We start from the raw sequence: 55,981 nt of genomic DNA, 5'->3' as shown, positions 1-55,981 counted from the left end.
CTGCGTGAGGTGCTGCGTCCTCCACGTGCGTTGTCGGCCATGCTGGTATCACGGATCAAGGTCATGGCCCGCCTGGACATCGCTGAAAAGCGTCAGCCCCAGGACGGCCGCATCACCTTGCGTGCAGCAGGGCGCGAAGTGGACGTGCGGGTCTCGACCTTGCCCGGCATCCATGGCGAGCGGGTGGTGATGCGCGTGCTCGACAAGCAGGCCAGCCTGCTGGCGCTGGATAACCTGGGCATGCCGGCAGCGGTACTGCAGGGCCTGCGCGGTTGCCTGGCGCGTCCCAATGGCATTGTGCTGTCCACCGGGCCGACCGGTTCGGGCAAGACCACGACCCTGTACGCCAGCCTGAACAGCCTCAACGATGGCAGCCGCAACATCCTCACCGTCGAGGACCCGGTGGAGTACGCCATCGCCGGCATTGGCCAAACCGCGATCAACCCGCGTGCGGGGCTGACGTTTGCCAGTGGCTTGCGCGCCATTCTGCGTCAGGACCCTGACGTGATCATGCTCGGCGAAATCCGCGATCAGGAGACTGCACAGATCGCCGTGCAGGCCAGCCTCACCGGCCACCTGGTGCTGTCGACCTTGCACACCAACAGCGCGGTAGGCGCAGTGACCCGCCTGCGCGACATGGGCATCGAGCCCTTCCTGATCGCCTCTTGCCTGCGCGGCGTCCTGGCCCAGCGCCTGGTGCGGCGTTTGTGCAACTGTGCCGTGGCGCACCCGCTGCAGGCTGCCGAGCGCGAGCTGTGGCCCGAGCTGGCGGCGCTGGGCAGCACTTATCACGCGGTGGGTTGCGAGCAGTGCCAGGGCAGCGGTTATATCGGGCGACTGGGGCTGTACGAATTTATCGAACTGGACGCTGGGCTCATCGGCCTGTTGTACGACGGCGCCAGTGAGCTGGCCATGCAGGATTACCTGGCTGAACGGCGCCAAAGCCTGGTGGCGATGGCCAGCGATTGCCTGGCTCGCGGTGAGACCAGCCTGGCCGAAGTGCTGCGCGTGGTACAGGGCTAAGACATGCCGACCTATCGCTACCAGGCCGTTGACCTCGCCGGCAAATCGCACAAGGCCAGCCTGCAGGCTGACAGTGAACGCCACGCTCGCCAGCTATTGCGCGAGCAGGGCCTGTTCGCCCGCCAGTTGCAGCGTCATGAAGCCGGCAGCCGACAACCCCGTCGCCAGCGCCTGAGCCGCGCCCAGCTGTGTGAGCTGACCCGTCAGCTGGCCACCTTGACCGGGGCCGGTATTCCCTTGGTCGATGCCCTTGCCACCCTTGAACGGCAACTGCGTCAGCCCGCCCTGCACAGTGTGCTGGTGGCCTTGCGCGGCTCGCTGGCCGAAGGCCTGGGCCTGGCGCGCAGCCTGGCCCGGCAGGGCGCACCGTTTACCGGCCTGTACTGCGCGCTGGTCGAGGCCGGCGAACGTTCCGGGCACCTGGCCCAGGTGCTGACCCGCTTGGCCGACCACCTGGAGCAGGTGCAACGCCAGCAACACAAGGCCCGTACTGCGCTGATCTACCCCGCTGTGCTGATGGGGGTATCGCTGGCAGTGGTGATTGGCCTGATGACGTTCGTCGTGCCCAAACTCACCGAGCAATTCGCCCACGCCGGGCAAAGCCTGCCGCTGATCACCTCGTTGCTGATCGGCCTGAGCCAGGGGCTGGTGCAAGCCGGGCCCTGGCTGTTAGGGGGGGCGCTGTTGCTCGGGGTGCTGGGCGGCTGGCTGCTGCGCAAACCGCACTGGTGCCTGCGTCGCGACCAACTGCTGCTGCGCCTGCCGCGTATTGGCCACCTGCTGCAGGTGCTGGAAAGCGCGCGCCTGGCGCGCAGCCTGGCGATTCTCAGTGGCAGTGGCGTGGCCCTGCTCGAAGCCTTGCAGGTGGCCACTGAAACCATCGGTAACCGGCGTATCCGCCTGGCCATGGAGCAGGTGCGCCAACACGTGCAGGGCGGCACAAGCCTGCACCGTGCGCTGGATGCCAGCCAGCAATTCCCGCCGCTGCTGGTGAATATGGTCGGCAGCGGCGAGGCCAGCGGCACCCTGGCGGACATGCTCGAGCGCGTGGCCGACGACCAGGAGCGCGGCTTTGCCCGCCAGGTCGATACCGCCATGGCGCTGTTCGAACCCCTGATGATCCTGGTGATGGGCGCCGTGGTGCTGTTCATCGTGCTGGCGGTGCTGCTGCCGATCATGCAACTCAACCAGGGCCTGCAATTGTGACGACAAGGAGTATTGCCATGCAGCATCGACGTAACCGCCAACGCGGCTTCACCCTCATGGAAATCATGGTGGTGATCTTCATCATCGGCCTGCTGATTGCCGTGGTGGCGCCCAGCGTGCTGGGCAACCAGGACAAGGCCATGAAGCAGAAGGTGATGGCCGACCTGGCCACCCTGGAGCAGGCGCTGGACATGTATCGTCTGGACAATTTGCGCTTCCCCAGCAACGAACAGGGCCTGATCGCGCTGGTGAAAAAGCCGGCTCAGGAGCCGCTGCCTCGGGCCTGGCGCAGTGATGGCTACGTGCGTCGCCTGCCGGAAGACCCATGGGGCACCCCGTACCAGTACCGCATGCCCGGCGAACATGGCCGGGTCGATGTGTACTCGCTGGGCGCCGATGGCATGCCGGGTGGCGAAGGCCAGGATGCCGACCTGGGTAACTGGGCGCTGTAACCGGTGCGCGGTCAGCATGGGTTCAGTCTGATCGAGCTGCTGGTGGTGTTGGCCATCGCTGGGCTGATGACCGGGCTGGCGGTGGCTGGCCTCGGCAACGGCCAGGCCCGTGTCGAGCAGGCCCTGCAACGGCTGGCGGCCGAGGTCCGCGGCCAGGCCGCGCTGGCCCGGCATGCCGGGCAACTGCGCGGGCTGCGTTGGAATGGCCAGCGCCCGGAGTTCGTCCGCCGCCAAGGCAATGACTGGATCGTTGAAAAGGTCGCGCTCGGCGACTGGCCCAAGGGCCTGCACCCGGACTGGCCGGCCAGCCCGCAACCGCGCGTGCTGTTCACGCCGCATGGCTGGGCGCAGGCGGGTAGCGTGCGCTGGCGCTGGGCCGATGGCAGTCAGCAATGGGCCTGGAGCCGCACCGATGGCATGTGGGTAGTGCCATGAAGCAAGCACAGCGTGGTTTCACTCTGCTGGAGGTGACCGTAGCCCTGGCAATCGCTGCCGTGCTGGCGGTGATCACCAGCCAGGTACTGCGCCAGCGGCTGGCAGTGCAGGACAACCTGCAACAGCACCGCCTTGGCCTGTTGTGCGCGCGTGAGCTGCAAGCCCGCTTTGCCGTCGAGCAGTACTGGCCTGCCGAAAACCAGGTAGCCGGCGAGCTCGACCAAGGTGGCCAACTGTGTCACTGGCAACTGCAACTGCGCCGCACCGGCGTGCGCGACCTGCGCCGTGGCGAGCTACAGCTGTTCGCCGACCGCGATCAGCGCCTGCCACTGGGCCAGTACACCGTGTTTCTGGAGCGCCCATGAAACGCCACCAGGCAGGCCTGACCCTGATCGAACTGATGGTCGCTCTGGCCCTGACTGCCGTGCTTGGCATCATGCTCGCTGCCTTGGTCAACGGCTGGCTGAAGGTGCGCGAGCGCCTGCAGCACACCAATCAGCAAACCTCGGTGCTGGACTTTTGCCTGGCGCTGGAGCGGCGCTTCGACAGCCCGGTGCTGCGCCGTGTCTATGACCAGCGTCTGCCGTTGGCCAGTCGTTGGCTGGACTGGCAGCCCGCCAGCAACCAGTTGCTGTGGGTCGCCAGCACCGGCCTGCCGGCAGCCGAAGGTGGCTCGCGCCTGCAACGCCAGCGCCTGCGCTTCGAGGCCCGTGAGCAGCGCCTACTGCTGGAAAGCTCGGCCGATTTGTACGCCGCCGTCGCCCCGCGCTGGGTACAGCGCGAACGACTCGACCAGGTCAGCGCCGTGAACGTTCTGTACTACCAGGGCGGCCGCTGGCTGGCCTGGCCTTCTGACCAACCGGTACACCCAGGCCGTGGCGTACGTCTGGAACTGCTGCGTGATGGAGCCCCCTATGTCTGCACCTTCGCCCTTCCATGGGGGCGCTCATGAAATTTGAATGGCGGCGGCGTACGCCGGCCCAGGCGTGGTTATTGCTGCGCCCGGGTGCTGTCTGGCGCTGGGCGCTGGTCCAGGAGGGTATTTTGCAAAACCAGGGGCAGGGTGAGCCACCGGCCAACCCGCAGGCCCATGTTGCGCTGGTTCTGCCTGCCGAGGCCTGCAGCCATTTTCGCGTGCCGGCCCCGCCGGGGCTCAAGCGCGAAGAATGGCCTTTGTTGCTTGAGGATCGCTTGCTGCAGGCCCCGCATGAGGTGGCCTGTGCCTGTCTGGCCCGTGACCCCGGGCACCTTCGCCTGCTGGTAGTGGCGCGTCAGCAGCTGGATGACTGGCATGGCCAATGTGCCGCCTGGGGCTTGCAGGTGGTGCGCTGCTGGGCGGAGCTACAGTTGCTGCCGCTGCCCGAGCCAGGATGCGCCTGGCAATGGCAGCGTACCCCCGGCATGTCCTATTACAAAGGGCTGGCCGAAGACGGACAGGAACACTGGCTGGCTTGGCCTGATGCCTTGGGTGGGGTGCCGCAGCTACCGTGGGCAGGGCTGCACAAGACGTCGCTGAGCGGCAACTGGCCCACCGTATTTGCGCCGCTCGACACATTACCCGGTCTGTTCGAACGCCCCCGCAAGGTGCGCTCGTTGCCAGTGGCGTCCCGCCAGCAGCAGCGGCTGCTGGCGGCTTGCCTGGTGCTGGCCACCGTTTGGGGGAGCCTGTGGTTGAGCCAGCAATGGCGCCAGGCGCAACTCTGGCGCAGCCAGGTCATTGCCGTGACCGGCGAGCAGGCCAGCCCTCGGCACGCGGCGCAGGCCCTCAAGCGCCTGCGCGAGAGCGTACTGCAGCAGCAACTGCGTACACGTCAGCTAGACGACCTGCAGGCTCGCTTGCAGGCCTGGCTGCGTGCCAACCCTGATTGGCGCCTGCAAGCGGTGCGCTTCGATGGTCAGCGTTGGCACCTGCGCCTGGAGGGCGAGGGCAGTGCGCCGCCATGGCGTGATATGGCGGCTGCCGCTGGCGCCACAGTGCAGGTTCAAGAGGGCCAGGTGATCTTCGACCTGGGAGCCGCCTCATGAACCGGGACTGGCTACAGCGTCATCGCTTCAAGTTCGCCTGGGGACTGATCGCTCTGCTGCTGGCCTTCCTGGCCCTGCGTGAAGGCGTTGCGCAATGGCGCGCGCTTGGCCAGTGGCGCGCGCTGGCCGAACAGGCGGCCAGCCTGCAAGGCGGGCCCGGTTTGAACCTGGAGCGGCTACGTCAGTCGGCCCAGGCCCGTGGGGTCGAACTGACCGAAGTCGATACGCAAGGCAAGGCCTGGCAACTGCGCGGGCAGGTGGCCGATGAGCGCATGCTGCAAGGCTGGGTGCAGAGCCTGCGTGCAGAAGGTGCATTGCCGCTGAAATGGGGGCTGGAGCAGCAGGGCAAGGCTTTGCGATTCGACCTGGTGGTGCAGCCATGAGCCGCAGAGCAGCAATGGCCTGGGTGCTACTGGTCTTCGTGCTCACGCTGTTTATCGAGCTTCCGGCCAATTGGGTGGTGCGTGCGTTCGGCCTACCGGTACGTGATGTCGGTGGAAGCCTTTGGCAAGGGCAGGCACAACAATGGGGGCCGGTCGGGCCTTTGCGCTGGACGCTGCAGCCCTGGCGCTTGCAGGCGAATGCGCAGGTGGGGTTCCAGGGCCAGGCCTGGCAGTTGCTTGCAGAAGGCTGGCCTTGGCGTTGGCGGCTGGAGGTATCAGCCAAGGGGACTTTGGCGACGGTATCGACGGATTACCGCCTGGCCGGCCAGTGGCAGGGTGTGTTGAAGATGCAAGGGGCAGGGCGCCAATGCCAAGCCAGTGAAGGCCGCGTGATCGTAACCGACCTTGCGCTGAGCGACCCTTGGTCACTAGGCCTTGGGCACGGCTGGCTGGAAATGGACTGCCGCAGTGGCTGGCACTTGCGCGGGCAGTTAGCGCAGCAAGGGCAACATCAACTGGCCGTGGATGCCGACCTGCCAGGGCGCCGGGCGCAGGTGGTGTTCCAACTGCAGCCTGAAGCGCAGTTAATGCCATTGTTGCGTGGGGCCCAATGGCTCGGGCCGCAGGCCCTGGCGGGGCAGCGAGACCTTCGTTGGTAAGCAACAACGTGGCGTGGCGCCCTGTAGATACGCTGTGGGCGGTCGAGCTTTTCTGAGGTGGTCGGGGCTGAACCGCTTGGTCTTATCAAATGGTTCAAACCGCGAAGCAGGCGGCGCTTTGCGTGGCACCGGCTGCGCCGGTGTTCGCGGGTGAACCCGCTCCTACAACGGCCTGTGCCCAACCGCCGATATGTGCCCACCCACCGATATGTGCCCACCCACCGATATGTGCCCACCCACCGATTTGTGTCAAACCGCCGATTTGTGTCCAACCGCCGATTTGTGTCCAACCGCCGATTTGTGTCCAACCGCCGATTTGTGTCCAACCGCCGATTTGTGTCCAACCGCCGATTTGTGTCCAACCGCCGATTTGTGTCCACCCACCGATTTGTGTCCAACCACCGATTTGGGCCCAACCACCGATTTGTGCCCAACCACCGATTTGTGTCCACCCACCGATTTGTGTCCAACCACCGATTTGGGCCCACCCACCGATTTGTGTCCAACCACCGATTTGTGTCCAACCGCCGATATGTGCCCACCCACCGATTTGTGTCCAACCACCGATTTGTGTCAAACCGCCGATTTGTGTCCATCCCCGATCAGTGTAGGAGCGGGCTTGCCCGCGAAGACGGCAGATCAGGCAATCACGATCACTCGTCGTCCGCAGTCCCGTTGGCCCGCCAGTAGGCCGCAGCCTTTAGCGCATCTTCCGGCACCCCTTTCTCCAGCAATAGCGCCTTGGCCTGGCGAGTCAGGGCTTTTTCCAGCGCCACCCAGGCATACAGCCGGCCTTGCGGCAAGCTCAGGTTCCGCACCAGTGCCAACAAGTCTTCCTCCTGGCGACGTACCCAGATCACTTCCACCTGGGCCTTGCTTGGCAGCGGCTGGCGCTCGTGCTCGTCTTCGATCTGGATCACTGCCAGCACCTGGCGGCCCGCCGGCAACTCCTCCAGCCGACGGCCAATGGCCGGGATAGCAGTTTCATCACCGATCAGCAGGTAGCTGTCGAAAATATCCGGCACCACCAGCGAGGCCCTTGGCCCTGCGATGTCCAGGGTTTGCCCGGGCGCGGCTTGCGCGGCCCAGGTAGAGGCAGGGCCGTCGCCGTGCAGCACGAAGTCGATGTCCAGCTCATTTGCCACCAGATCGATGCGCCGCGGTGTGTACTCGCGCATGGTGGGCCGCGCGCCACCGTCCTTACCCATATTACGGGCCTCGATGGCCTGTTGTTGCTCCGGCGTTTCGGCAAACAGCAGCTTGATATGGTCGTCGCTGCCCATACTGGTAAAGCCTTGCAGCTCGGCACCCCCCAAGGTGATCCGGCGCATGCGCGGGGTCAGCTCGGTGACCCGCAGCACCTGCAGACGGCGCTGGCGGATCTCGTGGTTTACGCGGTGAATGGTGTCACTCATGGGGCGTCTCCCTGAAAGGTTCGGTTGGCCCGGAGGCGATGGCCGTGGCGGCATGGTTGAGCAGGTCACGGACCCGTTCGATTTCTTCCGCGGTCCAGCGGCCGCTGTGCATGTGTAGTGCATGACGCAAGTTACCGACCGCTTCATGAATCTCTGGCGGGCGGTCGTGGCCGCGCAGGGCGCGTTTGCTGACTTCGATGCGCATGCGCACGCCATCCAGGGCTACCGCCTGATCCGCCAAGGCGCTGCGGCCGGCATCGGTGATGGCATACAGGCGTTTGCTGCCCTGCACCTGGCCGCTGATCAGTTCGGCTTCTTCAAGAAAGTTCAGCGTGGGGTAGATCACCCCGGGGCTTGGGCTGTAGCTGCCTTCGAACAAGTTCTCGATCTGGCGGATCAGGTCGTAACCGTGGCCGGGTTGCTCGGCCAGCAAGTCCAGCATCAGCAGCTTGAGGTCACCAGGGGCGAAGACACGCGGGCCGCGCTCGCCACGGCCGGGGCGCCGCTCGAAGGGATCATGAGGGGTATGTTCGCGCATAAGGAAAGGGCTCCGTCGTTTGCGATATATCGTAAGATATTACTCAAGATATATCTAAAGACAAGCCATTTAATGCTGATGATTATCATCTACTCAGTCGATGTGTTACCTGTCGGCGGCGGTGTGTGCAGGGCAACCTGTGGCTGCTTGCACTCATTCGGGTTGCCTGGCTGCAGGTATGGCATGAGGATCGGTGCCATGCCCTTGAGCACCTGCACTGGCAGCGCCGAGGTAAATTTGAACGCTTCTGCTGTGCGACCCGGCACGAAGGCGGTCAGCGTGCCGAAATGGTTGTCGCCGAGGAAGAACACGAAGGTGGCGGTGCGGTTCAGCGAGCGCGAACCGATCAGCCGGCCGCCGGCGCCGAAGCTTTCGATTCGGTTGTCACCGGTACCGGTCTTGCCGCCCATCACCAGTGGCGTGCCGTCCTGCAGCTTGAAGCTGCCGGAAATACGCCGCGCGGTACCTGCGTCGACCACTTGCGACATGGCGCCTTTGAGCGCACGTGCCACTTCGACCGGCAGAATTCGCACGCCCCGGTCCGGGTCTGAGATCAACTTGGTCTCGTAGGGTGTATTGGCTGCAAAGTGCAGGGTATCGATACGCAGGGTTGGCAGGCGAATACCGTCGTTCTGGATGATCCCGACCAGTTCGGAGAGGGCAGCGGGGCGGTCGCCGGAGCTGCCGATGGCCGTGGCCAATGAAGGCACCAGGTGGTTGAATGGATAGCCCACGCGTTTCCAGCGCTGGTGGATGTCGAGGAAGGCTTCGATCTCGACCATGGTGCGGATGCGGCTGTCACGGGCGCTCTGGTGGCGGCTCTTGAACAGCCAGCCATATACCTCCTGGCGTTCGAAACGGCTGGCATTGATCATTTCGGTCAGTGTCGAGCCTGGGTGCTTCAGCAGGTAGCCAAGCAGCCACAGGTCCAACGGGTGGACCTTGGCGATGTAACCCTGGTCGGGCAGGTCGTACTTGCCCGGGCCATAAGCAGCGTACATCTCTGACAGACGGCCATCGGTCAGTTTGCCCAGCACCTTCTTGTCATCCTTGAGGTGGGCACGCACGAATGCGTTGAAGGTTTCCTGGCCTGCCTCGGGGAACAGGTAGCGGTGTACTGCCGCCAACCGCTGTGGGGTCACGCGCATGCTGTCGATAAAGGTGTCCAGGCGTTGTTGCGAGGTTCTACGCTGGTACTTTTTCCAGAAGCGCATCAGGTATTTGGTGCCCTCCTTGTCGGCGAAGCGCGCAAGGTACTCCTGGCGGCGCGGGTCGGCGTCGTCCTTGAGCAGCGCCACGCGGTTGTATGGTTGCTGGTAAGTCACGTAGCGCACGAGGTCGCGCATCAGGCGGATGAACGGCAGGTTGATCGACTCGCGCAGTGCATCTTTGAGTGTCGGGTTGCGGTTGTTGTCTTCCTTGCGGAAGTTGTTGAACACATGCATCCCGCCGCCAGTGAAGAACCCTTCGCCGGTGTTGGCCGAGTACTTGCGTTCCAGCGCGGCGTCGAGCATGGCGTCCAGGCTCTGGTTCTTGCTGTTCTGCGCCAGCCATTCCAGCGACCATTGCGTGATGCGGTCGAGTTCGGCCACTTCGACCTTCTTCAGCTCGGCGGCAGGTTTGCCGGCGTACTTGTCGTGCAGCTCGGCGATAATCTCCAGGTAGGTGGTCAGTACCCGTAGCTTGGCGGTTGAGCCCAGCTCCAGCTTGCTGCCTTCGTTGATGTCGAAGGGCTGGTTGGTGCTGTCGGTCTGCACCCGCACCCGCGAACCATCGGCGGTGCGCTCGAACAAGGTGAAGCTGTAGCTCACCTGGTCGGTGGTCTTGGCGGTGAGCAGTCGCTCGCCGATCAGGCCGATCTGTGCGGCAAACGCCGGGTCGGCGAGGTTTTTCAGGTACTGGCTGACCTGCAGTTGCAGGTCGGCCTGCAAGGTACTGGTGGCTGACAGGTCAAGGCGGTCGAGGTCGTACAGTGGGCGGTTGAGCATGGCCGACAGACGGTTGCGCGCAAGGCTGATGCCCTTGTTGGTGATGATCGGTACGATGGTCGGCTGCGCTACCCAGTCGCGGTACACCGCCTTGCTGACCAGCGCGGCATCGGCCAGCGGCTGATCGATGACCTTGTTGGCGGCAAGCACGCGAATGTGCGAGTCGGTGAGTTCGGCCAACTCGACCCGGCCCTTGGACAAGTAATACGAGGGACGGCGCTGGGCAATCATCAGCGACAGCACCTGGCGCAGGGCCAGGCCACGCGCGGCCATGCTCTCTGAGTCGGTGGCGGTGGCGTTCAGGGCCTGGTTGACCTGGTCGAAGTCGGCGCCGTACCACACCCGCAGGCCCTCGGCCATGCCATGTACCTCACCATGCCCAGGCACGGCCGACAGCGGTACGCTGTTGAGGTAGTCGCGCACGATACGCTGGCGTGCCTCGGTGGTGTCGGGGCCGCCCTGGTAGGCACGCACGCTGGCAGAAATCATCTGCCGGATCTTCTCCGCGCCCGACACCGTCAGGCCATCCGGTGAGTGGCGATATTTTTCCAGCTGGGTGGCCAGGGTGCTGCCGCCGGCAGACTGACCGGGCAGGGCCAGGTACTTGGCGACCTGGCTGTAGGCGGCCTTGGCAAAGCGTGGCCAGTCCACAGCCGGGTTGTTACGTGGATCGTCGGTATCCAGCAGGTCGCGGTTTTCGATGAACAGCAAGCTGTTGACTATTACGGGAGGTATCGCCGCAAAGTCCGGGTACAGATGCTGGGGGTAGTTGTACTGGTACAGCGTGTCGCCGCGGCAGTCGGTGATCGACAGGCCGGCCTGGATCTTCTCGATATAGGGCGCGAACAGCCCATGATCGACGTAGTTCATCAATGCGGGTGAAAACTTCACCTGTTCGCTGATGAGGTAGTCGCGCTTGAGCAGGCGTGGCAGGAATTCACCCAGGGCGCTATAGCCCAGGCGTTTGTCGAACGGCCCATCACCGGGGTAGACGATGGCATCGCTGGGACCGGGTTGCAGCGAGTAGGTCAGTGTACCGGCCAGTCTGCTGAACTCGCGCGATTGTAGTTCGGAGGTACGGAATTCGTTATACGCGGCAACAGCGATGGCTACCAGTGCCACCAGCAGGATGAGGATGATCAGCCACCACCATAGCCGACGCTGACGGGGGGACTTGGATTGTGGCGTCTCGGCCTGAGGTATCTCGGGAGCTTCCGTTCTGCTGGGTTCCGATTGCCACAGTGCGCCCATAGTCTTCTATCCGGCCAAGTGTTTTCGTCTTGCTTGTCTGAAGCTTAGACGTTGAGTGGATAGGGTGAAAAATTTGTAGGAAGTTGGAAAAAGTGGTGTGGGGCTATACGGCTTTGGTGTGGGTTTCTTCAACGGACGATGTTGCTATGGTGCCTTGGCAATTCTTTGGGCGCGAAGCGGCCCCCAGAGTTCTAGCCAAATTTCTGCATATATACAGTGAAAACACCTACAACGGTCTTCCTATACTGCTGGCCCCCTTCGCCCTGCCGGGCGCTCTAGTCCGGCACATGGGCAGGCCCACAAGGCCAGCCTGGCAAGCCAACGCCACGCCTATCGGCATGGTCGCGGCTGCACGAAGGTCAAATCCAATAACAAAATGAGGTTGTATTGCTATGCCAGTCGGCAACCACTCTGCCCACGGCCAGGCCACTGAAGGCGGCCCGCTCAAGCGTGAACTGGGCGAACGGCACATCCGCTTGATGGCGCTGGGCGCCTGTATCGGTGTCGGTCTTTTCCTCGGTTCGGCCAAGGCGATCGAAATGGCCGGCCCAGCCATCATGTTGTCTTACATCATCGGTGGCCTGGCCATCCTGGTGATCATGCGCGCGCTCGGTGAAATGGCCGTGCATAACCCTGTCGCCGGCTCTTTCAGCCGTTATGCCCAGGATTACCTCGGCCCATTGGCGGGCTTCCTGACCGGCTGGAACTACTGGTTCCTGTGGCTGGTGACCTGTGTTGCCGAAATTACTGCAGTGGCCATCTACATGGGCATCTGGTTCCCCGACGTACCGCGCTGGATCTGGGCCCTGGCGGCACTGGGCAGCATGGGCGCGATCAACCTGGTGGCGGTGAAGGCTTTTGGTGAATTCGAGTTCTGGTTCGCGCTGATCAAGATCGTCACCATCATCGCCATGGTCCTCGGCGGCATCGGCATCATTGCCTTCGGCTTTGGCAATGACGGTGTCGCAGTCGGTATCTCCAACCTGTGGAGTTATGGCGGGTTCATGCCCAATGGTGTGACTGGCGTGCTGATGTCGCTGCAGATGGTGATGTTCGCCTACCTGGGCGTGGAAATGATCGGCCTCACCGCAGGTGAAGCACGCAACCCGCAAAAGACCATTCCGCAGGCCATCGGCTCGGTGTTCTGGCGCATCCTGCTGTTCTACGTCGGGGCGTTGTTCGTGATCCTGTCGATTTACCCTTGGAACGAAATCGGCAGCCAGGGCAGCCCGTTCGTCATGACTTTCGAGCGCCTCGGCATCAAGACCGCCGCCGGCATCATCAACTTCGTGGTCATCACGGCGGCGCTGTCGTCGTGCAATGGCGGCATCTTCAGTACCGGGCGCATGCTCTATAGCCTGGCACAGAACGGCCAGGCGCCGGCGGCCTTCGCCCGTACCTCGAAGAACGGCGTGCCACGCAATGCGCTGCTGCTGTCGATCGGCGCGTTGCTGTTGGGCGTACTGGCCAACTACCTGGTGCCTGAAAAGGTCTTCGTCTGGGTAACCTCGATCGCCACCTTCGGTGCGATCTGGACCTGGGTGATGATCTTGCTGGCACAGCTGAAGTTCCGCGCCGGCCTTACCACTGCCGAGCGCAAGGCACTGAAGTACCGCATGTGGCTGTGGCCGCTGAGTTCGTATCTGGCGCTGGCCTTCCTGGTGCTGGTGGTCGGGCTGATGGCGTACTTCGAGGATACGCGTGTGGCCCTGTACATCGGCCCGGCGTTCCTGGTGCTGCTGACGGTGCTGTACTACACGCTCCGCCTGGCGCCGAAAGACGCACAAGGTGTGACGAGTACCGCCTCCTGATCTGACGTGGGGCCGCTTTGCGGCCCCAGCGTTCCGTCAGGCCGCCACTTCGCTGTGCGGCTCGAAACTGTCCGCCCGAGCCAGTTGCCACATCCGCGAATAGAACTGCCCGTTCACCTCGCCGGTCAGCAACTCACCTGGCTTCAAGAACACATGCATCTGCGAGAACAGCTTGATCTCGGTGGCCGAAATGCGCCGCACCAGGTGCTTGGCCTCCAGTTGAGCCGGGTGCTCCAGGCCTGCCGCCGCCAGCATTTCTGCCAAGGCACGCAAGGTGTTGTGGTGGAAGTTCAGCACCCGCTGGGCTTTGTCGGGCACCACCAGCGCACGCTGGCGCAACGGATCTTGTGTGGCCACGCCGGTCGGGCACTTGTTGGTGTGGCAGCTTTGCGACTGGATACAGCCGATGGCGAACATGAAGCCGCGTGCAGAGTTGGCCCAGTCGGCACCAATGGCCAGCACGCTGGCGATGTCGAAGGCACTGACTATCTTGCCGCTGGCGCCCAGCTTGATCTTGTCGCGCAGGTTCAGGCCGACCAAGGTGTTGTGCACGAACAGCAGGCCTTCACGCAGGGGTACGCCGATATGGTCGGTGAACTCCACGGGCGCTGCGCCAGTGCCACCTTCCTTGCCATCGACGACGATGAAGTCGGGCAGGATGCCGGTTTCCAGCATGGCCTTGGCGATGCCCATGAATTCCCACGGGTGGCCCAGGCAGAACTTGAACCCCACCGGCTTGCCGCCGGACAGCTCACGCAACTGGGCGATGAACTGCATCATTTCGATCGGTGTCGAGAAGGCGCTGTGGCGCGACGGCGAGATGCAATCCTCACCCATCAGCACGCCACGGGTTTCGGCAATTTCCTGTGTGACCTTGTGTTTGGGCAGTATGCCGCCGTGGCCGGGCTTGGCACCTTGGCTCATCTTGATCTCGATCATGCGCACCTGAGGGCTGCGCGCCTGGGCGGCGAAGCGTTCGGGATCGAAGCGCCCATCCGGCGTGCGGCACCCGAAGTAGCCGCTGCCCAGTTCCCACACCAGGTCGCCACCGTGTTCGCGATGGTAGGGGCTGATGCTGCCCTCGCCGGTGTCATGGTGGAAATTGCCCAGCTTGGCGCCCTGGTTGAGCGCACGGATGGCATTGGCGCTGAGCGAGCCGAAACTCATGGCCGAAATGTTGAAGATCGACGCGGAATACGGCTGGCTGCACTGCGGCCCACCAACGATAACGCGGAAGCTGGCCGGGTCGGCCAGTGGTGCCGGGCGCATGGAGTGGCCGATGAACTCGAAACCGGATTCATATACGTCGATCAGGGTGCCGAAAGGTTTGTCCGAGGCTTCGTTCTTCGCCCGGGCATACACCAGCGAGCGCTGGGCGCGGGAGAAGGGCAGGGCATCGCTGTCGGACTCCAGTAGGTACTGGCGGATTTCCGGGCGAATGGCCTCGACCAGATAGCGGATGTTGCCAAGAACCGGGTAGTTACGGCGTACGGCGTGGCGCTGCTGCAGTAAATCGAACAGGCCGACCAGGCTGAGGATGCCAGTGGTCAGGGTGAACGGCCATAACCATTCGTGGTGGCTGAAGGGGATGCTCGCCAGGGTGAACAGCACGCAGGCGGCGAAGAAGGCATAGCGACTGAGAAGTGACAGGCTCATACAGGGTCCTTGCGATGGCGCGGTCAGGCTCAGGGCCTGGGGGCAAACCCCGACCATAGCCAAGTTGCCGGGCGCTGCAAATTAAAATCGGGGTAGCGAAAATCATTCTCGACCCGAGCCGAATTGCCTGGGTGCAACGCATACCGCTGTAGGAGCGGGTTTACCCGCGAATGCGTCGGGAGCCTCACCATCGCATTCGCGGGTGAACCCGCTCCTACAGGGGGGGACGTGCTGTGATCAAGATTTTCGATCCTGCTCAATAGCGTGCCGCCTCGACCAGATACGTGTAACGCCCAGTTGGCCTGTCAGGCCGGCACAGGAATGACCGGCCTTGTCAGGCCAATGACCCCATGGGATCCTCGCGGGTCATTTTTTCAGCGAGCCCACCCCCATGCCCAACATCATCCGCATCGCCGCTGCCCTGCTGATCGACCCTCAGGGTCGCACCCTGCTGGTGCGCAAGCGTGGCACCGAGGCTTTCATGCAGCCAGGCGGCAAGATCGATGCCGGTGAAACGCCGGTACAGGCGCTGGTGCGCGAGTTGCACGAGGAACTGGGCCTGCGTATCGACCCGGCTCAGGCCGTGCACCTGGGCCAGTTCAGTGCCCCCGCCGCCAACGAGCCGGGCTTCGAAGTGCAAGCTGAACTGTTCCGTGTCGACAGCGCCGCTGCTGTGGTGCCGGCCGCAGAGATCGAGGAGGTGGTCTGGCTGGCAGCAGATCAGGCGCCCGTCATGCAACTGGCCCCCCTGACCCGCGACTTGATCCTGCCGCTGTATCGCCAGGCGCTCAACGCACCGCGCTGACACCGTCGAGGGTGGCGAACGAGGTGTCCTTGGCCGTCAGCAAAAAGTCGCGCATGTACGGGGCATCGAGCATGTCGGTGCGCACGGCGGCATAAAGCGTGGCAAACAGGCCTTTCTCGCCCAGGCGTTTGCCCTTCACATAGCCGCGCGAGCTGTACTCGTGCAGCGCCCAATGCGGCATGCCGCATACGCCACGGCCGCTGGCCACCAGCTGCATCATCATCACCGTCAGCTCCGAGGTGCGCACGGCGGCTGGCTCGATATCGGCCGGCTCCAGGAAGCGGGTGAAGATGTCCAGGCGATCGCGTTCCACCGGATAGGTGATCAGCGTCTGGTCGAGCAAGTCTTGCGGCACGATGTAAGGCTTGCTGGCCAGCGGGTGCTGGTTGGCCACTGCCAGCATCGCCTCGTAGGTGAACAGCGGCACATAAGTGATGCCTGCCAGGTCCACCGGGTCGGAGGTCACCACCAGGTCAAGGTCGCCACGGGCCAAGGCCGGCAGCGGGGCGAAGGCAAAGCCGGAGGCCAGGTCCAGTTCCACTTCCGGCCAGGCATCACGGAACTGGTCGATGGTCGGCATCAGCCACTGGAAGCAGCTGTGGCATTCGATAGCCATGTGAAGGCGTCCGGCAGTGCCTCCGGCCAAACGTGCAATGTCACGTTCGGCACTGCGCAGCAACGGCAGGGTGGCATCGGCCAGTTGCAGTAGACGCAGCCCGGCGCTGGTGAAGCGGATCGGCTTGGTCTTGCGCACGAAAATCGGGAGGCCCAGGCGCTCTTCAAGCTCCTTGAACTGGTGCGACAACGCCGACTGGGTCAGGTGCAGGCGTTCGGCGGCCTCCACCAGGCTGTCGGCTTCGCGCAGGGCATGAAGGGTTTTCAGGTGACGGATCTCCAGCACAGATGACTCCGGGGTATGGAATAGAGGAACCAGGTAATGAGTTGAGTTTCTCTCATGATGCTACATCTGTCGACTGGGTGATCGTCGCACCGCCTGGCGGGAGTCATGAAACTGTCACCGAACTGTGGCAGCGCGCCCGAACAGAATTCATCAGACTCGCGCTCTACTGGGGATCTGCATTCTGGTGTTTCTTTCATGCGGGCTTTTTGGCTTTTTCTTTTCTTCCTGTTCAGCGCACCTGCGAGTTTCGCCGAACAGCGCTGTGACGCCCATGTGCCGGTGCAGCGTGCCGAACTGGGGGCCGTCAGCCTGGTGTACCAGAGCGTCGGTGCGCCACGCGACCCGGCCTTGCTGCTGGTCATGGGCCTGGGCGGGCAGCTGATTCATTGGCCGGACGACGTGGTCGAGGCATTGTGCCGCCAGGGTTTTCGGGTGATCCGCTATGACAACCGCGATGTCGGCCTGTCACGCTGGAACCAGGTGCCACCGCACGCCAACCTGACGCTTGAGCTGTTGCGTTACAAGCTGGGCCTGCCAGTGTCGGCGCCCTATACGCTGACTGATATGGCAGATGACGGCGTGCGCCTGATGGACGCGTTGGGCGTGCGCCAGTTTCATGTCTTGGGGGTAAGCATGGGCGGCATGATTGCCCAGCATCTGGCGGCGATGGCGCCCGAGCGTGTTCGCAGCCTGACGCTGGTCATGTCCAGTTCAGGGGCGGCGGGGCTGCCGGCACCGGACCCGGCGTTGGTGCAGCTGCTGGCCCGGCGCAGCGCACCGAACCGCGAAGTGGCTATCGAGCAGCAGGCCGACCTGCTGGCGGCCTTGGGCAGCCCGGAAGTACACGACGACCGTGACGTGTTGCTGCAACAGGCGGCGCAGGCCTATGACCGGGCGTTCAACCCTGACGGGGCCAAGCGCCAGATCATGGCGATACTGGCCGAGCCGAGTCGCGTGGAGTTGCTCAACCAGTTGCGAGTGCCGACCCTGGTGGTACACGGTACGGCTGACCCGTTATTGCCGGTGATGCATGGCGTGCACCTGGCGGCGCATATCCAGGGCAGCCAGTTGCGCTTGATCCCGGGGCTGGCGCATCGGTTCCAGGAGCCGTTCAAGGCGCCGCTGCTGGGGGCGGTGTTGCCTTATTTGCAGGCGCATAGGCAAGCGGTCACGCACATCGCAGGGCTCTGAAATCCGCGCTGGCTGCTTCGCGGGCTTGCCCGCTCCCACCGGTGCTGCACCGATCTCAGGCTTTCCAGTTCGGGTTCAAGTCAGCCGAGGCCGTATTTTTTCACTTTGTCGAACAGCGTGGTCTTGGCCATGCCCAGTTCCTGGCTGGCCTGGCTCAGGTTGCCGCCGGTGCGTTGCAGGGCATCAGTGAGCAGGTTGCGTTCGAATGCTTCCACCGCCTCGGCAAAAAGCAGGCCTTGATTGGCACCACCGCTGGGGCCTTTCTTGAACGCTGGCAGGCCGAGGGCATAGCGTTCGGCCACGTTGCGCAACTCGCGCACGTTGCCCGGCCAGTCATGGGCCATCAGGCGTGACAGGGTCTGGCTGTCCAGTGTCGGTGTTTCCCGGTCGAAGCGCAGGGCCGACTGCTGCAGGAAATGCTCGAACAACTGCAGGATGTCTTCACGGCGCTCACGCAGCGGCGGCAGCTCCAGGGTGACCACGTTCAGCCGGTAATACAGGTCGCTACGGAACTGGCCGCTCTGGCCCAACGCATCGAGGTCAGCCTTTGTCGCGGCGATCACCCGACAATCCACCGGGATGCTCTGGTTCGAGCCCAGTCGCTCCAGGGTGCGCTCCTGCAGTACGCGCAGCAGCTTGATCTGCAGGTTGATCGGCATGCTCTCCACTTCATCGAGGAACAGCGTGCCGCCATTGGCGTGCTCGATCTTGCCGATACGGCGTTTGCCGGCACCGGTGAAGGCGTTGGCCTCGTGGCCGAATATCTCGCTTTCAAACAGGTTTTCCGGCAGGCCTCCGCAGTTCAGCGCCACGAATGGGTGGCCCTGACGGCGGCTGAAGTCATGCAGGCAGCGCGCGACCAGTTCTTTGCCGGTGCCGGTCTCACCTTCGATCAGCACGTTGGCTGAGGTGTCGGCGACGTTGGCGATCAGTTCGCGCAAGTGCTCCATGGCCGGTGAGCGACCAATGATGCGCCCCTCCAGGCTGCTCTGTTCGGCCAGCTGGCGGCGCAGGGCCACCACTTCGCGTGACAGCCCGCGCTGTTCCAGCGCGCGGCGTACCACGTCGACCAGGCGCTCGGGGGAGAACGGTTTTTCCATGAAGTCGTAGGCGCCGTTACGCATGGCGCCAACGGCCATGTCGATATCGCCATGGCCAGTGATCAGCACCACCGGCAGGCTGCGGTCACGGGCCTTGAGGCGATTGAGCAGCTCCAGGCCATCAATACCCGGCAGGCGGATATCGCTGACGACAATGCCGGCGAAGTCGTCGCCGATGCGTTCCAGCGCCTGTTCGGCACTGCCTACGCCCTCGCAGGCGATATCCTCCAGGGCCAGCGCCTGCTGGCAGCCGAGCAGCACATGCGGGTCGTCTTCGACGATCAGGACGGTAAGAGGCGCTTGGTTCATGGATGCTCTGCCGATTCGCTAGGGGGGAAAACCAGAGGCAGGGCCAGGACGAAGGCCGTGCCGCCGGTGGCGGGATGCTCGACGTTGAGGCTTCCCTTGGCGGCGGCGGCAAGGCTCGCCGACAGGGTCAGGCCCAGGCCCAGGCCATGCTCGCCCGGTTTGGTGGTAAAGAAGGGTTCGAACAGGTGCTTGCGCGCCTCGGCGTCGATACCATGGCCGTTGTCGCGCACCTGCAAACGGTACTTGTCGCCCTGCAACTCGCCTTCCAGCCACAGCTCAGGCTGCGGTTGCGCGGCCATGGCGTCAAGGGCATTCCCGATCAGGTTGACCAGAATCTGCTCCAGGCGGGTCTGGTCGATGGCCAGTTGCTGGTCCTCGAACTGGTGGTGCAATTTCAAGTGACAGGCACTGATGCGGTTGGCCAGCACCTGCAGGGTGGCCTCTACCGCCTTGGCCAGTGAAGCCTGGCCGCTGTCATCGCCGCGCCGGGCGAACGAGCGCAGGCTGGCGGTGATGCGGCCCATACGGTCGATCAGGTCATTCATGGTGCGCAGGTTGGTACTGGCGGTTTCCAGCGCCCCGCGCTCAAGGAAACGCACAGTATTACCAGACAAGGTGCGCAGCGCAGCCAGTGGCTGGTTCAGCTCGTGGGCAATGCTGGTGGACATCTGCCCGATGGCGGCCAGCTTGCCCGCCTGCACCAGCTCATCCTGGGCGTGGCGCAAGGTCTGCTCGGCGTGCCGGCGCTCGCGAATCTGGCCCTTCAGGCGTTCGTTGCTGGCGCGCAGGTCGGCGGTGCGTTCGGCAATCCGCCGCTCCAGCTGGCTGTTGGCTTCTTCAAGGGCTTCGCGGGCCGCCAGGCGGGTGGCGATCACTTTGCGCCGCTCGTTCCAGGCAATGCCGAGGATCGCCAGCAAGGCAAAGGCCACGCCCACCAGAATGCCCTGCACCATGGACTCGCGACGCAGGTCCTGCAGGGGGGTCAGCAGGGTGAAATGCCAGGGCGTGTCGACCAGGCGCCTGGTTTGCGCCAGGTAGGCCACTTCGTGCGGCTTGCCATGAGCGGTTTCGGTGTTGGCCGGGAAGGTCAGTTTTTCCACGCCATCGGCCAGGGTCTCCCGGGCCAGAGGCTGCAATTCGTTCAGCGGCCACCAGTAGTACTGCAGGCTTCGCGCCAGGCGCTCCTTGATTTGCGGGGTCAGCGGGCGCACCGATTTAAGGCGCCGGGCCGGGTCGCTGGAGAGGATGATGATGCCATTCTCGTCGCTGACGAACGCCTCCAGGCGGGCACGCTGCCAGCGCTCCTCGAGGGTGTCCAGGCGCACCTTGATCACCGCAACGCCTATGATCTTGCCGTGCTCCTCAAGCCCATGGGCCAGGTAATAGCCGGCCTCGCCCGTGGTACTGCCGATGCCGTAGAAACGCCCGGGTTCGCCGCGCACGGCAGTCTGGAAGTAGGCGCGGAACGACAGGTCTTCACCCAGGAACGAGTCGGCATCGCGCCAGTTGCTGGTGGCCTGCACCCGGCCATTGGTGTCGAGGACGAAGATGGCCCGACTACGACTGCGACGATTCAGGCCTTCAAGGTATTCATTGACCGTCTGGCGTGAGCCGCCGTCCGGGTCGGTCAGCAGGTGCGAGACGCTGTCTTCCAGCTCCAGCAGGCTCGGCAAGTAGGTGTACTTGCTGATTTCGCTTTCGACCGTGCGTGCGTGCAGCTCCAGCTGGCGTTCACCGTTTTCGCTGAGGGTGCGGATGCCGTTGCTCTCGCTGATCAGGTAGCCAGCCATTCCCAGGCCGACCATCAGCAGGATGATCAGCGGCGGTAACAGCAATTGACGGATCAGGCGGGAATTCACGGCAGGCTTGGCAGGGCGAAGTAGCGAGGGGTCGCATTTCATCACAGTGGCCTTGTAACGACCAGCTTCCGCTGCCTGGTGGTCCCTGGCAGCGGAAGCTGTGGCCGGGTCAGTGCTGCAGGATCTTGCTGAGGAAGTGCTGGGTGCGCTGGTCGCGGGCGCTCTGGTCACCGAAGAACTCTTCCTTGGTGCAGTCTTCGATGATACTGCCCTTGTCCATGAAGATGACCCGGTTGGCGACTTTGCGGGCAAAGCCCATTTCGTGGGTTACGCACATCATGGTCATGCCTTCGTGGGCCAGTTGCACCATCACGTCCAGTACCTCGCTGACCATTTCCGGGTCCAGTGCCGAGGTGGGTTCGTCGAACAGCATGACGATCGGGTCCATCGCCAGGGCGCGGGCGATTGCCACGCGCTGCTGCTGGCCACCAGAGAGCTGGCCAGGGTGTTTCTTGGCATGGGCACTGAGGCCTACACGGTCAAGCAGGGCCAGGCCTTTCTTGGTGGCTTCTGCCTCGCTGCGGCCCAGGACCTTGCGCTGGGCAATGGTCAGGTTCTCGGTGATGGTCAGGTGCGGAAACAGCTCGAAGTGCTGGAACACCATGCCCACTCGCGAGCGCAGCTTGGGCAGGTTGGTCTTCGGGTCGGCAATCGAGGTGCCATCGACCACGATGTCGCCCTTCTGGAACGGCTCCAGTGCATTGACGCACTTGATCAGGGTGGACTTGCCCGAGCCCGACGGGCCACAGACCACCACTACCTCACCTTTCTTGACCTCGGTGCTGCAATCGGTCAGTACCTGGAAGTCGCCGTACCACTTGTTGACGTTCTTGATGGAAATCATACGGTGATCCTTTTTTGCAGGCGCTTGACCAGCCACGAAGCGGTGAAGCTGATGATGAAGTAGACAACGCCGGCGAAGATCAGGAACTCATGGGAGCGCCCGATGATGTCGCCGTTGGAGCGAGCCGAGTTGAGGAAGTCGACCAGGCCCACGGTGTACACCAGCGAGGTGTCCTGGAACAGGATGATGCTCTGCTGCAGCAGCAGCGGGGTCATCTTGCGGAAGGCCTGGGGCAGGATGATCAGGCGCATGGTCTGCGCGTAGTTCATGCCCAGTGCTTGTGCGGCGCCCATCTGGCCCTTGGAGATCGACTGCACGCCGGCGCGGACGATTTCGCAGAAGTACGCGGCCTCGAACATCATGAAGGCGACCACGCAGGAGGTGAAGGCACCCACCGGGGTATCTTCGCCGGTGATCCAGCGCAGCACGAACGGCACCGCCAGGTAGAACCAGGTGATCACCAGCAGCAGCGGGATCGAGCGGAAGTAGTTGACGTAGGCACCGGCCAGGTTCGACAGCAGTTTGCTCGACGACAGGCGCATCAGGGCCAGGATGGTGCCCAGCACGATACCGCCGATGACACCCATGACCATCAGTTTGAGGGTCATGACCATGCCGTCCCAGAGGGCAGGCAGGGCGGGGATGATTTCGCTGAAATCCATTTCCATTTACTTGCCCCCCACGGAGATCAGGCCAGGCACGGCGACTTTCTTCTCGATCATGCGCATGAGCAGCATCAGGCCCATGTTCAGGGTGAAGTAGATCAGCGTGGCCAGGGTGAACGCCTCGAACAGATTGGCGGAAAACTCAGCGGTCTGTTTGGTCTGCGCCAGCAGCTCCATCAGGCCGATCAGCGACGCCACCGAGGAGTTCTTGAACACGTTGAGGAACTCGGAGGTGAGCGGCGGAATGATGATCCGGTAGGCCTGCGGCAGCAGCACATTGTTGTAGATCTGCGGGAGGCTGAAGCCCATGGCACGGGCGGCAGCTTCCTGGCCCTTGGGCAGCGCCTGGATACCGGTACGTACTTGCTCACAGACGCGTGCGGCGGTGAACAGGCCCAGGCAGATGACCACGCTGATCAGCGCCGAAGTGGTCGGGTTGAGGTCCTGCTTGAACCATTCCTGCAAGCCTTCTGGCAGCAGGTCCGGTACCAGGAAGTACCAGATGAACAGTTGCACCAGCAGTGGCACGTTGCGGAACAGTTCCACGTAGGCGGTGGCGATACCCGATACCAGGCGGTTCGGCACGGTACGCATGACGCCGAGGAGTGACCCCAGCAGCAGCGCGATGATCCAGGCGGTGATGGCGATGGCGATGGTCCAGCCCAGGCCGGTGAAGTACCAGTCCAGATAGGTTTCGCTGCCCACGCCGGTGGACTTGAAGAACACGCCCCAGTCCCAGTTGTAATTCATCGGGATTTCCCCTCAGACGGTTGTTTCACGGGCACCTTCGAGCATCCGGGGGCGCAAGGCGCCCTCGGATGAAAGGTTAGACACTAATGAGTGGCCTGCAGAATTGATTCGTGCTTGTGAGCACCAGGCCACTATTTGCTGAGGATCAGGACTTCTTCTCGTCCGCGGCCTTGTCGGTCGGCTCGGCGATCAGTTTTTTCAGCTCTTCGCTCATCTCGAAGTTGAGGTTCAGACCTTTAGGCGGGATCGGCTGCATGAACCACTTGTCATAGCTCTTGTTGACTTCGCCCGACTTGAAGTAGGCAACGATGGCGTCGTCGACCGCTTTCTTGAACGCAGCGTCTTCCTTGCGCACCATGCAGCCGTAGATTTCATACGACTGTGGCGTACCGGTGATGACCCAGTCTTTTGGCTTGCGCGCCTTGGCCATTTCACCGGCGAGCAGGGCGTCATCCATCATGAAGGCCACGGCGCGGCCGCTTTCGAGCATGTTGAAGGCTTCACCGTGGTCCTTGGCGGAAATCACGTTCATCTTCATCTGCTTGTCGGCGTTCATCGCCTTGAGGATGCGCTCGGAGGTGGTACCGGCGGTGGTCACCACGTTCTTGCCGGCCAGGTCCGGGAAGTCTTTGTATGCAGGTTGACCGTCCTTGACCTTGGTCAACAGGCGGGTACCGACTTCGAAGATGCCGACCGAGAAGCCGACCTGTTGTTGGCGCTCGACGTTGTTGGTGGTGGAGCCGCACTCCAGGTCGACGGTGCCGTTCTGCACCAGCGGAATACGGGTTTGCGAGGTGACCAGGTTGTAGCGGACCTTGATGTCCGTGCCCAGTTGCTTCTTCAGCGCGTCGACGACAGCCAGCTGGATGTCATGCGAATAACCGACGGGCTCGGGTTTGCCGGCCAGGTAGGAAAATGGAATGGAGGAGTCGCGGTGCCCCAGCGTGATGGTGCCCGATTCCTTGATCTTCTTCAGGGTGCCGGTGAGCTCCTCGGCCATGGCCGGCGAAGCGATGACTGCAGCCGCGATGGCTGCGCCCAGCAATTGACGAACGATACGCATCAAATTTTCCTCGACGTGTTTGTTTTTTTTATGGAGCCGTTGGCGGACTCTTCGTTCAACGAATACAGCAAGAAGCGGGTGCATTCGGCTACCAAGTGTAGAGCATGACTCGTGCCAAGCCCTGCTGTCGACCTTAAACCACTGGTATTGCTCGTGCTTGACAGTCTCGACCTCTCTCTGGGGTTCGTCAGGCCGAATAAACAGGGCTTACTCGTTCGGTAATCCGAACGTTATCCGAGCGCATGGGCTGCCGCGCGTCCCGGTATCGCTTGTGGTAACTATGCAGTGCGCGGCAAGGGCGCAGACGTAGTGTGCTCTCCTCTTTGTCTGGAGAGCTTCACAGATGTCACCGCACCAGCCCCCGAACGATTCCATCGATAACCTGATTGCCCAAAACTTGCCTGGATGGCTAGTCGACCACGTGCAACCGGAAAGGCTCGATGCGTTACGTAATGCCCTGCGTCGCCAGGCGCACTGCAATGCGCGGCTTGGCCCGATCCTCCAGGCCATCCCTTCTTTGCAGGCCTACGCAGCAGAGTTGCTCAAAACGAAACTGCGCAAGAGCGGCCTCAGCAACCCGGACGTGACGGGCTGGAAGGTACGGGTCTCGCAGCGTCTGTTGCTGCCCAGTGCTTCGCCTGCGCTGCTGCGGCCTACCTATGTTCGCCGCTCCAGGCGGTCGTTGCTGGAGGCGGCGCTGCATAACTATCATCGCAGGGAGACACGCCCCGGGCTGATGCGCAGAGGGGAACTGGTCGATGGCAATGGTAACCGCCTGCCGATGAGCTTCCACGCGTTTGCCTCCGCGTGTCGCGAGGTCGATGCAGGTGGCAAGTACCAAGCGTTGCTCACGCACCATCTGCAGCCTGAAGACGGCCTGGAGGATGAACCGGGCCAGGCCATTTCCCGCTTGCACGGGCTGTTCGAAGCGAGTTTCAAGGCCCATTTCGAGGTGGCGATGCGGATCGCTGCGTTGAAACAGGACATTGACGAACGCACGTATTTTCTTCTGTTGCCACATATTGCCGAAAAACCGGTGGTGCCTGCGCTGGTTGGCACTGTGGTCCCCCGGCAGTTGTACCTGCTGGGCCGCCCGGTTCAAGGCGTGCTGGCGCTGGAAGTGCGTCCCTCAGCTGATGGCGCAGTGGCGTCGGTGGTGCTCTGGATACCCGATGACCCTCATCAGCCCGTCTCCCGTCATGCCAGCTGGGATGCACTCGACAAGTACCTCGGTAAGCGCTTCCGTGCGCCGGCCTATCGGCGCTTTTTCGCGCGCTTCATTACCGAGCGTGAGCGCATCAATTTCTATCGGGTATTGAACGAACGGGTCGCGCAGGCATCGACAGCCGGGGTGGAACTCGACGCCCGTTCTGCACCGATCGCTGACGCGCCGTTCGTACACCTGCGCCGGCAATACCTCGCCAAGATCAAGGATGACGCCAAGGTGCTCGCGGTGCCCACCGATGTCGAAGATGACGAAGACCGCGAAGCGCGCATGCAGGGCTACAAAGAGCTGGGTATGAATTTGCTGAGCGTGGCGGGGGCCTTCGTGCCGGTACTTGGCGAGGTGCTGCTGGTGGCAAACGCGGTTCAGATCGCTGACGAGGTTTATGAAGGATATGCAGATTGGCGCATAGGTGATCGCGAAGGGGCGTTGAACCACCTGTTCAACGTTGCCGAAAACGTGGTGGTCGGCGGGATGATCGCAGCCGGCAGCCAAGTGGCCGTGCGTGCCCTTGAGCGTCTGGCCTTTGTGGATGACTTGGCACCGGTGTGCACCTCCGCAGGCAAGGTCAAGCTCATGGCCATGGATCTACCGGGTTACGATGCCCAACCTTTGCGTGGTGTCGGCGCACAGGAATGGTTATGGCACCTCGATAGCGGCCGCTATCGGGTGATGGAGGACCCGCAGGATGGTCGCGCCAGGATCCTGCACCCTGGTCGTCCCAGCGCCTACCGGCCGGTGATCGAGCAGAATGGCGCCGGTGGCTGGCGCCATGAACTCGAAGCTCCCCAATACTGGGAAGGGCGGGCCAATCTGGTACGCCGCCTGAGTACGCCCCTGGCAGAGCTACCGGAAGCGACATGCGACTATCTGCTCCAGGTGACAGGGCTGAGTGAGGCGCAGATTCGCCGTTTGCACGTCGAACACATGGGTGCACCTGCACGATTGCTCGATGCCCTGGAGCTTTATCAGGCACATGCATTACACCCGGATTTCAGCGCGCCGCAACTGGCGCAGTACGTTGCTGCCCGGCAAGTGCAGCCCAATGGCATCGAGCGGATATTGCAGCGCACTTTCCCGGGCCTGTCGGCTCGTTGTACGCGTGAGCTGCTTCAGCAATGCAGCGGTGCGCAGCTCGATATGCTCAGCGCCGCGCAGCGGATCCCTTTGGCAGTGGCCGAGCGCGCACGATGGTCACTGCGCGAAAGCCGTCTGGACAGGGCCTGTGCGGGGTTGCGCCTGCCGCGTTGCGTCAATCCCGACACCGAACGTCTGGCTTTGGGCTTGCTCAAGCGTCAGCTGAAATGGCCGGACGCCCTGCGCATCGAACTGCGCGAAGGTAGCCCGAGTGGGCGGTATCTGGCCGGTATCGGCGCTGAATCTGCGCAGGATGTACGCTGTATCGTGCGCCGCGGCGACGGCTACCGCTATGCCGGTCAAGGCGCATCCGGCCCCTACCTGGCGGCACTGCTGTCTGCGCTGGACGAGACGCACACAGCCGATCTCGGCGATGCTGCTGTCAGTCCAGGCGCCTTGGGCTCGTTGCTGATCGAGGCCGCTGCCGGTGATCGTACCCAAGCGGCTGAGCTCTGTGGCATGCCCCGTATGGGCGTTGGCCTGCGACCCCCGACCCGGTTGGGGGATGGGCGTATCGGGTATGCCTTGAGTGGGCGAGGGGAGAGCAGTCGGCGTGCCATAGGGCGTGGTATTCACCAAGTGTTTCCGACAATGACAGACGGGGAGCTACAAGCCTATCTGCTTGACCTCATGGAGCGGCGAGTAGGGTTGTGGGAGCACTACAGCCAGCTCACGGGGCAGTTGACGCTTCTGCGTCAGAGCCTGCGCCAGTGGCGCAGGGATGCCAGTAACCCACTGGACGCGCTACGCCGCCGCCGTGTTGCTACTGCCGTAAGGCGAAGCTGGCGGCGCAAGATAACCGACGAGGCCGGGGACTACGCGCTGATCATCAGCGGAGAGCGTATCGGTAGTCTGCCCGAATTACCGGAGGGCGTGCGCTTTGATCATGTGCGACGGCTGATCCTCAGTGACCTGCGCCTTGGTGAAATCAATGGGGACTTTCTTCGACGTTTTCCCAACCTGATTGAGCTCGACCTGTCCGGCAATCGCCTGACTGCGATCCCTCACGGCATTGAACATATGCCCCGCCTGCGGCAGCTAAACCTGCGCCGCAACAGCGTGATCATGGATGAGGCCGGTGAGTTGCGTCTTGCCGGAATGAGCGCGCTGCGGTACCTCGACCTCAGCCACAACCCGCTGGGAAGGGCGCCGGTACTGACGCGCCTGGGCAATTTGCGTGAAGTCAACCTGCGCTCTGCTGGCCTTGAGGCGTTGCCTGAGCGGATTTCATTTCGTGCCCACATAGACTTGCGTAACAACAACATCCGCACACTGCGCCGAGAGGTGCAGCAGCTGCGCCTGCAGGTGCACCAGTTGTCCTTGCACGATAATCCAATAGGCGAAGCTGACGCATTGCTGCTCGATGAGGCTCGAGGTGTAACCCCGGGGCAGTGGGGGTCTGCGTCCGCACGCCATCGCGCCATTGACAGTGATCTTTTCAACACCTGGGCCAACAGTACAGCCGACGCCGAGCGTGATCGCCAGCAGGCCATATGGACAGCGCTGCTTGAGGAACCGCAGTCAGATGGAATGTTTCGCTTTCTGGCAGACTTCGTCCACGGCGAGGACTTTGAACAACATCCAGGGCATTACCGCAGCCGTATCTGGCGGATTCTGGAAACGTGTGAGCAGCACGAGCAGTTGCGTCATCAGTTGTTTCTCGAGGCATCTGGCCGGCGCAGTTGTGAAGACCGCCTGCTGCTGTTGCTGGAGCAGATGGAACTTGGGGTTCTGGTGCTGCGCGCCGTCGAAGATGCTCATGGCAGTCGGATGGAAGCTCGTTTGTTAAGCCTGGCGCGTGGTTTGTTTCGCCTGGACGAGGTCGACCGTCACGCGACGTTGCACGTGCAACGCATGCATGCCGAGCACGCTCCACATATCGATGAAATCGAGACACGGCTTTTTTACCGACAGCGGCTTGCGCGTCCCTTGGGCTTGCCGATCGAGCTCGACGAAATGCATTACCCGGGTTTTGCAAACGTAACCACCAGCGACGTGCTGCGAGTCCAGGACGCGGTTTTGCAAAATGAGTCGACGGATGCCCTGATAGCCTCGTTGGCACAGCGGCCTTTCTGGGAGCAATACGCGCGAGAGTTTCATGCGCAGCGATTTGAAGAACTGGTACAGCCACTGCACCAGCGCATGGAGGCCCTACAGGCTCAGGTAGATGAGCAAGTGATTAGCGAAAACGAGTTTCTGCAACGCTGTGAAGCACTGAAGACTGATTACGATCGCAGCGAGCGGGCGCTGCTGGCGCGTTTGGCCCGTGAAGCCTATGAGCGCTGGGCGAATACGCCCCCTTGATGAGTCAAGAGGGCTTCACCGTCGATATCAGGCTGCGCGACTATTCGCGCGCACCTTGCGGGCTTGCTGCAGATACGCCTCCAGAGCCCTCTGCTCCTGCGCGGTCAGCGACAGGCCCAGCTTGGTGCGACGCCAGATAATGTCAGCGGTTTGCTCTGCCCATTCCTCCTCCAGCAGGTAGTCCACCTCGCGGGTGAACAGCCCGGCCCCGATAGCCTGCCCGAGGTCCTCGGGGCCGTGAACGCCATCGAGCAGCCGCCACACGCGGCTGCCGTAGGTGAGCACCCAGCGTTTGGCCAGGTCAACAGGCAACCAGCCGCAACGTGCCAGCACGGCATCGATCAGCGCCTGTACCGTTGTCATGCCCTCTGCGCCCGGCAGTGGCGCACTGGCAGTCCAGGCGCCGCGCATCTGGGTGAAGAAGGGCTTGAGTTCAACCATGGCCGATTCGGCCAGCTTGCGGTAGGTGGTGAGCTTGCCGCCGAACACTGACAGCAGCGGTGCCTGGCCTTCCTCTGCCGAAAGCGCGAGTGTGTAGTCCCGGGTCACCGCCGAAGGGTTGTCCGACTCATCGTTGCACAATGGCCGAACGCCGGAGTAGGTATGCAGGATGTCGGCTGGGCTCAGTTGATGGTTGAAGTGCTCGTTGACCACCTTCAACAGGTAATGTGTTTCCTGCTCGGTAATGGCGACCATGGCCGGGTCGCCGCTGTATTCCCGGTCAGTGGTGCCGATCAGGGTAAAGCGGTCCAGGTACGGGATGCAGAAGACGATGCGCTGGTCTTCGTTCTGCAGAATGTAGGCATGTTCGCCTTCATACAGGCGCGGCACGATTATGTGGCTGCCCTGGATCAGGCGGATGCCGTAAGGCGCCTCGAGCTTGAGGTCGTCCTTGATGAAGCTGGCCACCCACGGGCCGGCGGCGTTGACCAGTGCGCGGGCATGGATCGTCTGGAGGGTGCCATCGGCGTGCTGCAGTTCTACCTGCCACAAGCCCTCTACACGTTCGGCGCGCAAGCAGCGGGTGCGGGTGTGGATATGTGCGCCTAGCTCACGGGCCGCCATGGCGTTGAGTACCACCAGGCGAGCGTCATCGACAGCGCAGTCGGCGTATTCGAAGCCGCGGGTGATTGCTGGCTTCAGCGGGTAGCCCGGGCCGAAGCGCAGGCTACGCGAGGCGCCCAGGCGCTTGCGCTTGCCCAGGTGGTCGTAGAGGAACAGGCCGGCGCGGATCATCCAGGCAGGGCGCAGGTGCGGGCGGTGCGGAAGCACGAAGCGCATAGGTTTGACGATGTGCGGCGCCTTGGCCAGCAGCACTTCGCGTTCAGCCAGGGCCTCGCGTACGAGGCGAAATTCGTAGTGCTCCAGGTAGCGCAAGCCACCGTGAATCAGTTTGCTGCTGGCTGACGACGTGTGTTGGGCCAGGTCGTCCTTTTCGCAAAGGAAGACCTTCAAGCCGCGACCAGCGGCGTCGGCAGCTATGCCCACGCCATTGATGCCACCGCCGATTACGGCAATATCATAGCAGTCGGCTGTTGGGGGCTGGGACGAAACTGGCTGGGACACGGGCAAGGCCTCCTGGTGCTGTTCATATCGAATATGAACATTAATGTTCGCTTTCGAAAATACTAGCGCAATAGAAAGCCGGTCGCTAGCCAGTTTTTATAGAAAAGACTGATCAAATGACAATAAAGTGAACATTTGTGAAAATTCAGGAGGATACGGCTTGGGTTCTGGTTGGGGCGCGCCTCTGCCTCAGGAATAACTGGCCCGAAACAGATGCAGGCGTTAGCTTCGCTGGCGATGCGCCGCGCGGACGGCGCCTGGTTTCACAGCCGCCACGAACCTGGCGGCATGCGCCCACAAGCCTTAAACCACCTCAAGCCTGATCTTGTTCTGGTTCAACAATTGGGTAAGGGGTGGGGTAGGAGCCTGGTCGGTCACCAGGCAGTCGACCAGGTCGATTGAGCCCAGACGTACCATGGCATTGCGCCCGAACTTGCTGGAGTCAGCCGCGAGAATCACTTGTCGGGCATTGGCAATGATGGCTTGCGACACGCGCACTTCCTGATAGTCGAAATCGAGCAGGCTGCCATCCTCGTCGATACCGCTGATGCCCACCAGAGCGAAGTCGACTTTGAACTGGTTGATGAAATCGACACTGGCCTGGCCGACTACACCACCATCTCGGCGCACCGTGCCACCCGCCACCAGCACTTCGAAATCGTCCTTGGCGGCCAGGATCGCAGCCACATGCAAGTTGTTGGTGATGACTTTCAGGTGGCTGTGGTTGAGCAGCGCCCGTGCAATCGACTCGGTGGTGGTGCCGATGTTGATGAACAGCGAGGCATGGTCGGGAATCTGCCGGGCCACGGCGTCGGCAATGCGCTGTTTTTCGTCGCGCATCTGGTCGGCACGCATGGCGTAGGCGGTATTTTCGATGCTCGAATCGTAAGCCGCACCGCCGTGGTAACGGCGCAGCAGGTTGAGCTCGGCAAGCTGGTTGATGTCGCGCCGGATGGTCTGGGGAGTGACAACGAATAGCTGCGCCATTTCCTCGATACTGACATAGCCGCGTTCGCGCACCAGTTCGAGGATTTGTTGTTGGCGGGGGGGCAGATTCATGGGCGGTCCTTTGGGGCTGCCGGACAAATTCTGCAATGATGCCGTAGGAAAGGGATGACGGCCAGTGGACGTTTGGGGCCGCATGGCGGCCCCAACAGGTATTATGCCTCGTGATCTTCCCAGTCACGGGTACGCTCGACTGCCTTCTTCCAGCCGGCATACAGCTTTTCTTTCTGCGTTTCATCCAGCTGCGGGCTGAACTCGCGCTCGATGATCGCCTTGTCGCGCAGCTCGTCCAGGCCGCTCCAGAAGCCACAGGCCAGGCCTGCCAGATAGGCGGCGCCCAGTGCCGTGGTTTCGCGCATCTGTGGCCGCTCCACGCAGGTGCCGAGGATGTCGGCCTGGAACTGCATGAGGAAATTGTTGGCCACTGCACCGCCGTCCACGCGCAGCTCGGACAAGCGCTGGCCGCAGTCCTGCTGCATGGCGTCGAGGACATCGCGGGTCTGATAGGCGATGGACTCCAATGCGGCGCGGATGATGTGGTCCACCTTCACGCCACGTGTCAGGCCGAACAGCGCACCACGGGCATACGGGTCCCAGTACGGGGCACCCAGGCCGGTAAAGGCTGGCACCAGATACACGCCGTTGCTGTCCTTGACCTTGCTGGCGAAGTACTCGGTATCCAGGGCATCGTTGACGATCTTCAGTTCGTCACGCAGCCATTGCACGGTAGAGCCACCATTGAATACCGCGCCTTCCAGTGCATAGGCCACCTCACCACGCGGGCCGCAGGCAATGGTAGTGAGCAGGCCGTGGGATGACTTCACCGCCTGGTCGCCCGTGTTCATCAACAGGAAGCAGCCGGTGCCGTAGGTATTCTTGGCCTGGCCCGGCTCCACGCACATCTGGCCGAACAGTGCCGATTGCTGGTCGCCGGCGATACCGGCAATGGCAATGCCGCTCTTGGTGTGGCCGTACACTTCCGAAGAGGGGCGCACCTCAGGCAGCATTTGCCGCGGGATGCCCAGGATTTCCAGCAGCTTGTCGTCCCACTGCAGGCTGTGGATGTTGAACATCAGCGTGCGCGAGGCGTTGGTGTAGTCGGTGACATGCACCTTGCCGCCGGTAAATTTCCAGATCAGCCAGGTGTCGATGGTGCCGAACAGCAGTTCGCCACGCTCGGCGCGTTCACGGGCGCCGTCGACATTGTCGAGGATCCACTTCAGCTTGGTGCCGGAGAAATACGGGTCGGTGACCAGGCCGGTGGTTTCACGAATGTAGTCTTCATGGCCGTCACGCTTGAGCTGGGCACAGATCTCGGTGCTGCGGCGGCACTGCCAGACAATGGCGTTGTACACCGGGCGCCCTGTTTCCTTGTCCCACACCACAGTGGTTTCGCGCTGGTTGGTAATACCCAGCGCGGCGACCTGGGCGTGGCTGATACCTGCCTGGGCCAGAGCCTCGACCATGGTCGCGCTTTGTGTGGCGAAAATCTCCATCGGGTCATGCTCGACCCAGCCCGCCTGCGGGTAATGCTGTGCGAACTCGCGCTGGGAGGTACCCACAACATTGGCGTCACGGTCGAAAATGATCGCCCGCGAACTGGTGGTGCCCTGGTCCAGGGCGATGATGTAGTTCTTATCCTGGGTGTCTGTCATGGTCGTAGGCCTTGCAAGAATAGAGGGTCAGGGCTGTGCGTGGTGGCAGCATCAATTGGCTTGAGTATCGCCCTGGCGAATGTCATTTGTCTCAGGGATCGCGGCGGGCGCTAATGGCAGGTTGCGTGCAATAAGGCCGCGATAGCCAGCTGCACCCAGACAGGCGCCCAGGATCGGTGCAAATACCGGAACCAGGAAATAAGGAATATCCCGCCCGCCAGTGAAGGCGATTTCGCCCCAACCGGCCAGGAATGTCATGAGTTTTGGCCCGAAATCACGGGCCGGGTTCATCGCAAACCCCGTCAATGGGCCCATGGCGCTGCCAATCACCGCAATCAGCAGGCCGATCAGCAGCGGGGCCATGGCGCCGCGCGGCAGGCCGTTGTTGTCGTCGGTCAAGGCCATGATCACGGCCATCAGGATGGCAGTGATCACCACTTCGACCAGAAATGCCTGGCTGGTGGACAGCGACGGGTGCGGGTAGGTGGAGAACACCGAGGCCAGCTCCAGGCTGCCTTCGCTACCGCGCAGCATGGCGTGGGCTTGTTCGAAATCGAAGAACAGGTTGCTGTACAGCGTGTAGACCAGTGCGGCGCCACAGAATGCGCCGCATACCTGGGCCAGCATGTAGAAGGGCAGCTTGCGCTTGTCGAACCCTGCGAACAGTGTGAGGGCGATACTCACGGCTGGGTTCAGGTGCGCACCGGAAATACCGGCGGTGAGGTAGATGGCCATGCTGACGCCCACGCCCCATATGATGCTGATTTCCCAAAGCCCGAAGCTGGCGCCCGCGACCTTGAGGGCGGCGACGCAGCCGGTACCGAAGAAGATGAGCAGGGCGGTGCCGAGAAATTCGGCCAGGCATTGGCTGGACAGTGTGGGTTGGCGCAGAGCAGTCGTCATGTATGACCTCGTTTTTTTTGTTGTGAGGCGCGTGGCGCTCGACAGCAAAACCCGGTGTCTATCCCCATTGACCCCGGGTGATGTAGGAAATGCACCTTAAATGTGCATCGCTTATTCAGAAACGAAAAAATATAGACAAGAAACGCTGATGTCAAAGGTCGAAAGTGAACGGTCAGTCACGATATGGCCGCTAGAATCAGCTGCGGATCCTCGTACTAGAGGTGCGCTATTGCTGTCCGCTGGCTGGGATGTAGGAATTGTCCTAAAGTAGCCGCCGAGTCATCCCTGACTGGAGCCCTTGCATGACCCCCGCCCTAGACCTGTTGAAGAAGCACCGTGCCGAGCATCGCGTGCACAGCTATGAACATGACCCGAAATCGGCGTCGTATGGCCTGGAGGCGGCGGAAAAGCTCGGGCTCGACCCGCAGCAGGTGTTCAAGACATTGCTGGCAAGCAGCGAGAAAGGGGAATTGCTGGTAGCGGTTGTGCCTGTGGTGGGCACCCTGGACCTCAAGGCCCTGGCCCATGCTGCCGGGGTGAAGAAGTGCGAGATGGCCGACCCGGCGGCGGCGCAGCGGGCGACCGGTTACCTGGTGGGTGGCATCAGCCCGCTGGGGCAGAAGAAGCGCCTGCGAACCTTTATCGATGACTCGGCGCAGAGTTTTGCAACTATCCATGTCAGCGCCGGTAGGCGTGGCCTGGAAGTGGAGTTGGCAGCGGCGGTGCTGGCGGAGCATACGCAGGGCACGTTTGCCGGGATCGGTCGAGGCTGAGAGCATGGGGCCGCCAAGCGGCCCCATGGCGCTGAAGTCAAGTCGCCGAACTGTAACGACGCACGCCATTCTCCTGGCGTGGCAACTGTGCCGCAACGCTACCCGGTACCGGGAATAGCACGAGGTGATCAGCCTTCACTGCAATCTCCACGTTCTCACCGACCTCGTGGTCGTTATGGCTAGGGAAGATTGCTTCCAGCTGGCTACCGGTGGGCAACTGCAAGCGGTAGAGCGTCGATGCGCCGAGGAAGCTCTTGCCAATGATGTTCGCCAGTAGCGCGCTGCCTGGCGCATGCACGATATCATCCGGGCGCAGCAGTACATCCACCGAGCTGCCCGGCGCCATGATGTAGGCGCGGTTACCGCGCAGTTCACCCACTTCGGTATTGACCGCCTCGTGGCTGCTCATTTGCCCACGGATGAAGTATCCCTGGCCGATGAAACTCGCCACGAATGGCGTCTGCGGTTCGTGGTAAAGGTTGTAGGGCGTGTCCCACTGTTCCAGACGACCTTCCTTGAAGACGCCAACCTGGTCGCTGACGGCAAAGGCCTCTTCCTGGTCATGGGTGACCAGAATGGCGCTGGTACCGCGGCTTTTGAGAATGTCGCGAACCTCATGGCTCAGGCGCCGGCGCAGCTCCACGTCGAGGTTGGAGAACGGCTCGTCAAGCAGCAGCAGTTGCGGCTCGGGTGCCAGCGCCCGGGCCAGGGCGACACGTTGCTGCTGGCCGCCAGACAGCTCATGGGGGTAACGCCCGCCCAGTCCGCCGAGTTTGACCAGTTCCAGCATCTCTTCGATGACGGCGGCCTGGCGTGGGTGTTTGGCGATACCAAAGGCAATGTTCTGCGCCACGGTCAGGTGCGGGAACAGCGCGTAGTCCTGAAATACCATGCCGATGCGGCGCTTTTCCGGGGCCAGGGTGAAGCCGGCCCGGGAAATGACCTCGCCGGCCAAGTGGATCTCGCCTTCGTGCACCGGCTCGAAACCGGCGATGGCGCGCAGGGTGGTGGTCTTGCCACAACCGGATGAACCCAGCAGGCAACCGATGTCGCCTGCGTTCAGGTGCAGGTTGAGGTTCTGGACGATGCGCTGGTCGCCATAGCCGCAGGCGAGGTTGCGCAGGTTGAGCAGTAGGGGTTGACTCATGCGTGGTGGTAAGCCGGTTCTACAAGGAATTCGAGAAGCGCCTTCTGTGCATGCAGGCGGTTTTCAGCCTCGTCCCAGGCGACCGAACGTGGGTCGTCGAGCAGGTCCTGGCTGATTTCCTCGCCACGGTGGGCGGGCAGGCAGTGCATGAAGAGGACATCGGGTGCCGCCAGGTCGAGCAGTTCGCGGGTGACCTGGTAAGGCGCGAAATGCGCCAGGCGCCGTGCAGTTTCCTCCTCCTGACCCATGGAAGTCCAGACATCGGTGACCACCAGGTGTGCATCACGCACGGCTTCCCTGGCATCACGGATGATCTGCACGCGGTCACCGCCCAGTGCCATGAAACGTTGATCCGGCTCATAGCCTTCGGGGCAAGCGATGCGCAACTTGAAATCGAACTGCCTGGCGGCTTCGATGTAGGAGTTGCACATGTTGAAGCCATCGCCGATCCAGGTCACGGTCTTGCCTTGAATCGAGCCGCGGTGTTCAACAAAGGTCTGCATGTCGGCCAGCAGTTGGCACGGGTGCGATTCGTCGGACAGGCCGTTGATCACTGGCACGCGCGACTTGGCGGCGAACTCGGTCAGGGTGCTGTGGGCGTGGGTACGGATCATCACCACATCAACCATGCTCGACAGCACGATGGCGCTGTCACCAATCGGCTCGCCGCGGCCCAGTTGTGTGTCGCGAGGCGACAGGAAGATGGCCTGGCCGCCGAGCTGGATCATGCCGGCCTCGAAGGACACACGGGTACGGGTCGAGGACTTCTCGAAGATCATGCCCAGTACACGGTTCTTCAGCGGTTCGAACAGCACGCCTCGCTTACGCAGGTCCTTCAGCTCGATGCCGCGGCGGATCACCCCGAGCAATTCGTCGGAGGTGAAGTCCAGCAGGGAGAGAAAGTGCCTAGCGTTCATGATTGACTACCTTATCTGCAACGGTATGCAGGTCGACCGTATGGTTTTTTTGACAACGGGAGTGACCTGCGGCGTAAGCCGCACGGGGCGGACGAAATAGGGAAAGGCGCAATACTATAAGTAAATGTCGCCTGAAGCCAAGGGGGGAAAAGCGGCCTGATCGCAAAGGGTGTTGCAAAGGGTGTCTTTGCCCGTCGGCCCGTGCTGTTCTTTATTTGCTACACAAGGTTGTACACGGCTTGCCGGCAATTTGGCAAATGGCTGTCGTAAATCGTGCGCCTGATGTCGGTGGATTCACACGGCGAAGCGCACTGGCCGCAGGCAGGGGGCGGGCGCATAGTCACTGTTCGACAACAACAAGGCAGAGGCGGCCATGACCAAGACCCTGCATCACCGTGCCTGTCACCTGTGCGAAGCGATCTGCGGGCTCAACATCGAAGTCAGCCATGAGCAGGACGGGCGGGCCCTGATCAGCTCGATCAAGGGCGACCCACTTGACCCGTTCAGCCGTGGCCATGTCTGTCCCAAGGCCGTGGCGTTGCAGGACATTCAGAACGACCCGGATCGCCTGCGTCAGCCACACAAGCGAGTAGGCGAGCATTGGCACGCCATTGGCTGGGATGAGGCCTTCGCACTGGCTGCCGAAAAACTGTGGGCGGTCCAGCAGGCCCATGGGCGCAATGCCGTGGCGGTCTACCAAGGCAATCCGAGTGTGCACAATTACGGCTTGATGACCCACAGCAACTACTTTCTGGGCCTGCTCAAGACCCGTAACCGTTTCTCTGCCACTTCAGTGGACCAGTTGCCCCAACACCTGGTCAGCCACTTGATGTATGGGCATGGGCTGCTGCTGCCGATTCCGGACATCGACCACACCGGGTTCATGCTGATTCTTGGCGGCAACCCGCTGGCCTCCAATGGCAGCATCATGACCGTTCCGGACGTGGAGAAGCGCCTGAAGGCCCTGCGGGCGCGTGGTGGGCGCCTGGTGGTGGTTGACCCTCGGCGTAGCGAAACGGCGGCAATGGCTGACCGCCACTTGTTCATTCGCCCCGGTGGGGATGCAGCCCTGTTGTGCGGCTTGCTCAACACATTGTTCGAAGAAGGCCTGGCTCGGGGCTCACACTTGCCGGTCAGCGGCCTGCAGCAGGTGCGCGAGGCTATTGCGCCGTTCAGTGCCGAGGCCATGAGCGCCCAATGTGGTATTGCTGCAGCGGACATCCGCCAGCTGGCACGCGACTTCGCCGCTGCCGGGCAGGCCGTGTGCTACGGCCGCATGGGCGTCTCGACCCAAGCATTTGGCACTCTCTGCCATTGGCTGGTGCAACTTGTGAACCTGGTGACCGGCAACCTCGATCGCAGTGGCGGCGCGTTGTGCACGGAGCCTGCCGTCGACTTGGTGGCAACCACCTCGGGTGGCCATTTCAATGCCTGGCAGAGCCGTGTGTCGGGCTTGCCCGAGTACGGCGGCGAGCTGCCTGTGGCGGCCCTGGCGGAGGAAATGCAAACACCGGGCGAAGGGCAGGTGCGCGCCCTGGTGACAGTCGCCGGCAACCCTGTGTTGTCCACACCTAACGGTCGCCAGCTGGATGCGGCGCTGGAGGGGTTGGAGTTCATGCTCAGTATCGATCTCTACATCAACGAAACCACCCGCCATGCCGACCTGATCCTGCCCTCTACCACCGCGCTGGAAAACGATCATTACGACAGCACCTTCAACTTGCTGGCGGTGCGCAACGTCACGCGCTTCAACCGGGCGATCCTGGCCAAGCCGGAGGGGGCACTGCATGACTGGGAGATTTTCGTCGGTCTGGCGCAGGCGTTTGCCAAGCGTGCCGAGTTGGAGTTGAAGCCGACCTGGTCGCCTGCGCAGATGATTGATCAAGCCCTGCGCAAAGGGCGCTACGGTGAAGCAACGCGTTGGCAGCTTTCCCTGGCAACACTGGACGATCACCCGCACGGGCTTGACCTGGGGGCGTTACGCAGCAACCTCGCTGGGCGGCTGGCGACTGCCAGCAAGGCTGTCGAAGCAGCCCCGCAGGTTTTGCTCGACGACCTGCACCGCCTGGCGCAAATGACGCCCCCGGCGCCGGGCGAACTGCTGCTGATCGGGCGCCGCCATGTGCGCAGCAACAACTCGTGGATGCACAACTTCCATCGCCTGGTGAAAGGCAAGCCACGGCATCAGTTGTTGATGCACCCGCAAGACTTGCAGCAGCGGCACCTGCAGGATGGCCAGCGCGTGCGCATCCGTTCACGTACTGGCTCACTGGAGGTCGAGGTGCAGGCCTGCGAGGACATGATGCCCGGTGTGGTCAGCTTGCCCCATGGCTTTGGTCATGGTCGTCAGGGTGTGCGCATGCAAATCGCGCAGGCGCAACCTGGCGTGAGTGCCAATGACCTGACCGATGAGCGCTTTCGGGACCAGGTATCCGGAAACGCTGCGCTCAATGGCGTACCTGTGCAGGTCGAGGCCGCTTGAGGAACGGCAAGGCCGAGCACGGCGCTCGGCTTTCCGTTACAATGCGACACCGTGCCGACGACTGTGTCGGATAGTTCAGCCGAGGTGCTACATGGATATCATCGAAACGATCAAAGAGCAGATTGCCAACAACACCATTCTGCTTTACATGAAAGGCTCGCCGAATGCCCCGCAATGCGGCTTCTCTGCGCGTGCATCGCAGGCCGTGATGGGTTGTGGCGAAAAGTTCGCCTACGTCGACATCCTGCAGAACCCGGAAATTCGCGCCAACCTGCCAAAATACGCCAACTGGCCGACCTTCCCGCAATTGTGGGTAGCCGGTGAGCTGGTTGGCGGCAGCGACATCATGCTGGAAATGTTCGAGAACGGTGAGCTGCAAACCCTGATCAAGGAAGCGGCTGCCAAGGCCAAGGCTTCTGAAGCCTGATCTTCCGGCAAGCATGAAAAAACCCGCTGATCGCGGGTTTTTTCATGGGGCGAATATTTATTCTTCGCCCATCTGCGACTGCAGGTAGTTCTCGATACCGATCTTGTCGATCAGACCCAGTTGGGTTTCCAGCCAGTCGATGTGTTCTTCCTCGGACTCGAGGATATCTTCGAGCACGTCACGGGAGCCGAAGTCGCCAGCGGTTTCACAATGGGCGATGGCTGCCTTCAGGTCGACCAGGCCTTGCTGTTCGATCTTCAGATCGCACTCAAGCATTTCCTTGGTGTGCTCGCCGATCAACAGTTTGCCCAGGTCCTGAACGTTAGGAATACCTTCGAGGAACAAAATACGCTTGATCAGTTTGTCAGCGTGCTTCATTTCATCGATGGATTCTTTGTACTCGTGCTTGCCGAGTTTGTTCAGCCCCCAATCTTCGTACATGCGTGCGTGCAGGAAGTACTGGTTGATCGCGACCAGCTCGTTTCCGAGGATCTTGTTGAGATGCTGGATGACGCTTACGTCGCCTTTCATGTCGGGTTCCTGCCCTGTAGAAGTGTGTCAATCCACTGAAGTTTGAGCCCGATACTTAGGTGTGTCAAACCTAAGTTCTTGAATAATAAGTGAAAATTAATAGGAATAAGAATGTTTGTGAACCGCGTTGCACCGCTAACTTATTGAATTTCAGGCATAAAAAAACCGGACACCAGGTCCGGTTCTTGAAATTCTGGGTTCAGGCAGCGGTAAATTCGACGGGGTAGGGCAGGGCTGCCTGGCTGACCTGAAGCTCGGTCAGGGTCTCGCGGACCACCTGCTTGGCCACGCAGGCGCATTTCCCACACTGGCTGGCGACATTGGTGGCGGCTCGCACTTCCTTGTAACTGCAGCATCCTTCATAGATCGCATCGCGGATCTGTCCGTCGGTAACGCCGACACAAAGACACACATACATAAGGGCTGACCATCGCTGGTTGGGTCGATGGGTTGGAGCTTAATGGTAATGAGAATGCTTGTCAAAGATCTTTCTGAGAGGGCTGTGCTTGAGCGACCGGTGGTCGCTTTGTCGACGGAGTCGGCCTGTCATGAGAAGCCGTGTATGATGGTCGGCCTTTGTTGGATGTCGGGCAAGCTCGTCTGGCCCGGCAAACGGTTTTTCACCCTCATCAGGAGATTACAATGAGCGTACTCGTTGGTAAGAAAGCCCCCGATTTCACCGTTCCGGCCGTGCTGGGCAATGGCGAGATCGTCGATAGCTTCAACCTGGCCTCGGCCATCAAGGGCAAGTACGGCCTGGTGTTCTTCTACCCGCTGGACTTCACCTTCGTCTGCCCGTCCGAGCTGATCGCCCTGGACAACCGCATCCCTGACTTCCAGGCGCGCAACGTGGAAGTGATCGGCGTGTCGATCGACTCGCACTTCACCCACAACGCCTGGCGTAACACCCCGGTCAACAACGGCGGCATCGGTCAGGTGAAGTACACCCTGGCTGCCGACATGACCCACGAAATCTGCAAAGCCTACGACGTCGAGTCCGAAGGTGGCGTGGCCTTCCGTGGCGCCTTCCTGATCGATACCAACGGTGTTGTCCGTTCGCAGATCGTCAACGACCTGCCACTGGGCCGTAACATGGACGAGCTGCTGCGTCTGGTCGACGCCCTGCAGTTCCACGAAGAGCACGGCGAAGTCTGCCCTGCCAACTGGAAAAAAGGCGACAAGGGCATGAACGCTTCGCCTGAAGGCGTTGCTGCCTACCTGAGCGAGAACGCTGGCAAGCTGTAATTGCTGCGCGCATGAAAAAACCGGCCTTCGTGGCCGGTTTTTTTATGCCTTCCTGTGCCGGCCTCTTAGCGGGCGCGCCCGCTCCCACCGATTCTCTGCATGCCTGAAGGCAAAGGTGAACCTGTGGGGGCGGGCGTGCCCGCGAATGCTTTTGGCAGATCAATCGTTGAAATCGCGCCAGCCGCCCATTTCTTTCCAGCGGTTGACGATGCCACAGAACAGTTCAGCGGTTTTCTCGGTGTCGTAACGTGCCGAGTGCGCCTCACGCCCGTCGAAGTCGATGTCGGCGCTCTGACAGGCCCGCGCCAGCACGGTCTGGCCATACGCCAGGCCCGCCAGGGTGGCGGTGTCGAAGCTGGAGAACGGGTGGAACGGGTTGCGCTTCAGATCATTACGCGCCACTGCCGCATTGAGGAAGCCCAGGTCGAAGCTGCTGTTGTGGCCGACCAGAATCGCCCGCTTGCAGCCGTTGGCCTTGAGTGCCTTGCGCACGCCGCGGAAGATGTCGGTCATCGCGCTTTCCTCGCTGACCGCCATGCGCAGCGGGTGGTCCAGCTTGATCCCGGTGAACTCAAGCGCGGCCGGCTCGATGTTGGCGCCCTCGAACGGCTCCACTCGGTGGAAGTAGGTATGTTCGGGGAACAGGAAGCCTTTCTCGTCCATGCCGATGGTGACAGCGGCAATCTCCAGCAATGCATCGGTGGCGCTGTTGAAACCGCCGGTTTCAACATCCACCACGACCGGCAGATAGCCGCGGAAGCGTTCGGCCATCGGGTGGCGAGGACCGCTGCTGCCTTGGGTTTCCAGGTCGTCTTCGTAAAGGTCTTCGCTCACGCGTTTGCCTCCAGCAGGCGCCAGCGCAGTTTTTCGCCAGCGCGCAGCGGGACTACGGTTTGCTCGCCAAATGGCAGGCTTTCCGGAGCGGTCCATTCTTCGCGGACCAGGGTAATGGTGTCGGTGTTCGCCGGCAGGCCATAGAAGGCCGGGCCGTGCAGGCTGGCGAAGCCTTCCAGCTTGTCCAGCGCGTTACGTTGTTCGAACGCTTCGGCGTACATCTCGATGGCCGCATAGGCGGTGTAGCAACCCGCGCAACCGCAGGCTGCTTCCTTGGCGTGCCGGGCATGAGGTGCCGAGTCGGTGCCGAGGAAGAACTTCGGGTTGCCGCTGGTGGCGGCGTCCAGCAAGGCCACCTGGTGCGTGTTGCGCTTGAGGATCGGCAGGCAGTAGAAGTGCGGGCGAATGCCGCCAACCAGCATGTGGTTGCGGTTGTACAGCAGGTGCTGGGCGGTGATGGTCGCACCCACGTTGGCCGGGGCCTCGGTGACGAACTGCGCGGCGTCGCTGGTGGTGATGTGTTCGAACACCACTTTCAGCGTCGGGAAGCGCTCGACCACACGGCGCATGTGCTCGTCGATGAAGCGCTTCTCGCGGTCGAACACGTCGATCTCGCTGCGGGTCACTTCGCCATGCACCAGCAGCGGCATGCCCACTTCCGCCAGTGCCTCCAGGGCCGGGAAGATGTTGTCGATGCTGGTCACGCCGGAATCGGAGTTGGTGGTGGCACCGGCCGGGTACAACTTGGCGGCGTACACGAAACCGCTGGCCTTGGCCGCGCGGACGTCCTCGGGGCTGATGTTGTCGGTGAGGTACAGAACCATCAGCGGCTCGAAGCGGCTGCCGGCCGGGCGGGCAGCCAGAATGCGCTCACGGTAGGCGCCGGCCTCGGCGGCATTGCGCACCGGCGGAACCAGGTTGGGCATGATGATGGCACGGGCGAAGGTACGCGCCACGTCGCCAACGGTGTGGGGCAGGACGGCACCATCGCGCAGATGGATGTGCCAGTCGTCGGGGCGCAGGAGGGTCAGGCGATCGGACATTGGGGATTCCAGGCGGGTCGAACTCAAGCCCCAATCCTACCGGAAAACCCCGGGGCGAGCACGGCTATCAAGTTTTCCGCGCGGCGTCCGATAGCCTGCTGGTAAGCCGTCAGAAATTGTGGAGCCGCCCGTGCGCCAGCGTTACCTAGCCCTGTTGACCCTGTTCGCCAGCCTGCCGGCCGGCGCACTGACTTTCCAGACGCGCATGGAGAACATTGCCTGGAAGGTCGAGGGTGACCAGTTCGAGTGCCGTCTGAGCCAACCGATCGAAGGTTTCGGCAGCGGTACGTTCGTGCGCCGGGCAGGCGAGCAGCCGGTGTTCCAGCTGCGTTCGGACAGCAACGTACTGGGTGCCGGCACCGCCAGCCTGCTGGCCGCGGCAGCGCCATGGCAACCTGGGCGTGGCGATATCAACCTGGGCCATGTGCGTATGGCCCGCAGCGGAGTGCTGTTCAGCTCCTCCCAAGGGCAGGCCAGCCGGCTGATCAACGGTTTGCTCGACGGGCGTAGCACAGTCGTGCGCAACTACACCGGTGAGGCAGGCAGGCCGATGGAGGTGCGTGTGCTGCCGGTCAGCTTCGCCAAAGCCTACAATGACTATCAGGTCTGTGCGGGCAAGCTGTTGCCGATGAACTATGACCAGGTGCGCCAGACTCAAGTGGGCTTCCCTGGGGGCGGTTTCGAGCTGGATGCAGCAGCCAAGGCGCGGCTGGCGGTGATTGTCGACTACCTGAAGGCCGACCCCACGGTTAACCATATTGAGCTCAACGGCCACTCCGACAACAGTGGCAACCGCCTGACCAACCGCGACCTGTCGCGCCGTCGCGCATTGGCCGTGGCCGATTACTTCAAGGCTCACGGTGTGCCGCAAGAGCAGATTACTGTGCGCTTCCATGGCGAGCGTTATCCGCTGGCGAAGAACAACAGTGCGTCGAATCGGGCGCGTAATCGGCGGGTGAATATCGAGCTGGATCGGGTGGCGGTGGTTGAAAAAGCCGTGGAAAGGCCGGTTGAGCAAGCGGCGCCGGCTGTTGCACCGGTATCAGGGGCGAAGGCGCCCTGAGATCTGGTCGGTGCATGTCATGGGCTCGCATCAAGGCCGCCAGGGGTTCGTCACAACATTTTCAGCGCCTGTGAGATCGAGCGCCGCCCGCGCGGCGCTTCGCGGGTAAACCCGCTCCTACGTTTGTTTCGGGCCAGTCCATCCTGTGCCTGGCGCGCGCGACCGCCTTGTTTGTACAACGCGATTTCGAGGTGTATGCCAAGGCGTTCGCGCGCGGATCCCACAGGCATAATTGGCCCGAAACAAACGTAGGAGCGGGTTTACCCGCGAAGCGCCGCGCGGGCGGCGCTCGATCTCACAGGCGCAGAATGTGTCGAGGCGGACACCGGGCGGCGCTCGATCTCACAGGCGCAGAATGCGTCGAGGCGGACACCTGGCGGCGCTCGATCTCACAGGCGCAGAATGTGTCGAGGCGGACACCTGGCGGCGCTCGATCTCACAGGCGCAGAATGTGTCGAGGCGGACACCTGGCGGCGCTCGATCTCACAGGCGCAGAATGTGTCGAGGCGGACACCTGGCGGCGCTTGATCTCACAGGCGCAGAATGTGTCGAGGCGGACACCGGGCGGCGCTCGATCTCACAGGCGCAGAATGCGTCGAGGCGGACACCTGGCGGCGCTCGATCTCACAGGCGCAGAATGCGTCGAGGCGGACACCTGGCGGCGCTCGATCTCACAGGCGCAGAATGCGTCGAGGCGGACACCTGGCGGCGCTCGGTCTCACAGGCGCAAAATGTGTTGAGGCGGACACCTGGCGGCGCTCGGTCTCACAGGCGCTGAACTCCTCAAGGCATGCACGCTGCGGCTCGACGCCCCTCCATGGTCCTCATGCCACATCCCGCAGCCGACCGCCCGTCGCCCCTGCGAAAGTTCCTGTCGCTTTGTCGTCAGAAGCTGTCGCCCCACTGTAAATTTATCCGCAACGCCGGTAGAATCGGTACCTTTCCGTACAACCCCGTGGAGTGATGGCATGGCGGACGTAAAAAAGGTCGTACTGGCGTATTCCGGCGGCCTTGATACTTCGGTGATTCTCAAGTGGCTGCAGGATACCTACAACTGCGAAGTGGTGACCTTCACCGCTGACCTGGGTCAGGGCGAAGAGGTCGAACCGGCTCGTGCCAAGGCCCAGGCAATGGGCGTTAAAGAGATCTACATCGACGACCTGCGCGAAGAGTTCGTGCGTGATTTCGTGTTCCCGATGTTCCGCGCCAACACCGTCTACGAAGGCGAGTACCTGCTGGGTACTTCCATCGCCCGTCCGCTGATCGCCAAGCGTCTGATCGAAATCGCCAACGAAACCGGCGCCGACGCCATTTCCCATGGCGCCACCGGCAAAGGTAACGACCAGGTGCGCTTCGAGCTGGGTGCCTATGCCCTGAAGCCAGGTGTCAAGGTCATCGCCCCATGGCGCGAGTGGGACCTGCTGTCCCGCGAGAAGCTGATGGACTACGCCGAGAAGCACGGCATCCCGATCGAGCGCCACGGCAAGAAGAAGTCGCCGTACTCGATGGACGCCAACCTGCTGCACATCTCCTACGAAGGCGGTGTCCTGGAAGATACCTGGACCGAGCACGAAGAAGACATGTGGCGCTGGAGTGTCTCGCCTGAGAACGCCCCGGACCAAGCTACCTACATCGAGCTGACCTACCGCAATGGTGACATCGTTGCCATCGACGGCGTCGAGAAATCCCCGGCCACCGTCCTCGCCGACCTGAACCGTATCGGTGGTGCCAACGGCATCGGCCGCCTGGACATCGTCGAGAACCGTTACGTCGGCATGAAGTCGCGCGGTTGCTACGAAACGCCTGGCGGTACCATCATGCTCAAGGCTCACCGTGCCATCGAGTCGATCACCCTGGACCGCGAAGTCGCTCACCTGAAAGATGAGTTGATGCCCAAGTATGCCAGCCTGATCTACACCGGCTACTGGTGGAGCCCGGAGCGTCTGATGCTGCAACAGATGATCGATGCTTCGCAGGTCAACGTGAATGGTGTGGTGCGCCTGAAGCTGTACAAGGGCAATGTGACCGTGGTTGGCCGCAAGTCGGACGATTCGCTGTTCGATGCCAACATCGCCACCTTTGAAGAAGATGGTGGTGCCTACAACCAGGAAGACGCTGCTGGCTTCATCAAGCTCAACGCACTGCGTATGCGCATTGCCGCCAACAAGGGCCGTTCGCTGCTCTGATTGCTGGCCTGTGCGAAAACCCCGGCTCAATCCGGGGTTTTTTTATGCCTGCGGAAAGGCGGGTTGTTCAACTTCGAGGGTTTACATCTTCGCCCTCAAGTGCGCTGATCGAAAGCTGCGCACATTGACGTCTGTCCAGATTACAAAAGCGCCAGACGCGCGTGGGCTCGGGCGGTTGGGCAAGTGCGTGCAAGAGTTGTTGTTCCATCATGCGACAGGCGTCGGGGCCGGAGAACATGAATGTGACAGGTTCGCCCTGTATCGCCTCGGGGGCATCATTGGCAATAACGGGTGTGGCCATACTGTTCAGTGCTGGTGTGTTGTCGTGTGCTGTGTTGTTGGGAAGCGGGCTATAGAACGACTTGTAATTGAAGTTGAGTGTCAGAAAAAACAGTGCTGTCAGAAAGAATGGAAAACCTACCAGGAACCAGGTGTAGAGCTTTTGGCTGGACTCGCCGAGAAATGGCAGTGTGGCAAGGGCGGAGGCTTCGATAATCCCCGCGAAGATGGCAATGATCGTCAGCGGGGCGACAGGTTGTGCTTGGGTCATAGGGGCCGTCTCCAGCGGTTTTGCCCATCTTTACCTTACCGCTGTACTCAACTAAAGACTGGATTGTTTCCCGGGGGAGGAATGATCGTCAGAGAACCTCGTTGTGTTGCCTTTTCAGCGCGTTCGAGTCGGAAGTTCTCCTCTACTGAAGATCAGTACTCAACTGGCGCGTTTATGTCATTGGGTAGTACCGTTTCTTTCGGTGATAAGAAATTTATTTGTTACAACCATAGTCATAGTGTGTAGGAAGTTTCTGTAAGTTCTGTAGGTTTTGTCTGTCAATGGCTTTCACTGGTAAATCGCCGCGCCAGCAAGCGTCCTGTCGGTTATCGTGGCGTGCCAAAGCAACAACAATGTATGGATATCGCATGAATAAAGTGCTTATCGTGGATGATCATCCGGTCATACGCCTGGCCGTACGCATGCTGATGGAGCGGCATGGGTATGACGTTGTGGCGGAGACTGACAATGGGGTGGCTGCGCTGCAGCTGACACGGCAACACCTGCCGGATATTGTGGTGCTGGATATCGGTATCCCGAAACTGGATGGCCTGGAGGTAATCGCCCGCATGGCGACATTCAGCCCGGGTAGCAAGGTACTGGTGCTGACGTCGCAGGCCCCCGGCAACTTTTCGATGCGCTGCATGCAGGCGGGGGCGGCGGGTTACGTGTGCAAGCAGCAGGAGCTTACCGAGCTGCTTAGCGCTATCAAGGCTGTGTTGTCGGGTTACAGCTACTTCCCCAACCAGGCCTTGCATGCGTCACGTGGCAGGGGGGCGGGCAGCGAGACGGATATGGTGAATCGCCTTTCTGCGCGAGAAATGACGGTGCTGCAACAGCTGGCGCGAGGGCGTTCGAACAAGGAGATTGCCGACAGCATGTACCTCAGTAACAAGACGGTCAGTACCTACAAGTCGCGGCTGTTGCTCAAGCTCAATGCACGGTCACTGGTTGACCTGATCGAGCTGGCGCAACGGCAAGGTCTGAACTGATCCCGGGCCTTGGCAAAGCCTCCAGTCAGGAAGCTTTGCCAAGGCTATGGATCCATGACTACAGGACCAGAACTACAGGTCGTAATCGAAATCGGCCAGCTGCTTTTGCAGGCGCCGTTCTTCCAGCATGTTGTCGATGGTGCGGCGTTTGCTCAGGTTGGTCTTTGCGGTTTCTACTTGTGGTTCCGCGTCATCGTCTGCGGCAACAAAATCATCATCGATCGACAGGTCGTCTTTATCGGTACTCATGAGTCGCTCCAAGCCAAGGGGCCATTGGCCGACCTTATAACCAGAAAGCAGACGCTGGTAAAAAAGATTTTTTCAATCGACGTGAGTGGTTTCTGGCTATTGGCTCAATCGTCGGAGGTTTTGTGCTTGTACTCGCACAAATCTTCGATCCTGCAGCTGCCGCACCTTGGCTTGCGCGCCTGGCACACGTAGCGCCCGTGCAGGATCAGCCAATGGTGGGCGTCGAGCAGGTAGTCTTTAGGTACAAACTTGACCAGTTTCTTTTCCACTTCCAGCACCGTTTTGCCTGGTGCGATACCCGTGCGGTTACTCACGCGGAAAATGTGGGTATCCACTGCCATGGCCGGTTGGCGAAACGCTGTGTTAAGCACCACGTTGGCGGTTTTTCGACCGACACCGGGTAGCGCCTCCAACGCTTCGCGGGTTTGCGGTACCTGGCTGTCGTGGCGCTCGATCAGCAGCCGGCACGCTTCTATGACATTCTTGGCCTTGCTGTTGTATAGCCCGATGGTCTTGATGTATTTGCTAAGGCCTTCAACGCCCAGGGCATAGATGGCCTCGGGGGTGTTGGCGACGGGGAACAGGCGGGCAGTGGCCTTGTTGACGCCGACGTCGGTGGATTGCGCGGACAGTGTCACGGCGACCAGCAGTTCAAACGGGGTCGTGTAGGCCAGTTCGGTCTTTGGGTCGGGGTTGTCTTCGTGCAGTCTGCGAAAAATCTCCAGGCGTTTGGCGGCATTCATGAAATCAGGGCTTTCCTTGACGATGTGGGTGGGCAGAGCCCGGATGCAGGCGATTGTACAAGGCCAACAGCAGTCCCAGCAGCAGTAGCGCACCGGGCGCGAGGCTGGCCAGGTGCAGCTCGGCATGGCCAGCCAGCCATTGGCGGCTGGCGCCCAGCAGCAGGCAACTGGCAAAGACAGCCCCGAGGTGCTTTGCCAGCACGCGCCAGCGGCGTTGGCCTGGCAGCAGGTGGTCACTGGCCAGGCATTGCAGGCACAACAATGCGGGGTAGTGGCCCAGAGCAATGGCCAGTGGTAGTAGCCAGGCCCGCATGGCCAACTGCAGACAACTGGCCAGGGCTGCCAGCAGCAGCAGGCTGGCCAGTAGATATGCCCAGCTGGCCACGCGTTTACGCAGGGGGGCCAGCAACACTTGGTGCAGACAGCCCATCACTGCTGCGCACAGGCCGATGGCCGCGCCTTCAGCCAGCGTTCGGGTGGCGCCTAACAGGGGCGCGATGCTCATGGCCAGCAGGCCAAACCTATTCATGTGCGGCGCCCTCCAGCAATACACTACGCTGTTCATCGAAATAACTCAGCGCGTCCTGCAATGCGGCGATCACTGCCCGCGAGGTTACGGTTGCGCCGGCCAATTGGTCAAAATCACCCTGGTCCCGCTTGAGTGCCCAGTGATCGCCCAGATAGCGATTGTCGAACTGCTTCAGCCACTGCAGTTGTGGGTCACTCAGGTGATCGCCAAGCCCCGGGCTTTCCTGTTGTTCGACAACCTGGCTGCCGATCAGTCGGCCGTCTGTGGCGATGGCGACGCTTAGTACGATTGGTCCGGCATACCCCTGCACCTGTGTGACCAAAATAATGGCGCTTGGCTTGCCTGCCATAGTGGCGCGGTAAGCTGCCAGGATACGGCTGTTGGGCCGCTGTGCGGCGGGCCTTGGCAGCGGGCTTTCCAGTGGCTGGTTGTCATAGCTGCCTTCGGGCAGCACGGCCAGCCGCTGGCGGCTTTGCATTTGTTTTTCGGCGCTGGCGATGGCTGGGCTGGTCCACTGCCGCCAGGCCAGGGTGGCAGACACTGCCAATACTCCAGTCAGCAGCAGCAGGCCCACATCCCGTCCCCCCCGCTTCATCGGGCTGCCTGCTGACGTTGCACAGCCATGCGCTCGAGTACCGGAGCCAAAAGATTCATCAGCAGAACGGCGAACGCGGTGCCATCCGGGAAGCTGCCCCAAGTACGAATCAGGTAGATAAGCAGCCCTGTTCCCAGGCCGAAGCACAGCTTGGCCCAGTCGTTTCTGGGGCCGGACACTGGCTCGGTCGCAATGAAGAATGCTGCCAGCATGGTCGAGCCGGAAAACAGGTGCAGCAAAGGCGAGCCATTGGAGTCCGACCCCGAACCGTTCCAGCCCAACAGGCTGAATACCAATAACCCTGCCAGCAAACCTGCCGGCGCATGCCAACTGATCACCTTGCGCTGCAACAAGAACAGGCCGCCAAGCAGGAATGCCAAGTTGACCCATTCGCTGCCTGCCCCACCAATGCTGCCAAAGCCCGGATGGCTGGCAAACAGCTCGTCGATGGTCAGGCTGCGGTTGTGGCGTAAGCCGTCGAGCAATGTCGGCCGGGCCCAGGCATCGATCTGTTCGCCCCCAGCGAACACCTGTTGCAGGCTGTCGAGCAGGCCCGGGACCTGCCCAGGCCAATGGTTCATCTGCAACGGGAAGCTGAGCAGCACGAACGCATAACCCACCATGGCCGGATTGAACAGATTTCGCCCGACCCCACCATAGGCCTGCTTGCCGATGCCGATCGCAACACATGCCGCAATGACCGGCAGCCACCATGGCGCCAGGGTGGGCAGGGCGGCCGCCAGCAGCACGGCGGTCACCAGTGCACTGCCGTCGTTTAGCGCCTGGCTTGGTGGTTGACTGCGCAGTGCCAGCAGCAATGCTTCGCACAGCAATGCGGCACTGGCACACAGCAACAGGTTCAGCACCATGCCCCAGCCATGCAGCCACAACAGCGCCAGCAGTCCAGGCGTGCAGGCGAGCAAGACCAGGCACATGCTGGTGCGTAGCCGCGGATCGGGGCTGCTCATTGGCCAAACATTCCATTGAGGCCGGAAAACGCCATGGCCATTACCCCGGCACCGATCAATTGGATGGGCAGGCCGCGCAGCGCATTGGGGATGTCGGCGTGGGCGCTGCGCTGGTGCAGGTCGGCGAACACCATCAGCGCCAGCCAGAAGCCGCCACCCGTCAGCAAGCCTTGGAGTAGCGTGGTTGGCCAGCTGACGTCGTCGCTTGCCTGTTGCAGGGCCAGCCCAAGCGCTGCGGCATTGCTCAACAGCAGCGCTGGCAACCCCGCTACGGGCCAGGCCGGGCGCCACTTGGCCAGTAGCCAGGGCAGGCCCCAGGCGAGCAAAGCCAGCCAAGGCAATAGCAGGAACAGGGCAAGTTCGTGGATGTGCAGCGGGGCAAGTACGGCGTGCGCCAACAGTTGCGCGCCGATTACGCCCAGTGCAATGCACAGGGCACAGGCCAGGCCGTGCACCTGCAGTTGCAACCCGGAGAGTGGCTGTCGGAGCTGGCACAGGTGATTGATCAGTGCGGCGCTGATCAGGACCAGGATGTAGTCATTCATGAGATGACGATAGCCGGGAATCAGGGTGATTGTCCGGGTTTGACATGAAGGGGCCTGCGTATTGTGGGAGCGGGCAGGCCGCTCCCACAATGGCCCGCAGGGCTGTTACTTGATGCGCTGGCCTGGCTTGGCGCCGCTGTCCGGGCTCAGCAGGTAGATTTCTTCACCGCCAGGGCCGGCAGCCATGACCATGCCCTCGGATACGCCAAAGCGCATCTTCCGTGGCTTGAGGTTGGCCACCATCATGGTCAGGCGGCCTTCCAGTTTGGACGGGTCTGGGTAGGCCGACTTGATGCCGGAGAACACGTTGCGGCGCTCGTCACCAATGTCCAGGGTCAGTTGCAGCAACTTGTCGGCACCCGCTACGGCTTCAGCCTTGACGATCAGCGCCACGCGCAGGTCGACGGCCGCGAAGGTATCGAACTCGATCTCGGCCGACAGCGGGTCCTTGGTCAGTTCGCCATTGCCCGCCGGGGCATTGGCTTCGGCAGCCAGCAGGTCTTCCTTGCTGGCAGCGATCATGGCTTCGACCTTGGCCGGCTCGATACGGCTCATCAGGGCCTTGAACGGGTTAAGCGGGTGGTTTTCCAGGCGTGTCAGGTGGTCGTTCCAGGTCAGCGGGGCCACGTTGAGGAAAGCCTCGGCGTCAGCAGCCAGCACCGGCAGTACCGGTTTGAGGAAAATCACCAGTTGGCGGAACAGGTTGATGCCTTGGGCGCAGATGGCCTGGACTTCATCCTGCTTGCCTTCCTGCTTGGCCAGTGACCACGGTGCCTTGTCGGCGATCCAGGCGTTGGCGCGGTCGGCCAGTGCCATGATTTCGCGCATGGCACGGCCAAGATCACGGGCCTCATAGGCTTCGGCGATGGAGGGGGCGGCAGCCAGGAAGGCTTCGGTCAGCTCAGGCGCGGCATCACCGCCTACCATCACGCCTTCGTTGCCCTTGTGGATGAAACCGGCGCAGCGGCTGGCAATGTTGACTACCTTGCCGACCAGGTCGGAGTTGACCTTCTGCACGAAGTCTTCCAGGTTCAGGTCCAGGTCGTCGACGCCACGGCCCAGCTTGGCCGCATAGTAGTAACGCAGGTATTCCGGCTGCAGGTGGTCCAGGTAGGTGCGGGCCTTGATGAAGGTGCCGCGCGACTTGGACATCTTGGCGCCGTTGACCGTCAGGTAGCCGTGCACGTTGACCGCGGTTGGCTTGCGGAAGCCGGCGCCTTCGAGCATGGCTGGCCAGAACAGGGCGTGGAAGTTGACGATGTCCTTGCCGATGAAGTGGTACAGCTCGGCCTTGGAGCCTTCGTTCCAGAAGGCGTCGAAGTCCAGCTCCGGGCGGCGTGCGCAGAGGTTCTTGAAGCTGGCCATGTAGCCGATCGGCGCATCCAGCCATACGTAGAAGTATTTGCCAGGCTCGCCCGGGATCTCGAAGCCGAAGTACGGCGCGTCGCGGGAGATATCCCACTCCTGCAGGCCGGAGTCCAGCCATTCTGCCAGCTTGTTGGCTACCGCGTCCTGCAGGGTGCCGCTTCGGGTCCACTGCTGCAGCATGGCCTGGAAGTCTGGCAGCTTGAAGAAGAAGTGCTGGGAGTCACGCAGTACCGGGGTGGCACCGGAGATGGCTGACTTGGGGTTCTTCAGCTCGGTGGGTGCATAGGTGGCGCCGCATTTTTCGCAGTTGTCGCCGTACTGGTCTTCGGCCGCGCACTTCGGGCAGGTGCCCTTGATGAAGCGGTCGGCGAGGAACATGCCTTTTTCCGGGTCGAAGTACTGGGTCACCGAGCGGGTGGCGATGTGCCCGGCTTCACGCAGGCGCGAGTAGATCAGGCTCGACAGCTCGCGGTTCTCTTCGCTGTGGGTGGAGTGGAAGTTGTCGAAGTCCACCAGGAAGTCGGCGAAATCGCTGCTGTGCTCGGCCTGGACATTGGCGATCAGCTGTTCCGCGGTGATGCCTTCCTTTTCGGCGCGCAGCATGATGGCCGAACCGTGGGCGTCGTCGGCGCAGACATAGATGCACTGGTTGCCGCGCAGCTTCTGGAAGCGTACCCACATGTCCGTCTGGATGTACTCCAGCATATGGCCGAGATGGATCGATCCATTGGCATAGGGCAGGGCGCTGGTGACGAGAATCTGGCGTGGCTCGGACATGGTGGCTCGGCTACTTATCTGGCTACGGGGTAAAAATGAGGGTGATCGGCCACTATAAAGGGCTGGCGAAGATATTTCACCCCGCAAGCGTATCTGCTGACGATTGACGGGTTAGGATAGGCGGCTGTTTTACATTCAGTTTGCCAATGGGAGTCTCCATGAGTGCCGTCACCCGTGCCGCCGTTGAAGGCGTGCTTCGCCAGTACACCGACCCCTACCTGAACCAGGACCCGGTCAGCGCCGGCTGCGTGCGCGCCATCGATATCCAGGGCGGGCAGGTCAGCGTGCAGTTGCAGTTGGGTTATGCCGCAGGGCTGTTCAAGAGTGGCTGGGCCCAGGTGCTGCAGACCGCCATCGGCAGCCTTGAGGGTGTCAGTGGCGCCCAGGTTTCGATCGACTGCGTGGTGGCCGCGCACAAGGCCCAGGCACAGGTGCCAGCCATGGCCAACGTCAAGAACATCATCGCCGTGGCGTCGGGCAAGGGCGGTGTGGGCAAGTCGACCACCGCAGCCAACCTGGCCTTGGCCCTCGCACGTGAAGGCGCACGGGTAGGTATTCTCGATGCCGATATCTACGGCCCCAGTCAGGGTGTGATGTTCGGCATCGCCGAGGGCACCCGTCCACAGATTCGCGAGCAGAAGTGGTTCGTGCCGATCAAGGCTCACGGTGTGGAAGTCATGTCCATGGCTTTCCTCACAGACGACAACACGCCGATGGTATGGCGTGGCCCGATGGTGTCTGGCGCGCTGCTGCAACTGGTCACCCAGACCGCCTGGGATGACCTGGATTACCTGGTGATCGATATGCCGCCAGGTACCGGTGACATCCAGTTGACCCTGGCACAAAAGGTCCCGGTGGCCGGTTCGGTGATCGTCACCACGCCGCAGGATCTGGCTCTGCTGGATGCCAAGAAGGGCGTGGAAATGTTCCGCAAGGTCAACATTCCAGTGCTGGGCGTTGTCGAGAACATGGCCGTACATATCTGCTCGAATTGCGGCCATGCCGAGCACCTGTTCGGTGAAGGTGGCGGCGAGAAGCTGGCCAGCCAGTATGGCGTCGACCTGCTGGCGTCGCTGCCGTTGTCGATGCTGATACGTGAGCAGGCCGACAGCGGCAAGCCGACGGCGATCGCCGAGCCGGAAAGCCAGATTGCCATGGTTTACCAGGAACTGGCCCGCCAGGTGGGCGCGCGGATCGTGCTGCAGGAAGCAGCGGCGCCAGCAATGCCGAGCATTACCATCAGCGAAGACTGACGCAGTCCCAGTGGGAGCGGCCTTGTGTCGCGAAAGGGGTGCGAAGCGCCCCCAAGATCCGTGATGCAATCAAGTATTGCTGGGGCCGCTTTGCGGCCCTTTCGCGACACAAGGCCGATCCCACACTTGCATGCATGGCTTTTGCACAGGCATAAAAAAACCCGCCAGAAGGCGGGTTTTTTTGAAAGCTAGGAAGCTAGATCGACTTAGGCGATCTGAACTTCTTCAGCCTGCATGCCTTTCTGGCCGCGGGTAGCGACGAAAGTAACAGCCTGGCCTTCTTTCAGGGTTTTGAAGCCGTCAGCTTGGATGGCTTTGAAGTGCACGAACAGGTCGTCGCCCGACTGAGGGGTGATGAAGCCGTAGCCTTTCTCATCGTTGAACCACTTAACAACACCGGATTGACGGTTGGACATTTTTCTGTCTCCTTGGACAATTTGATAACGGTCAGGAAAAACCCTGCCCGGGACTGAGCGCAAAGAGAGCAGAAAATTCAGCGATGGGCCGATCAGGATCGTGCATCAAACTAGAGATTCTCGGTGTCACGTGCAGCACAGTGGCAACACCTTACCCCACTTTCCGCAACCTGCCAATGGTCAGAAGGCGCTTTAGGCAAATTCGGATCGGCGGCGGCTGCAGC

Annotated in this window: 51 protein-coding genes (1 of these 51 running past the window's edge); 21 read left to right on the top strand and 30 right to left on the bottom strand. The window is 61.9% G+C overall.

Annotation, left to right across the window (positions count from 1 at the left end; genetic code table 11):
- The 9 genes in view from ACYCCG_RS19675 to ACYCCG_RS19635 are tightly spaced (at most 17 nt apart) and all read left to right on the top strand, a layout consistent with a single transcriptional unit that may run on beyond the window.
- Positions 1–1,023, top strand: the 3' portion of a protein-coding gene (locus tag ACYCCG_RS19675; RefSeq protein WP_176683824.1) for a GspE/PulE family protein. The gene continues 426 nt to the left of window position 1, outside the view; 1,023 of the gene's 1,449 nt are visible here — the last part of the coding sequence; its start codon lies off the left edge, out of view; it ends in the stop codon at positions 1,021–1,023.
- A gap of 3 nt (positions 1,024–1,026) precedes the next feature.
- Entirely contained in the window at positions 1,027–2,229 is a 1,203-nt protein-coding gene (gene gspF, locus ACYCCG_RS19670; protein WP_209967751.1) for a type II secretion system inner membrane protein GspF, read from the top strand.
- Positions 2,230–2,246: 17 nt separating this feature from the next.
- Positions 2,247–2,681, top strand: a complete 435-nt coding sequence (gspG, locus tag ACYCCG_RS19665; protein WP_459671541.1) for a type II secretion system major pseudopilin GspG — start codon at positions 2,247–2,249, stop codon at positions 2,679–2,681.
- 3 nt (positions 2,682–2,684) lie between these two features.
- Positions 2,685–3,116 carry a type II secretion system minor pseudopilin GspH gene (gene gspH / locus ACYCCG_RS19660; protein WP_252459555.1) on the top strand — a complete coding sequence of 144 codons (432 nt, stop codon included), beginning with the start codon at positions 2,685–2,687 and terminating at the stop codon, positions 3,114–3,116.
- On the top strand, positions 3,113–3,481 hold the full coding sequence (locus ACYCCG_RS19655; RefSeq protein WP_252459556.1) for a type II secretion system protein GspI: 369 nt from the start codon (positions 3,113–3,115) through the stop codon (positions 3,479–3,481). The genes gspH and ACYCCG_RS19655 overlap by 4 nt, the downstream gene beginning before the upstream one ends.
- Positions 3,478–4,068, top strand: a complete 591-nt coding sequence (locus ACYCCG_RS19650; protein WP_252459557.1) for a PulJ/GspJ family protein — start codon at positions 3,478–3,480, stop codon at positions 4,066–4,068. Before ACYCCG_RS19655 ends, ACYCCG_RS19650 begins: the two co-directional genes overlap by 4 nt.
- Complete coding sequence (locus tag ACYCCG_RS19645; RefSeq protein ID WP_252459558.1) at positions 4,065–5,141, top strand: type II secretion system protein GspL; 1,077 nt, start codon at positions 4,065–4,067, stop codon at positions 5,139–5,141. The genes ACYCCG_RS19650 and ACYCCG_RS19645 overlap by 4 nt, the downstream gene beginning before the upstream one ends.
- Positions 5,138–5,524, top strand: a complete 387-nt coding sequence (gene gspM / locus ACYCCG_RS19640) for a type II secretion system protein GspM (RefSeq protein WP_252459559.1) — start codon at positions 5,138–5,140, stop codon at positions 5,522–5,524. Before ACYCCG_RS19645 ends, gspM begins: the two co-directional genes overlap by 4 nt.
- Entirely contained in the window at positions 5,521–6,183 is a 663-nt protein-coding gene (locus ACYCCG_RS19635) for a type II secretion system protein N (protein WP_252459560.1), read from the top strand. The genes gspM and ACYCCG_RS19635 overlap by 4 nt, the downstream gene beginning before the upstream one ends.
- Before the next feature lie 653 nt (positions 6,184–6,836).
- Here the strand turns inward: ACYCCG_RS19635 and ACYCCG_RS19630 are convergent.
- The 3 genes from ACYCCG_RS19630 to ACYCCG_RS19620 all read right to left on the bottom strand — a co-directional run bounded on the left by ACYCCG_RS19630 (position 6,837) and on the right by ACYCCG_RS19620 (position 11,375).
- On the bottom strand, positions 6,837–7,598 hold the full coding sequence (locus tag ACYCCG_RS19630; protein WP_209967736.1) for a siderophore-interacting protein: 762 nt from the start codon (positions 7,596–7,598) through the stop codon (positions 6,837–6,839).
- Positions 7,591–8,136, bottom strand: coding sequence for a PadR family transcriptional regulator (locus ACYCCG_RS19625; protein WP_176683669.1), 546 nt, complete (start codon positions 8,134–8,136; stop codon positions 7,591–7,593). Before ACYCCG_RS19625 ends, ACYCCG_RS19630 begins: the two co-directional genes overlap by 8 nt.
- 89 nt (positions 8,137–8,225) lie before the next feature.
- Complete coding sequence (locus ACYCCG_RS19620) at positions 8,226–11,375, bottom strand: transglycosylase domain-containing protein (RefSeq protein WP_459671540.1); 3,150 nt, start codon at positions 11,373–11,375, stop codon at positions 8,226–8,228.
- Positions 11,376–11,767: 392 nt separating this feature from the next.
- Here ACYCCG_RS19620 and ACYCCG_RS19615 point away from each other — a divergent pair, with 392 nt between their 5' ends.
- Positions 11,768–13,186: an amino acid permease gene (locus ACYCCG_RS19615; RefSeq protein WP_176683667.1), complete on the top strand. Its 1,419-nt coding sequence runs from the start codon at positions 11,768–11,770 to the stop codon at positions 13,184–13,186.
- Positions 13,187–13,222: 36 nt separating this feature from the next.
- On the opposite strand, the gene ACYCCG_RS19610 is transcribed toward ACYCCG_RS19615, so the two are convergent.
- Positions 13,223–14,842, bottom strand: a complete 1,620-nt coding sequence (locus tag ACYCCG_RS19610) for an FMN-binding glutamate synthase family protein (RefSeq protein WP_028697979.1) — start codon at positions 14,840–14,842, stop codon at positions 13,223–13,225.
- Between the two features lie 391 nt (positions 14,843–15,233).
- Here ACYCCG_RS19610 and ACYCCG_RS19605 point away from each other — a divergent pair, with 391 nt between their 5' ends.
- Complete coding sequence (locus ACYCCG_RS19605; protein ID WP_176683665.1) at positions 15,234–15,647, top strand: NUDIX hydrolase; 414 nt, start codon at positions 15,234–15,236, stop codon at positions 15,645–15,647.
- Here ACYCCG_RS19605 and metR read toward each other — a convergent pair.
- A complete protein-coding gene (gene metR / locus ACYCCG_RS19600; protein ID WP_003254981.1) occupies positions 15,631–16,548 on the bottom strand; it encodes a transcriptional regulator MetR in 918 nt (305 codons plus the stop codon). The genes ACYCCG_RS19605 and metR overlap by 17 nt on opposite strands.
- A 195-nt stretch (positions 16,549–16,743) precedes the next feature.
- On the opposite strand from metR, the gene ACYCCG_RS19595 reads away from it, so the two are divergent.
- Positions 16,744–17,739: an alpha/beta fold hydrolase gene (locus ACYCCG_RS19595; protein WP_176683664.1), complete on the top strand. Its 996-nt coding sequence runs from the start codon at positions 16,744–16,746 to the stop codon at positions 17,737–17,739.
- An 80-nt stretch (positions 17,740–17,819) separates the two neighbouring features.
- Here the strand turns inward: ACYCCG_RS19595 and aauR are convergent, their stop codons facing one another.
- The 6 genes from aauR to ACYCCG_RS19565 form a co-directional block, all read right to left on the bottom strand.
- Positions 17,820–19,148, bottom strand: coding sequence for a two-component response regulator AauR (aauR, locus tag ACYCCG_RS19590; RefSeq protein ID WP_339443739.1), 1,329 nt, complete (start codon positions 19,146–19,148; stop codon positions 17,820–17,822).
- A complete protein-coding gene (aauS, locus tag ACYCCG_RS19585; RefSeq protein WP_459671539.1) occupies positions 19,145–21,049 on the bottom strand; it encodes a two-component sensor histidine kinase AauS in 1,905 nt (634 codons plus the stop codon). Before aauS ends, aauR begins: the two co-directional genes overlap by 4 nt.
- 67 nt (positions 21,050–21,116) lie before the next feature.
- Positions 21,117–21,851: an amino acid ABC transporter ATP-binding protein gene (locus tag ACYCCG_RS19580; RefSeq protein ID WP_012273899.1), complete on the bottom strand. Its 735-nt coding sequence runs from the start codon at positions 21,849–21,851 to the stop codon at positions 21,117–21,119.
- Positions 21,848–22,519 carry an amino acid ABC transporter permease gene (locus ACYCCG_RS19575; protein ID WP_176683662.1) on the bottom strand — a complete coding sequence of 224 codons (672 nt, stop codon included), beginning with the start codon at positions 22,517–22,519 and terminating at the stop codon, positions 21,848–21,850. The genes ACYCCG_RS19580 and ACYCCG_RS19575 overlap by 4 nt, the downstream gene beginning before the upstream one ends.
- On the bottom strand, positions 22,520–23,266 hold the full coding sequence (locus ACYCCG_RS19570) for an amino acid ABC transporter permease (protein ID WP_209967726.1): 747 nt from the start codon (positions 23,264–23,266) through the stop codon (positions 22,520–22,522).
- A gap of 145 nt (positions 23,267–23,411) precedes the next feature.
- A complete protein-coding gene (locus tag ACYCCG_RS19565) occupies positions 23,412–24,329 on the bottom strand; it encodes a glutamate/aspartate ABC transporter substrate-binding protein (RefSeq protein ID WP_209967724.1) in 918 nt (305 codons plus the stop codon).
- A 343-nt stretch (positions 24,330–24,672) separates the two neighbouring features.
- Between ACYCCG_RS19565 and ACYCCG_RS19560 the strand changes: the two genes are divergently transcribed.
- On the top strand, positions 24,673–28,995 hold the full coding sequence (locus ACYCCG_RS19560; RefSeq protein ID WP_459671538.1) for an NEL-type E3 ubiquitin ligase domain-containing protein: 4,323 nt from the start codon (positions 24,673–24,675) through the stop codon (positions 28,993–28,995).
- Between the two features lie 27 nt (positions 28,996–29,022).
- Here the strand turns inward: ACYCCG_RS19560 and glpD are convergent, their stop codons facing one another.
- The 4 genes from glpD to ACYCCG_RS19540 form a co-directional block, all read right to left on the bottom strand.
- Positions 29,023–30,561 carry a glycerol-3-phosphate dehydrogenase gene (gene glpD, locus ACYCCG_RS19555; RefSeq protein WP_209967720.1) on the bottom strand — a complete coding sequence of 513 codons (1,539 nt, stop codon included), beginning with the start codon at positions 30,559–30,561 and terminating at the stop codon, positions 29,023–29,025.
- A 303-nt stretch (positions 30,562–30,864) separates the two neighbouring features.
- Positions 30,865–31,620, bottom strand: a complete 756-nt coding sequence (glpR, locus tag ACYCCG_RS19550) for a DNA-binding transcriptional repressor GlpR (protein WP_176683657.1) — start codon at positions 31,618–31,620, stop codon at positions 30,865–30,867.
- 101 nt (positions 31,621–31,721) lie between these two features.
- Positions 31,722–33,221, bottom strand: coding sequence for a glycerol kinase GlpK (gene glpK / locus ACYCCG_RS19545; protein ID WP_060495345.1), 1,500 nt, complete (start codon positions 33,219–33,221; stop codon positions 31,722–31,724).
- A 51-nt stretch (positions 33,222–33,272) separates the two neighbouring features.
- The gene (locus tag ACYCCG_RS19540; RefSeq protein WP_176683656.1) at positions 33,273–34,124 is read right to left on the bottom strand and encodes an MIP/aquaporin family protein; all 852 of its coding nucleotides are present in this window, start codon (positions 34,122–34,124) and stop codon (positions 33,273–33,275) included.
- A 302-nt stretch (positions 34,125–34,426) separates the two neighbouring features.
- Between ACYCCG_RS19540 and ybaK the strand changes: the two genes are divergently transcribed.
- The gene (gene ybaK / locus ACYCCG_RS19535; protein ID WP_176683655.1) at positions 34,427–34,897 is read left to right on the top strand and encodes a Cys-tRNA(Pro) deacylase; all 471 of its coding nucleotides are present in this window, start codon (positions 34,427–34,429) and stop codon (positions 34,895–34,897) included.
- A gap of 37 nt (positions 34,898–34,934) precedes the next feature.
- On the opposite strand, the gene ACYCCG_RS19530 is transcribed toward ybaK, so the two are convergent.
- A complete protein-coding gene (locus tag ACYCCG_RS19530; protein WP_209967717.1) occupies positions 34,935–36,044 on the bottom strand; it encodes an ABC transporter ATP-binding protein in 1,110 nt (369 codons plus the stop codon).
- The gene (gene argF, locus ACYCCG_RS19525; protein WP_176683653.1) at positions 36,041–36,961 is read right to left on the bottom strand and encodes an ornithine carbamoyltransferase; all 921 of its coding nucleotides are present in this window, start codon (positions 36,959–36,961) and stop codon (positions 36,041–36,043) included. Before argF ends, ACYCCG_RS19530 begins: the two co-directional genes overlap by 4 nt.
- Before the next feature lie 373 nt (positions 36,962–37,334).
- On the opposite strand from argF, the gene ACYCCG_RS19520 reads away from it, so the two are divergent.
- Positions 37,335–39,443, top strand: coding sequence for a molybdopterin oxidoreductase family protein (locus tag ACYCCG_RS19520; protein ID WP_209967715.1), 2,109 nt, complete (start codon positions 37,335–37,337; stop codon positions 39,441–39,443).
- 91 nt (positions 39,444–39,534) lie between these two features.
- The gene (gene grxD / locus ACYCCG_RS19515; protein ID WP_021781969.1) at positions 39,535–39,870 is read left to right on the top strand and encodes a Grx4 family monothiol glutaredoxin; all 336 of its coding nucleotides are present in this window, start codon (positions 39,535–39,537) and stop codon (positions 39,868–39,870) included.
- 57 nt (positions 39,871–39,927) lie between these two features.
- Here grxD and bfr read toward each other — a convergent pair whose 3' ends face one another.
- Together bfr and ACYCCG_RS19505 are read right to left on the bottom strand one after the other, a co-directional pair.
- Positions 39,928–40,401 carry a bacterioferritin gene (bfr, locus tag ACYCCG_RS19510; RefSeq protein WP_003254948.1) on the bottom strand — a complete coding sequence of 158 codons (474 nt, stop codon included), beginning with the start codon at positions 40,399–40,401 and terminating at the stop codon, positions 39,928–39,930.
- Positions 40,402–40,600: 199 nt separating this feature from the next.
- The gene (locus tag ACYCCG_RS19505; protein WP_003254947.1) at positions 40,601–40,819 is read right to left on the bottom strand and encodes a bacterioferritin-associated ferredoxin; all 219 of its coding nucleotides are present in this window, start codon (positions 40,817–40,819) and stop codon (positions 40,601–40,603) included.
- Positions 40,820–41,043: 224 nt separating this feature from the next.
- Here ACYCCG_RS19505 and ACYCCG_RS19500 point away from each other — a divergent pair, with 224 nt between their 5' ends.
- Entirely contained in the window at positions 41,044–41,646 is a 603-nt protein-coding gene (locus ACYCCG_RS19500) for a peroxiredoxin (protein ID WP_003254945.1), read from the top strand.
- Between the two features lie 159 nt (positions 41,647–41,805).
- Here the strand turns inward: ACYCCG_RS19500 and rnt are convergent, their stop codons facing one another.
- Together rnt and pyrC are read right to left on the bottom strand one after the other, a co-directional pair.
- A complete protein-coding gene (gene rnt / locus ACYCCG_RS19495) occupies positions 41,806–42,417 on the bottom strand; it encodes a ribonuclease T (RefSeq protein WP_010952252.1) in 612 nt (203 codons plus the stop codon).
- Between the two features lie 59 nt (positions 42,418–42,476).
- Positions 42,477–43,523 (bottom strand): dihydroorotase, encoded by a 1,047-nt coding sequence (pyrC, locus tag ACYCCG_RS19490; RefSeq protein ID WP_176683651.1) that lies wholly within the window; start codon positions 43,521–43,523, stop codon positions 42,477–42,479.
- 130 nt (positions 43,524–43,653) lie between these two features.
- Here pyrC and ACYCCG_RS19485 point away from each other — a divergent pair, with 130 nt between their 5' ends.
- Both ACYCCG_RS19485 and ACYCCG_RS19480 read left to right on the top strand, forming a co-directional pair.
- Complete coding sequence (locus tag ACYCCG_RS19485; protein ID WP_209967713.1) at positions 43,654–44,586, top strand: flagellar protein MotY; 933 nt, start codon at positions 43,654–43,656, stop codon at positions 44,584–44,586.
- A 968-nt stretch (positions 44,587–45,554) separates the two neighbouring features.
- Positions 45,555–46,772: an argininosuccinate synthase gene (locus ACYCCG_RS19480; RefSeq protein ID WP_021781974.1), complete on the top strand. Its 1,218-nt coding sequence runs from the start codon at positions 45,555–45,557 to the stop codon at positions 46,770–46,772.
- 67 nt (positions 46,773–46,839) lie between these two features.
- Here ACYCCG_RS19480 and ACYCCG_RS19475 read toward each other — a convergent pair whose 3' ends face one another.
- Positions 46,840–47,322 (bottom strand): hypothetical protein, encoded by a 483-nt coding sequence (locus ACYCCG_RS19475; protein ID WP_339443731.1) that lies wholly within the window; start codon positions 47,320–47,322, stop codon positions 46,840–46,842.
- 368 nt (positions 47,323–47,690) lie between these two features.
- Between ACYCCG_RS19475 and ACYCCG_RS19470 the strand changes: the two genes are divergently transcribed.
- Positions 47,691–48,314, top strand: coding sequence for a response regulator transcription factor (locus ACYCCG_RS19470; RefSeq protein WP_003254939.1), 624 nt, complete (start codon positions 47,691–47,693; stop codon positions 48,312–48,314).
- Positions 48,315–48,386: 72 nt separating this feature from the next.
- Here the strand turns inward: ACYCCG_RS19470 and ACYCCG_RS19465 are convergent, their stop codons facing one another.
- The 7 genes from ACYCCG_RS19465 to metG form a co-directional block, all read right to left on the bottom strand.
- Complete coding sequence (locus ACYCCG_RS19465; RefSeq protein ID WP_003254937.1) at positions 48,387–48,563, bottom strand: PA3496 family putative envelope integrity protein; 177 nt, start codon at positions 48,561–48,563, stop codon at positions 48,387–48,389.
- 104 nt (positions 48,564–48,667) lie between these two features.
- Positions 48,668–49,306 carry an endonuclease III gene (gene nth / locus ACYCCG_RS19460; protein WP_143494696.1) on the bottom strand — a complete coding sequence of 213 codons (639 nt, stop codon included), beginning with the start codon at positions 49,304–49,306 and terminating at the stop codon, positions 48,668–48,670.
- A 4-nt stretch (positions 49,307–49,310) separates the two neighbouring features.
- A complete protein-coding gene (locus ACYCCG_RS19455; RefSeq protein ID WP_459671537.1) occupies positions 49,311–49,835 on the bottom strand; it encodes an Rnf-Nqr domain containing protein in 525 nt (174 codons plus the stop codon).
- The gene (locus ACYCCG_RS19450) at positions 49,828–50,430 is read right to left on the bottom strand and encodes an RnfABCDGE type electron transport complex subunit G (protein ID WP_339443730.1); all 603 of its coding nucleotides are present in this window, start codon (positions 50,428–50,430) and stop codon (positions 49,828–49,830) included. Before ACYCCG_RS19450 ends, ACYCCG_RS19455 begins: the two co-directional genes overlap by 8 nt.
- Positions 50,427–51,398: an RnfABCDGE type electron transport complex subunit D gene (locus ACYCCG_RS19445; RefSeq protein WP_339535291.1), complete on the bottom strand. Its 972-nt coding sequence runs from the start codon at positions 51,396–51,398 to the stop codon at positions 50,427–50,429. Before ACYCCG_RS19445 ends, ACYCCG_RS19450 begins: the two co-directional genes overlap by 4 nt.
- Entirely contained in the window at positions 51,395–51,943 is a 549-nt protein-coding gene (locus ACYCCG_RS19440; RefSeq protein WP_459671534.1) for an Rnf-Nqr domain containing protein, read from the bottom strand. The genes ACYCCG_RS19445 and ACYCCG_RS19440 overlap by 4 nt, the downstream gene beginning before the upstream one ends.
- 105 nt (positions 51,944–52,048) lie before the next feature.
- Entirely contained in the window at positions 52,049–54,088 is a 2,040-nt protein-coding gene (gene metG, locus ACYCCG_RS19435; RefSeq protein ID WP_459671532.1) for a methionine--tRNA ligase, read from the bottom strand.
- A 158-nt stretch (positions 54,089–54,246) separates the two neighbouring features.
- Here metG and apbC point away from each other — a divergent pair, with 158 nt between their 5' ends.
- The gene (gene apbC, locus ACYCCG_RS19430; protein ID WP_176685346.1) at positions 54,247–55,341 is read left to right on the top strand and encodes an iron-sulfur cluster carrier protein ApbC; all 1,095 of its coding nucleotides are present in this window, start codon (positions 54,247–54,249) and stop codon (positions 55,339–55,341) included.
- Positions 55,342–55,547: 206 nt separating this feature from the next.
- Here the strand turns inward: apbC and ACYCCG_RS19425 are convergent, their stop codons facing one another.
- Entirely contained in the window at positions 55,548–55,757 is a 210-nt protein-coding gene (locus tag ACYCCG_RS19425) for a cold-shock protein (protein ID WP_003254922.1), read from the bottom strand.
- Positions 55,758–55,981: the final 224 nt, after the last annotated feature.

It is taken from the genome of Pseudomonas sp. VEM90, assembly GCF_054611535.1.
This window is presented reverse-complemented; position numbering and strand designations above follow the sequence as displayed.

Bases quoted from the DNA above. Each gene is read 5' to 3' on its own strand.
- ACYCCG_RS19645 (WP_252459558.1), top strand. From the start codon at position 4,065: ATGAAATTTGAATGGCGGCGGCGTACGCCGGCCCAGGCGTGGTTATTG.
- ACYCCG_RS19605 (WP_176683665.1), top strand. From the start codon at position 15,234: ATGCCCAACATCATCCGCATCGCCGCTGCCCTGCTGATCGACCCTCAG.
- ACYCCG_RS19630 (WP_209967736.1), bottom strand. From the start codon at position 7,598: ATGAGTGACACCATTCACCGCGTAAACCACGAGATCCGCCAGCGCCGT.
- gspM (WP_252459559.1), top strand. From the start codon at position 5,138: ATGAACCGGGACTGGCTACAGCGTCATCGCTTCAAGTTCGCCTGGGGA.
- nth (WP_143494696.1), bottom strand. From the start codon at position 49,306: ATGAATGCCGCCAAACGCCTGGAGATTTTTCGCAGACTGCACGAAGAC.
- ACYCCG_RS19570 (WP_209967726.1), bottom strand. From the start codon at position 23,266: ATGAATTACAACTGGGACTGGGGCGTGTTCTTCAAGTCCACCGGCGTG.
- pyrC (WP_176683651.1), bottom strand. From the start codon at position 43,523: ATGTCCGATCGCCTGACCCTCCTGCGCCCCGACGACTGGCACATCCAT.
- glpK (WP_060495345.1), bottom strand. From the start codon at position 33,221: ATGACAGACACCCAGGATAAGAACTACATCATCGCCCTGGACCAGGGC.
- aauR (WP_339443739.1), bottom strand. From the start codon at position 19,148: ATGAACCAAGCGCCTCTTACCGTCCTGATCGTCGAAGACGACCCGCAT.
- bfr (WP_003254948.1), bottom strand. From the start codon at position 40,401: ATGAAAGGCGACGTAAGCGTCATCCAGCATCTCAACAAGATCCTCGGA.
- argF (WP_176683653.1), bottom strand. From the start codon at position 36,961: ATGAACGCTAGGCACTTTCTCTCCCTGCTGGACTTCACCTCCGACGAA.
- ACYCCG_RS19560 (WP_459671538.1), top strand. From the start codon at position 24,673: ATGTCACCGCACCAGCCCCCGAACGATTCCATCGATAACCTGATTGCC.
- ACYCCG_RS19620 (WP_459671540.1), bottom strand. From the start codon at position 11,375: ATGGGCGCACTGTGGCAATCGGAACCCAGCAGAACGGAAGCTCCCGAG.
- ACYCCG_RS19615 (WP_176683667.1), top strand. From the start codon at position 11,768: ATGCCAGTCGGCAACCACTCTGCCCACGGCCAGGCCACTGAAGGCGGC.
- ACYCCG_RS19500 (WP_003254945.1), top strand. From the start codon at position 41,044: ATGAGCGTACTCGTTGGTAAGAAAGCCCCCGATTTCACCGTTCCGGCC.
- ACYCCG_RS19655 (WP_252459556.1), top strand. From the start codon at position 3,113: ATGAAGCAAGCACAGCGTGGTTTCACTCTGCTGGAGGTGACCGTAGCC.
- ACYCCG_RS19480 (WP_021781974.1), top strand. From the start codon at position 45,555: ATGGCGGACGTAAAAAAGGTCGTACTGGCGTATTCCGGCGGCCTTGAT.
- ACYCCG_RS19565 (WP_209967724.1), bottom strand. From the start codon at position 24,329: ATGCGTATCGTTCGTCAATTGCTGGGCGCAGCCATCGCGGCTGCAGTC.
- rnt (WP_010952252.1), bottom strand. From the start codon at position 42,417: ATGGCCGAACGCTTCCGCGGCTATCTGCCGGTCGTGGTGGATGTTGAA.
- ACYCCG_RS19475 (WP_339443731.1), bottom strand. From the start codon at position 47,322: ATGACCCAAGCACAACCTGTCGCCCCGCTGACGATCATTGCCATCTTC.
- ACYCCG_RS19650 (WP_252459557.1), top strand. From the start codon at position 3,478: ATGAAACGCCACCAGGCAGGCCTGACCCTGATCGAACTGATGGTCGCT.
- metG (WP_459671532.1), bottom strand. From the start codon at position 54,088: ATGTCCGAGCCACGCCAGATTCTCGTCACCAGCGCCCTGCCCTATGCC.
- gspF (WP_209967751.1), top strand. From the start codon at position 1,027: ATGCCGACCTATCGCTACCAGGCCGTTGACCTCGCCGGCAAATCGCAC.
- ACYCCG_RS19575 (WP_176683662.1), bottom strand. From the start codon at position 22,519: ATGGAAATGGATTTCAGCGAAATCATCCCCGCCCTGCCTGCCCTCTGG.
- grxD (WP_021781969.1), top strand. From the start codon at position 39,535: ATGGATATCATCGAAACGATCAAAGAGCAGATTGCCAACAACACCATT.
- ACYCCG_RS19465 (WP_003254937.1), bottom strand. From the start codon at position 48,563: ATGAGTACCGATAAAGACGACCTGTCGATCGATGATGATTTTGTTGCC.
- ACYCCG_RS19505 (WP_003254947.1), bottom strand. From the start codon at position 40,819: ATGTATGTGTGTCTTTGTGTCGGCGTTACCGACGGACAGATCCGCGAT.
- ACYCCG_RS19635 (WP_252459560.1), top strand. From the start codon at position 5,521: ATGAGCCGCAGAGCAGCAATGGCCTGGGTGCTACTGGTCTTCGTGCTC.
- ACYCCG_RS19625 (WP_176683669.1), bottom strand. From the start codon at position 8,136: ATGCGCGAACATACCCCTCATGATCCCTTCGAGCGGCGCCCCGGCCGT.
- ACYCCG_RS19595 (WP_176683664.1), top strand. From the start codon at position 16,744: ATGCGGGCTTTTTGGCTTTTTCTTTTCTTCCTGTTCAGCGCACCTGCG.
- ACYCCG_RS19450 (WP_339443730.1), bottom strand. From the start codon at position 50,430: ATGAAGCGGGGGGGACGGGATGTGGGCCTGCTGCTGCTGACTGGAGTA.
- ACYCCG_RS19530 (WP_209967717.1), bottom strand. From the start codon at position 36,044: ATGAGTCAACCCCTACTGCTCAACCTGCGCAACCTCGCCTGCGGCTAT.
- aauS (WP_459671539.1), bottom strand. From the start codon at position 21,049: ATGAAATGCGACCCCTCGCTACTTCGCCCTGCCAAGCCTGCCGTGAAT.
- ACYCCG_RS19455 (WP_459671537.1), bottom strand. From the start codon at position 49,835: ATGAATAGGTTTGGCCTGCTGGCCATGAGCATCGCGCCCCTGTTAGGC.
- ACYCCG_RS19425 (WP_003254922.1), bottom strand. From the start codon at position 55,757: ATGTCCAACCGTCAATCCGGTGTTGTTAAGTGGTTCAACGATGAGAAA.
- ACYCCG_RS19540 (WP_176683656.1), bottom strand. From the start codon at position 34,124: ATGACGACTGCTCTGCGCCAACCCACACTGTCCAGCCAATGCCTGGCC.
- gspG (WP_459671541.1), top strand. From the start codon at position 2,247: ATGCAGCATCGACGTAACCGCCAACGCGGCTTCACCCTCATGGAAATC.
- ACYCCG_RS19580 (WP_012273899.1), bottom strand. From the start codon at position 21,851: ATGATTTCCATCAAGAACGTCAACAAGTGGTACGGCGACTTCCAGGTA.
- ACYCCG_RS19610 (WP_028697979.1), bottom strand. From the start codon at position 14,842: ATGAGCCTGTCACTTCTCAGTCGCTATGCCTTCTTCGCCGCCTGCGTG.
- ybaK (WP_176683655.1), top strand. From the start codon at position 34,427: ATGACCCCCGCCCTAGACCTGTTGAAGAAGCACCGTGCCGAGCATCGC.
- ACYCCG_RS19445 (WP_339535291.1), bottom strand. From the start codon at position 51,398: ATGAGCAGCCCCGATCCGCGGCTACGCACCAGCATGTGCCTGGTCTTG.
- ACYCCG_RS19440 (WP_459671534.1), bottom strand. From the start codon at position 51,943: ATGAATGACTACATCCTGGTCCTGATCAGCGCCGCACTGATCAATCAC.
- ACYCCG_RS19520 (WP_209967715.1), top strand. From the start codon at position 37,335: ATGACCAAGACCCTGCATCACCGTGCCTGTCACCTGTGCGAAGCGATC.
- apbC (WP_176685346.1), top strand. From the start codon at position 54,247: ATGAGTGCCGTCACCCGTGCCGCCGTTGAAGGCGTGCTTCGCCAGTAC.
- glpR (WP_176683657.1), bottom strand. From the start codon at position 31,620: ATGAATCTGCCCCCCCGCCAACAACAAATCCTCGAACTGGTGCGCGAA.
- ACYCCG_RS19470 (WP_003254939.1), top strand. From the start codon at position 47,691: ATGAATAAAGTGCTTATCGTGGATGATCATCCGGTCATACGCCTGGCC.